A 57,671-nucleotide genomic window follows, 5' to 3' on the forward strand; every position below is an offset into this window, starting at 1 on the left:
AGCCCTGGTAGAGGTACTGGTTGGCGACGGTCATCTCGCCCCACTTGCCGCCCAGGATCTCCTGCAACCGGCGGGCGAACGCCGCGTCCGGGCCGTCCGGCTTCGCCTCGAACTGCAGGTCCTTGATATGGCTGAACATGGGTCCTCCTCGGTGCCGTTGCTGTTGGCAGGGAGAATTCCCGCCGCGGTGGCCCGCCCAGGCCAATCGGCGGCCCCGGCGGGCCATCCGTGGGCATGGTGGGGGCAGCACCCCGATCGCGCCCCTGAGGTGGCGGCCTGCGTACGCACAGACGTTCGCCGGCGGCGGCGAGCAGATGAGCGAGCGGTGGGCGGCACCGGTTGGTCATTGTCGGCCGCCGCAGGACCGTGGAGACGTCGCTGACGGGCTGCGGCGCGAACCCGGTCGGTCGCGGTGCACATCCCGGACGGCCGGGCCACGGCGAAGGGCGCCTCAGCCGGCGCCGTGTCCGTCAGACACTGGACAGCGCGGACACCCGGGGGGCCAGTTGGGCGACGGGCCGCGCTGTCTGCTCGCCATGGCGGTGGCCGCGGCCCGGACAGAGACTCGTCAGTGTGCCGGTCGCCGTCAGGATGGCGATGACGCAGGGGGCCGCATCGCGCAGGATCAGCTCAACCTGGGCGTGGGCCGCGGTGCTCTGTACGCGCAGCAGGGCGCTGATGCCATGGGCGCTGAAGAAGGTCACGCCGGACAAATCGAGCACGAGTCGCGCGGGCCGCCGACCGATCCCGTGTTCAGCCAGGTCGGTGATGAGGTGCGCGTTGCTCATGTCGATTTCACCGCTGACGGTGATCACTATCAGCGGTCCCTCGGTGTCCAGGGACAGCGTCATGATCGGCTCGGCGGGCCGGATCTGATGGCGGACGGGGTGCTTGAAGGTCGACAACGCGCCTCCCGATGGTGCATCGGTCAGTTGCGGTCAGCCCCGCGTTGGCGGCGGCGACCTTGGGCGCATGTCTTGACCCGTTGACCACCCTACCCGCAGTGCTGGTCGTCAGCACCTGGGCAGTGCGAGTGGGGGACTGCCTGCGACGCTGATCACGACCCGCACGCCCGGCTCACTCGCCACGCCGCTCCGGACGGCGGCGGGATGTCACGCCCATCGCGCAGAGGCGTTCAACAGCCGGGAAGAGTAGATTGGTAGTCCTGTAGCCCGCATCCCCCAAATTGGTGCGGCGAGCCGGCGTCGAAGAAGCGGCGTGGGTCCCGGTTCCGCCCTCGCGGCTCCGTGCAGCGGCCCGCCACCGTGGGCTGCCATCCGCGCGTTCACCCGGCTTCGGCCCGCGGCCGCGCGCCGCTCGTGAGGATGTGGCGCCATGGCCCGACCCTCCATCGACCCCGCAGACGCCTTCGCCGAACTCGGCCGCATCAAACTCCAGGACAACAGTCTCGACGGCGTCCTTCAGCGCGTCGCCGATCTCGCCAGACGAGCCCTGCCCATCCCGGTGGAGGTGTCGGTCACGCTGGTGCGCGGCGAGACCGCGCACACCGCCGCCTATACCGATGACCTGGCCCGAGACCTCGACGAGCGGCAGTACGCGCAGGGTCGTGGCCCCTGCCTGGAGGCCTCGCTCAGCGGCACCGTCGTCACGGTGCCGGACCTCGCCGCCGAGGACCGCTGGCCGGACTGGGCCGACCGCGGCCGCAAGGCCGGAGTGGGAAGTTCCGTGTCGATCGGCCTGCCGATCCAGGAGGCGGTCGTCGGAGCGCTGAACGTCTATGCGCGTACGCCGCACGCCTTCGACGACGAGTCGGTCTCGATCCTCAACACGTTCGGCGCCTACGCCGCTGTGGCCCTGGCCAACGCGCAGCTCTACGACAGCACCACCACCCTCGCCCGGCAGATGCAGGAGGCGATGGCGAGCCGAGCGGTCATCGAGCAGGCCAAGGGCATCATCATGGCCGAGCGCCGCTGCACTCCCGAGCAGGCGTTCGCAATCCTGTCGAAGGTGTCGCAGGACTCCAACCGCAAGGTCCGCGAGGTGGCCCAGGCCATGGTCGAGCGGGCCGCCCGGCCTTCCGGGGTCGAGCGAGCCGCCCGGCCTTCCGGGGTCTGAGCGCGCCGAGGCCCCGGAGTTCCCGGGTGGCCGCAGCCGGCCGGGAGACGATGTCCTCTGGCGTTCGGCGTGCCTGCTTGGATAATGGGTTCCCCATGGATAATCGCCATCTCGTCCTGCTGGACACCGACATCGGCAACGACATCGACGACGCGGTGTGCCTCGCCTATCTGCTGGCGCAGCCCCACTGTGACCTGCTCGGCATCACGACGGTCACCGCCGAGCCGGAACAGCGGGCCGGCCTCGCCAGCGTGCTCTGCCAGACGGCGGGCCGCCGCGTGCCGATCTTTCCCGGGGCGCCGGCGCCATTGGCCAGCCCACCGGTCCAGGGTCCACCACCGCAGGCCGCCGCGCTCGCACGATGGGCTCACGAGGATTCCTTCCCCGCTGGCGAGGCGGTGGAGTTCCTGCGGCGGACGATCCGCGCGCACCCCGGTCAGGTGACGCTGCTGGCGATCGGCCCGTTGACGAACGTCGCGCTGCTGTTCGCCGTCGACCCGCAGATTCCGTCGTTGTTACGGTCGCTGGTCATGATGGGCGGGTCGTTCGCCGAAGGCTCCGGCCCGGAATGGAACATCCACTGTGATCCGTACGCGGCGGCCCGCGTCTATGCCGCGGCGGTACCGGTCCACCGCTCGATCGGCCTCGACGTCACGACCCGGGTCCAGATGAAGGCCGACGAGTTTCTCCGGCGGTGCGGTGACATCCCGCTGCTGCGCCCGGTCGCCGACATGGCCGCGTCCTGGTTCGCTGATCGCCCAGAGGTCACGTTCCACGACCCGCTGGCGGCGGCGACGCTCTTCGACCCCGCGCTCTGCTCCTTCGCCGCCGGCGAGGTGGCCGTCAGGTGCGAGGGCGGGCCGGCGGCGGGCATCACGACCTGGCGGCCCGCCGACGACGTCGAGCCCGGCCCGGAGGCCGGCTCCGGCGCCCGGACGGAAGGCCGGGTGCCGGCGCCGCACGAGGTCGCACTCGACGTGCGAGAGCAGGCGTTCCTCGATCACTACTTCGCGGTCGTGGAGGCGTTCTCGTCCACCGGTGCACAGGACTGACCCGACCACGCCGGGCGCCGATCCTGGCGTCAGTGCCCGTGACTCCCGGCGTCGGCTACCGGCTGGCCCACAACAGCCCGCGCTCGGTCAGCGTCCGCACCTCCTGGTGGTCGAGATCCTCGGGCCGGTGCCCGATCGTCGAGACGAAGACACGGCCGAGGCCCCACTGCCGGGTCCAGACCGCCGGGGACACCACGTCCTGGCGCCACGGCGTCTCGGGCGTCGCGCGGAAGCGGGTCGTGGCCAGCACGTCGTTTCCCGCGTCGGTCAGCATCCAGTACTGCTCGGTGACCTGACTCCACCGCCGCTGGATGCCGGCGACGATCGGATGGTCGGCCCGTTCGGGCACCACCTCGATCTCGTGCTCGACGAAGCCGCCGGGGTGCTCCGCGAACTGGCCCCCGGTCATCTGGAGGTACGGCGTCGATGCGCGGAACGAGTCGACGATCCCGCCGTGCCAGCCGGCGAACCCGGTGCCGGCCCGTACGGCCGCCACGAGCCCCGCGATCTGCTCCTCGGTGGCGGTGCCCATGGTCCAGCACTGCACGACCAGGTCGGTCCGTGCCATCCGGTCGGCGTCCGCGTAGTCGGCGAGATCGTCGCTCACCTCGACGGCGAAGCCGTTGTCGCGGAGGAAGGGCACGAACCGGTCGGTCGTCTCGATCGGCTGGTGCCCCTCCCAGCCGCCCCGGACGACCAGCGCGCGGCGATCGGTCGTCACGGCAGCAGGTTCCGCAGCGGGGAGCGTCGCGGCGCGTTGCTCAGCTCGTTGGCGATCGCCCGGTAGGCGGGCTTCGGCGCCAGCTCGTCGTCGAAGGCGAGTGGCCGGCGCGGTGCGCCGTCCTCGCGGGGGTAGTCCTCTTCGAGCCAGGTGTAGCGGTCGGTCAGGCCGAACGCCATCACCGCCTTGACGGACCGGAGCGAGAGCGCGACGTCGAGGTAGCGCCGGTACACGTCGGCGACGGCGGCGTCGCGGGTCGCGATGTCCGCCGGCAGGCCGTCGTCGAGCACGTCGAGTTCCGTGATGAGGATGTCCAGGCCACGGTCCGCAACCTCGGAGAACCAGTCGAGGTAGGCCCTGGCCCGGAACCGGTCCGCGAACCGGTCGGCGAGCAGGTGCGCCTGCACACCAAGGGCATGCACCGGTACGCCGTCGCGGAGCAGGTCGTCGATGACCTGGAGAGTGGCGCGGCGGCGTGGTTCCGGCTCGTCGCCGTACTCGTTGACGGTCTCGAAGCCGAACTCGTTCAACACGAGGACGGCCGACGGATCGGCGGCGTGCGCGACATGGAAGGCGTCGGCCACGTAGGACTTGCCGATCGTCTCCCACCACGGCACGTCGGTGCGGTAGCCGCGCCGGCCTTCGGGGCTGGTGACCTCATTGGCCACGCTCCAGGCGCCGACCCGGCCACGGTAGCGGCGGACGACGGCCTCGGCCGTGCCGAGGAGCAGGTCGCGTGCCTCCTGCTCGCTCAGGCCCCACAGGTCGTCCTCGGTCCATCCTTCGCCGAAGCCCTCGTCCCAGACGAGGTGGGCGCCGAAGACGGCCATCCGCTGTGCCTCGGCGTACGCGATGATCTGGTCGGCGTAGGTGAAGTCGAGTTCGGCGTCCGGCGTCGGCTTGAGCCGGTACCAGAGCAGGTCGTCCTCGGTGAAGAGCAGGGCGGCTTCCCGGCTGACCAGATGTTGGTAGGCGGTGTCGGTCAGCTGCCAGGTTGCCACCGAGGTGCCGAAGGCGAGGCCGTTCGGTCTGGCCAGTCTCCACAGTGGTGGGCGTTGCCGTCCGGCCGCAGCGAGCGGCCCGGTGCCGGCGGGTGCCGCGGCTGCCGCAGCGGGGCCGCCCAGCGCGCCGGCGGTGGCCAGGCCAGCGGCACCGACAGCGCCGAGAAGCAGGGATCGGCGGGACAAGGGGTGGACGTCACTCATGGTGCCGCCTCCTTCGATGGACGTACCACGAAGTTGCAAAACGTTTTGCCAAGTCGCTGGTGAGCAGCCTACGGCGCACGGCCGTCCCGGACAAGACATGGTTGCCCCGCTTGATTCGGGGCGGTTAGGCTGCCGGCGACCCGTTGCCAAACGTTTTGCATCGGAAGGGGTTCCGCCTTGAGCCGGCTTTCCATGGGCATCATCGGACTGGGCGAGGTCGCGCAGGTCGTGCACCTCCCCGTTCTGCGGTCACTCCCCGATCTCTACGAGGTGACCGCCGTCTGCGACATTTCCCCCGGCCTGCTCGAGCGCGTCGGGGGCGGCTACGGCGTCGCGCGCCGCTACGCGGACCACATCGAGATGCTCGACGAGAACGGGCTCGACTGCGTACTGGTGCTCAACAGCGACGAGTACCACGCCGAGGCGGTCATCGCCGCCCTCGACCGCGGCATCCACGTGCTGGTGGAGAAGCCAATGTGCCTCAGCCCCCGCGAGGCGCAGGCCATCATCGAGGCCCGGGACCGGTCGGGTGCGACGGTCATGGTCGGCTACATGCGGCGCTTCGCGCCCGCGTTCATCGAGGCGAGCCAGCAGATCGGCGCCCTGGGCCGGCTGAACTACGCGCGGGTCCACGACATCATCGGCCGCAACCAGCTGATGATCGACCAGACGGTCTTCGTGGACCGGCCCTCCGACGTACCCCGGTCCGCGGTCGAGGCGCGCTGGGCCAAGGGGCGGGCATTGGTCACGGACGCGCTGGGCGACGTGCCGGACGTGCTCGCCGGAGCGTACCGGTTGCTCTGCGGGCTGGGTAGCCACGACCTGTCCGCGATGCGGGAACTGCTCGGTCGGCCGCGTGGCGTGGTCGCCGCGCGGCAGTGGCGCGACGGCCGGTTCATCACGGCACTGCTCGAGTACGACGACTTCCTGGTCACCTACGAGACCGGCGTCGACGAGCAACTGCGCTTCGACGCGCACATCGAGGTGTACGGGGAGCACGCCACCATGCGGTTGCAGTACGACACCCCGTACATCCGCCATCTGCCGACCACGCTGGTGACCGAGGAGACCCGCGGCGACAGTCTGCACCGCGTCGTCTCCCGCCCGCACCTCAAGGATCCGTACACCCACGAGCTGGAGTACTTCCACGAGATGGTCACCCAGGGCCGCCGACCGAAGACGGATCCGGAGGACTTTCTCGAGGATCTCGACCTGTTCGCCGAGCTGATCCGCGTGCTGGCCACGAACGCCGATGTCCGGACCTGAGGCAGAGCCGAAGATAGGTCGACTCACGCCGGAGACAGGTGCCGCCCGCCCGGCCGGGGCGCAACTAGCGTCGAGCCCGACGATGTCGCCACGTCAAGGCGACCAACCAACAGGAGGTGCACCGGTGCTGGACCAACAGGCGGTCGACTTCTACCGGACGAACGGCTACTACCTCAATCGGGACCAGCTCTTCTCCCCGGAGCGGCTCGACACCCTGGAGCAGATCTTCAACGAACACCTCGCCGACAAGGGTGACAAGCTCTCCGACGAGCTGGACACCCCGCACTTCCGCGACCCGCGGTTGATGGACTTCCTGCTCTCCGACGAGGTGCTCGATCTGGTCGAACCACTGGTCGGGCCGGACATCGCGCTGTGGACCAGTCACTTCATTTCCAAGGACCCGAAGGTGGGCCGGGCCACGCCCTGGCACGAGGACAGCGCCTACTGGAACGGCCGGCTCAGCGAGTACGACCGGATCGTCACGGTCTGGCTCGCGCTCGGCCCGAGCAACCGCACCAACGGCTGTATGCGGGTCATCCCGGGCACCCACGACAACGGCTTCTCCGAGTACGTCCCCACGGACAAGACGACGCAGACCTTCCACGCCGAGATTCCCGGCGTCGACGAGAGCAGGGCGGTCTACTTCGAGCTCGAACGCGGCCAGTGCTCGCTGCACGACGGGCGGATCATCCACGGGGCGGAGTCGAACACCAGCGACGTGCGCCGCACCGGCTACACCATGCGGTACTTCCCGGCATCGGTGAAGGTGCTCCCCGTTCCGGCCAACGACGGGTGGCAGATCTGGCTCGCCCGTGGCCGCGACAGCGCCGGAAACACCTATCAGCCGGATCCGCGATGAAGCTCGGGCTCCTGACGGCCTGCCTGCCCGGCGAGTCGCTCGACACCATCGCCGGGTGGGCGGCCGCCCACGGCTACCAGGGGCTCGAGGTGGCGGCCTGGCCCAGCGACCCCGGGCGGCCGTGGGAGGCCTCGCATCTCGACGTCGACGGCTTCGACGCGGCAGCCGCGACGCGGGTACGGAAGCTTGTCTCCTCGCACGGTCTGGCCATCTCGGCGGTGGCCTACTACGAGAACAACCTGCATGCCGACCCGCAGACCCGGGACGGCATCCACCGGCACCTGCGGCGCTGCGTCGACGCGGCCGCGCTGCTCGGTTGCCCGTACGTGGGCACCTTCATCGGCCGGGACATCACGCTCTCGGTGACTGAGAACCTACGGCTCGCCGAGGAGGTCCTGCCGCCCCTCGTCGCCTACGCAGGGGACCGCGGGGTGCGGCTCGTGGTCGAGAACTGCCCGATGGAGGGCTGGCACCCCGACGGCTACCCAACCAACCTCGCCTACTCCCCGGAGCTGTGGCGGTGGCTCGCCGGGCTCGGATTCCACCTCAACTTCGACCCCTCGCACCTGATCTGGCTCGGCATCGACCCGGTGACGGCACTGAAGGAGAACCTGGACCTGGTCCGGCACGTGCAGGCCAAGGACGCGCAGGTCGACCCGCGCGCCCGCGACCGGTTCGGGGTGTTCGGCCAGCTGATCGGGCGGGAGTCGCCCTGGGTCAGCGGCTGGTGGCGCTACCGGGTCCCGGGGCTCGGCGACGTGGACTGGCGCCGGCTGCTCGACGTGCTCTACGAGGGCGGTTACGACGGATTCGTCTCCGTGGAGCACGAGGACCCGGTCTGGTCGGGCTCACCGGAGAAGGTGCGGCAGGGCCTGGTGATCGCCGAGCGCACCCTCGGCCGACTGATCGTCGCGTGAGGAGAAGGAGCCCAACGGATGCAACGTGGTGTCTACTTCGACGCCTGGTTCCCCCGACAGCACTGCTACCACCCGAGTCTTCCGCCACGGCGGCTGAGAATGATCGATGACCTCGTCGACTACCGGGCGACCACGCTGGTCTGGGCGTCCCTGGGCGGCGGCTCGATCTCGCTGCCCTACCTCGAGCAGGAGGCCTTCGGACCCGTCGACGCCCGGTCGCGCTTCTACGGCTTCGTCAACGACAGCGAGTTCATCGCCGCCGCCCAGCAGCGCGGCATCAAGGTCTTCGGCATCGTCTTCGAGGCACAGGGCTGGGAGTTCCCCGCCGAGTTCACCGCCGGGGAGGACGAGATCCTGGCGCTCAACGAGCTTCGGGGCGCCGGGCATCGCGGCTGGCTCGGGCTGCGGGAGTTCACCCAGAACCGCTACCCGAAACTGTGGAAGCCGTTCGAGAGCTACTTTCCCGGCGGACTGGTCAACAGCGACGGCGAGCCGGTCACCGACCTGATCGAGGAGTGCTGCGCCCGCGACATCCATCAGACGGCGCTGCACGCGCGTTGGGTCGAGTGCCCGGACCGCGAGCACCAGTGCTACTACATGGACCGCAACAACCCGGTGTGGCGCGAGTATCTCAAGGCGGTCATCCGGATTCAGATCGACGCGGGTGTCGACGGTGTGCAGCTCGACGAGACGGAGCTGCCGCTCGGCTCCCTCCAGTACGGCGGCTGCTTCTGCAAGGACTGCGTGAAGGGCTTCGCGGCGTACCTGAAGGCCCTGCCGGAGAACGAGCGCAGCCCGCTGTTGGCCGGCGTCGACCTGGACACGTTCCACTACGGGACGTGGCTGCTCCAACAGGGGTACGACTTCACGGGGCGGCTCGACTCCACACCGCTCTACCCGGAGTACTACCGGTTCCAGTGCGAGGCGATCCGGCGGCACTTCGGCGAGCTGGCCACCCACGCCCGCGACTACGCCCGCTCCCAGGGCCGCGAGGTCCTCGTGTCGGGCAACTTCTTCAACATGGACCCGCAGTATCTGGGCCTGGCCGACGACGTCGACGTCATCGTCACGGAGATGCGCAACACCACCTACCGGCAGCCGGAGTGGTACCGCTACGTCGCGGGGTTCGCTGGTGACAAGGACGTCATCGTCGTGGAGAACCCGTACGGCGGGGTGGTGCCCGAGCTGGTCGACCTGCTCCGCGCGGGCAAGGGGCACGATCTGCTGCGGCTGTCGTGCTACGAGGCGGCGGCGTTCGGCGTCAACATGGCGGTGCCGTACGGCGCCTGGATGGGCGCCACGATCCAGGACGCCTTCTACGCGCCGCACGACGTCGCCGCCGAGGTACAGGGGTTCCTCGCCGACAACGAGCGGCTGTTCGACCGGGACAGCCGCAACGAGGTCGCGGTCGTCTACAGCGTCGAGAGCAACCGGGCCCTCATCGCCCGGCAGGACATCGGCGACAACCTGCGTAACGCGCGCGACGAGAGCGTGCGGGTGCCCTACCGGCAGGTCACCGAGGCGCTTGCCGCGGCCGCGGTGCCCTTCGACGTCGTCATCTTCCCCGACGCCCGGACGGCCCCGGACCGGATTACGGCGGATAGCCTGCGACGCTACGACACCGTGCTCCTGCCAGCCTGTACGTACCTGACGGCGGCCCAGGTCGCGGCCCTGCGCGGCTACCTCGACGGCGGCGGGCGGCTCGTGCGGACCGGGGGTCTCGGCGACAACCTCGCCGAGGACGAGCGGGCCGAGCTGACCAGCGCCCCGGGCATGAGCACGTCGGACCCGGCCGACCTGTCGACCCTGCTGCCGCACGGCCCTCAGATCGAGCTCGCCGCCACCGCCGGCACGGCCGCCGTCGCCGCCAACACCGCCCGGCTGGCGGACGGCTCGGTCGCCGTCCACCTCGTCAACTACGACTATCGGCCGGACGAGGACGGGGTACGCCCGCTCAGCGGGCTCGACCTGCGCGTCCGGCTGTCCGAGCGACTGGCGGCGGGCACGGCGTACTCCTGCGACGGCAAGGTGACGCGGCTCGACGTGCGCGTCGACGGGGGCATCCACGCGGTCACGCTGGACGCGCTCGGCCCGTACGCGATCGTGGTCTTCGAAGGTGGGGCGGAATGAGGATCGCGGTACTGACCGGTCCGGAGCGGTTCGAGATCGCCGAGGTGCCGCCGCCCGAGATCCGGCCCGACGAGGTTCTGGTGCGGGTACGGGCCTGCGGGGTCTGCACGTCCGAGCTGGCGGCGTGGAGCGGCGACCAGACCGCCGACTATCCCCGCCACCTCGGCCACGAGGTGAGCGGGACGGTCGCCGCGGTCGGCGCCGAGGTGCAGTCGTTCGCCGTGGGCGATCCGGTCGGCGTCTGGGTGACGTCCCACGGCTTCGCCGAGTACGTCGCAGCGAAGGCCGCCCACTGCCGGCCGGCCGGTGAAGTCCCGCTCGACGAGGCGCTGGCCGAGCCGCTCGCGTGCGCGGTCAACGCGGTGGAGGAGGCCGACGTCCGGCTCGGTGACGACGTGGTGCTGATCGGCGCGGGGTTCATGGGCAACCTGGTGCAGAAGCTGGTGCGACTGCGCGGGGTGCGACATCTCATCGTCGCCGACACCCGGCCCGACGCGCTGGAACGGGCGACCGCGCTCGGCGCCACCCGGGTGGTCGACGTGCGCACCGAGTCGCTCGCCGACGTCGTCGGTCAGCTGACCGGGGGGCGGGGCGCGGATGTGACGTTCGAGTGCACGGGCGGGCAGGCGGCGCTCGACGCCGTCGGTGACGTGACGCGAATGAGCGGCACGATCGTGCTCGTCGGGTTCCATCAGGGTGCACCGCGCGCCATCAACCTGGGGCACTGGAACTGGATGGCGTTCGGCATCATCAACGCGCACTACCGGGACATCGACACCATCATGCGTGGCGTGACCGTCGGGATGCGTCTGCTCGCCTCGGGCGTGCTGTCGTTGCGCGACCTGGTGACACATCGGTTCCCGCCGGACGACATCGGCGCCGCATTCCGGGCCGCGCGCGACAAGCCCGCCGGCTTCGTCAAGGCGACGGTGGTGTTCGACTGACGAGGCCGGCCGGAGCGGTCGGCGGGCGTCCGAGCGGCGTTACGGCGGAAGCTGTCGGACCCGCCCTCAGGCGGACTGGCGGACGATCAGCGGGCAGGGCAGGACGGCCTTTCGGCCCTCGCCGTCGTACGTGCCGTCCATCCGGCTGAGCAGGAGTTCGCCGGCCGTCAGGCCGATGTCGTACGCGGGGTTGCGGACCGTCGTGAGCGGCGGGTTGACGATGGTGGCGGCGTCGACGTCGTCGAACCCGACGATGGCGACGTCGTCGGGCACGGCAAGGTGCAGCTCGTGCACGGCGTCGATGGCGCCGATCGCGGTGAGGTCGTTGGCACAGAACACCGCGTCGGGGCGACGCTCGGGCACCGCCATCAGCAGATGCATCGCTCTGCGGCCACCTGGCCGCGTCCAGTCGCCGCGCACCATGAGGTCGGGATCGATCGACATCCCGTTCTCCAGGAGCGCCTGCCGGTAGCCCTCCTCGCGCGCCGACCCGGACGGCAGTGGACCCTCGATGATCGCGATGCGGCGGGCGCCCCGCCGGATCAGGTGCGTGACGGCGGCGTGCGAGCCCACGGTGTCATCCGGCATCACCAGGTCGATGAGCGGGTCGTCGTCGACGGCGCCGCCCACGCAGACGGCGGGAACACCCGACCCCGCAGGGCCCATCCGTACCTGCGCCCCGACCCTTCCGGCGGCCATCACCACCCCGTCCACCCCGCGGTCGAGCACGTCGGCGAGGAAGGCGTCCTCCCGTTCCGCGTTGCCGTCGGTGTTGCAGACGTACGTGCCGTATCCGGCGCCGTCGACCGCGTCGGCGAGCCCGCGGGTGAGCACGGCGTAGAACGTGTTGGTGATGTCGGGTACGACGACGGCGACCATCCGCGACCGCCGGGTCCGCAGGCTCCGCGCCACGTTGTTGGGCCGGTAGCCGAGTTGCCGGATCACGTCGCGGACGGTCTCCTGGGTGCCCTCGGCGACCCAGCGCTTACCGGACAGCACGTGCGAGACGGTGGTCGGGCTCACCCCGGCGAGCTTCGCCACCTGCACCAGCGTCACCCGCGTCTCGTCGGGCGCCGATGCCGCCGGCTGCTTGTCGGACATCGACATCGCCCTCTCGCGCCGTTGACCACTGCGATCCGACTTCGTACGGTAGCAAAACGTTTTCGCGAGCCACGATGCATCCCGGGAGGCGCGATGACCCGACTCCTCGATCGATACATGATCGACGGACTGGTCGAGGGCGACGCCAGCGTCCGGGTGATGCGCCCGCTCCTGCGCGACGTGCCGGCCCACTGGCACGACTACTACGAGCTCGGGTACGTCGTCGATGGAACCGCGCGGCACGTGATCAACGGCGTGCCCCGCCCGCTCGGCCCCGGGGGCGTCTTCCTGCTGACGCCCACCGACTTCCACGAGCTGCGCGTCACCTCCGCCGCGCCACTGACCTGCTACAACGTCGTCATCGAGCCGCGCGTCGTCGAGCGGTGGCTGGACTCGGTGGGGCCACACCCGGCCGCCGCGCAGGGGCCACCCTGGCTGGCGGACGACGCCGCCGAATTCGGGCCCGACTTCGACCGGCTGTGGCGGGAGTCCGACGGCCGCCGTCCCGGAGCCGCGGCGCTGGCCGACGCCGTGCTCGGATGCATCCTGATCGAACTCGCCCGACGCTGCGCGACCCCCGCCGCCGACGGCGAGCCGGAGATGCCGGCGCCGACGGACGCCGCCGTCGACATCCGGCGCGCGGTCCAGTACGTCGAGCGGCACTTCCGCGAGCCGCTGACGCTGGCCGAGGTGGCGGCGCACGTGCACCTGTCGCCCAACTACCTGAGCGAACGGTTCAGCCGGCTGGTCGGCACGTCCTTCCAGACGTACGTGCAGAACCGGCGGTTGCGGTTCGCCCGGTCGCTGTTGGCGTCGACCACGTTGGGTGTCACCGAGATCTGTCACGCGGCCGGCTTCAACAGCCCCTCGCACTTCGGGCGCGCCTACCGTCGCCGGTTCGGTCAGCCGCCCTCCGCGGGACGCACCGTCGGCGACGGCACCGTCACGTCGCCGTCGCAGAAGAACAACTGATGACGGATCGGTTGCGTTCGTTACCCGCGATCCCTTGACAAGGCTGGTGCGGGCGGCAGACCCTAGCCGCAGCATGCCAAACGTTTTGCACAGGGCATCCGAAGTGTGATCCGCACGTCACTGGCCGGCAACGACATTGGGAGTGATCCGATGAAGTATCGCGCGTCCCGTGGTTCCCTGGCGATGGTCGCGGCGGCGACCGCCGCCGCGCTGGCCCTGACCGGCTGCTCGACCGGTGGGTCCTCGTCAACCGACCAAGGCGCCGGAGAGGGCCCGGTTCCCGAGCCCACGGCGCCGGTGACCATTTCGTTCGCCTCGTGGGTCGCCGAGATTCCGGAGATGAAGCAGCTCATCCAGAAATTCGAGGCCGAACATCCCAACATCAAGATCGAGGCGCAGAACGTGCCGGCCGAAGAGGCGAACGAGAAGCTGACCGCGCAGATCGCCGGCGGCAACCCGCCGGACGTCGCCTACATGGACGCCAGCACGGTGGCCAACTTCGCCTCCCGCAAGGCCCTGGTCAACCTCGACAACTACATCAGCCGCAGCGACATCGTGAAGGCCGACGCGTACGTGCCCGCGTTCAAGACCTTCACGACCTTCGAGAAAAGCATGTACGGGCTGCCCTTCGACGGCGAGTCGACGGCGTTGTACTACCGGACCGACATGTTCGCCGCGGCCGGCCTGACCAGCCCGCCCACCACCTGGGAGCAGTACGAGGCGGCGGCGAAGGCGTTGACCGACCCGGCGAAGCGGACCTACGGGCACGCCATGTTCACCAGCTCGCCCGAGGCCGCCTACTACTGGTACCCGTGGCTCTGGCAGAGCGGCGGGCACCTGCTCTCCGAGGACGGCAAAGAGGTCCTGTTCAACAACGCCGAAGCCAAGAAGGCCGCCGAGTTCTACGTGAACCTGGCGAAGTACGCGCCCAAGGACTACCTCAACTCCAACTCGTACGACGGCCGGCAGGCGTTCGCCAACGGTCAGGTCGGCATGTACGTCGCGGGATCGTGGTTCGCCGGGACGCTCACCGACGAGTTCCCCGCCATCAACGGCAAGTGGGCCACCGCCCCGCTGCCCCAGGGCTCGGCGGGGTGCGGCACGACGATCGCCGGTGACGCGCTCGTCATCTTCAGCCAGAGCAAGAAGTCCGACGCCGCCTGGAAGTTCATCGAGTTCCTGTCCAAGCCGGACAACGTCGCCTTCTGGACGTACAAGTCCAAGGACGGCACGACCCTCCCACCGATCAGCAGCCTGCTCGACTCACCGGACCTGGTGAAGACCAAGCCGGTGCTGGAAGGCTTCGCCGCCGCCATGAAGTGCGGGGTCAGCAACGTCGTCGCCGACCCCAACTGGCCGAAGATCGAGGAAGGCCTCAACGAGCAGTTGGCCAAGGCGATCTACGGCGAGCAGTCGGCCGCCCAGGCGCTCGACGCGGCCGCGGCCGAAGCCGAGAAGGTCATCAGGTGAGGTGTCGGCCGGGCGCGGGCGTACAACAGGTCACGGCGGTGATGACGGCATGACTGCGCTGGCAAACCCGCGGTCCCCGTCTTCGGACGGGGACGGCGGGACCGGGCGACGCGGGCGCGGGAAGAGTGGCCACGGATCCGGCCGACGGGGCCTGCGGCGAACGTCGCGGCTGATCTGGCGTGAGCGGTCGGCGTACGGCTTCCTCGCGCCCGGCCTGATCGTCTTCTCGGTGTTCACCGTGTTCGCACTGCTGTTCGCGTTCTACCTCACGTTCCGGGAATGGAACATCCTCGAGCCCGAGACGCCGTTCGTCGGCCTGCAGAACTACCGGGACATGGTCCAGGACGAGGACTTCCGGCGGTCGATCATCAACACCGCGTACTTCACCGGCGCGTCCGTCCCACTGGGCATGGCCATCGGGCTCGCCGTCGCCCTCCTGCTCAACCAGCCGATCCGCGGCCGGGGCCTGTTCCGGACGCTCTACTTCCTGCCGACCATCACGCCGTTCGTCGTGTCGGCCATCGTCTGGAAGTGGCTCTACAACGGTGACTTCGGGCCCATCAACTTCTACCTCCTCAAGACCCACCTCATCAGCGAGCCACTCGTGTGGCTGTCGAACAAGAACCTGGCGATGCCCGCCGTGGTGCTGATGAGCGTCTGGGCCAGCGTCGGATTCTCGATGGTGGTCTACCTCGCGGCGTTGCAGGGCATCCCGGACCAGCTCTACGAGTCGGCGCGGATCGACGGTGCGGGACCGTGGGCCCGGTTCCGGTACGTGACGCTCCCCATGCTGTCGCCCTCGACCCTGTTTCTCATGGTCATGGGCATCATCGGCTCATTCCAGGTCTTCACGCAGATCTACATCATGACCAGCGGCGGCCCGGTCAACCGGACGACGACGATGGTCTATTACATCTACGAGGCCGCCTTCAAGTTCTACGAGATGGGGTACGCGAGCACCCTCGCCTACGGGCTGTTCGTCCTCCTGCTGGCCTTCACGGCACTCCAGCTCAGGCTCTACAGAAAGGCGGACCTGTGACGGCTACCGTGAAGGACCCGCCCGCCGCTCCGCCGCGGGCGTCGACCCCGCCCCGCCGTCCGGTCGTCAAACGGCGGCTGTGGCTGACCTTCTGCTACGCCATCCTCGTGCCGGGCGCGATCCTCTTCGTCGCGCCGTTCGCCTGGTTGGTGAGCGCCTCGTTCCAACACGTCGGCGACATCTTCTCCTGGCCCCCGCAGTGGATCCCGAAGAATCCGACGCTCGACGGCTACAAGGGCTTCTTCGGCATCGGCGAGGCCGGCGAGGACGCGCAGGGCAGCGAGGGCGCCTGGCGCTGGTTCCTGAACAGCGCCTTCGTCGCCACCTCGGTGACGGTGCTGCAACTGTTCTTCAACGCCCTGGCCGCCTACACCTTCGCCAAGCGCAAGTTCCCCGGCCGCGACGCCATCTTCCTGGTCTTCCTGGCCACCATGATGGTGCCGCCGCAGGTGACCCTGATCCCGAACTACCTGGTGCTCAAGCACATCCCGTTCTTCGGGGGCAACGACGTGCTCGGCAACGGCGGACACGGGTGGCTCGACTCGTACTGGGGGCTGATCCTGCCCGGGGCCGTCAGCGCGTTCGGCATCTTCCTGCTCCGCCAGTACATGATGTCCATCCCGGACGAGCTGCTCGACGCGGCCCGCATTGACGGCGCCGGAGAGTTCCGGGTCTTCTGGCGGGTGGTCCTGCCGCTGTCCGGTCCCGCTCTCGCCGCCACCGCGATCTTCACCTTCACCTACGCCTGGGAAGACTTCCTCTGGCCGCTCATCGTCATCTCCAGCTCCGACAAGTACACGGCACCGCTCGGTCTGGCGCTCTTCGTCGTGAAGAACCGGACGTCGTGGAACCTGTTGATGGCCGGCTCGGTCGTCGCCACGCTTCCCATGGTCATCACCTTCCTGGTGTTCCAGCGCCGATTCATCCAGGGCATCTCCATGAGCGGGCTCAAGGGATGACCGTCGGGGGAGTCGCCTCGCTGAGACCGCTCGTGGAGGAGCTGCTGAACGAGGGCGGGGGAGTGCTGCGCCTCGCACCGGCGTTCGTCGCGCGGGACCTGGTGCCGCCCGGGCGACGACTCGGCCTCGCGGAGGACGCGTACGACCTCGGCGAGCGAGGCTTCGTCTGCGAACGGTGGCTCGGATCGACCACCAGGGCCGACAACCGGATCGGTCCGCCCGACGAAGGGCTCAGCCACGTCGTCGACGGCGCGGGGCGACGGCGGCTGACCCTGCGCGACGCCGTCCGGGCCGACCCCGCCGCGATCATGGGCGAGGCGTACGCGGCGACCCACCCGCAGGGCCTCGGTCGCCTGGCGAAGCTTCTCGACTACGGCGCCCGCATCCCGTACCACGTGCATCCGCCGCAACGCTTCGCGGAACTGGTCGGGCGCCGCTCGAAGGACGAGGCCTACTACTTCCCGGCCGGGGTCGACACAGGTCCGCACCCGGAGACGTTCTTCGGCGTGCACCCGTGGATCGTCCGCGACGCCGCCTACGAGGTCCTGCTCCCGTACCTCGTCGACTGGAACAGCGACCTGATCCTGCGGCATGCGCGCGCCGAGTTGCAGGTGCCCGACGAAGGGTTCCAGGTGCGGTCGGGGGTGCTGCACGCGCCGGGAACAGCGCTGACCGTGGAACTTCAGGAGGACTCGGACGTGTTCGCCATGTTCCAGGCCCTCAACGCCGGCCGCGTCATCTCCAAGGAGCTGCTCTTCAAGGACGTGTCGCCCGCCGATCGACGCCGGGACGCCGAGCGGTTTCCGCTCGGATTCGTGGAATGGGACCTCAATGGTGATCCGTTCTTCTACGAGAACAACCACCTGACCCCGCAGCCGATCGACTCGGCGGAGCGAGGTGATGGCCACGAGTCGTGGATCTTCTACGACACCCCGAAGTTCAGCGGAAAGAAACTCGTCGTCCCGCCCGGCGCCCGGCACACGATGACCGAGCGCGGCGTCTACTCGATCCTGATCTGGTCGGGTGCGGGACGATACTGCGGTCACGACGTCCGCGGAGGACACGCCGACCGGGACGAACTCCTCGTGAGCCACGACGTGGCGACGGCGCCGCACCTCGTGGAGAACACGGGTCGGGAGGACCTGGTGGTGTTCATGTTCTTCGGGCCGGACATCAACGAAACCCCGGTGATTCCGGTGTCCCCGGTGGCGTGACCTGCCCTGAGCCGGGTGCTCGGCCCGTCGGGCGCGAGAAGGAATGCAACCGTTGGTGGTCGGCCGCGCGTGTCGCTTAAGGCGACTCACTAGCGGAGGAAAACCATGACGGCAGCGCAGCCGACCATCACTCGACGTGCTCTCCTGGGGGCGGCGGTCGTTGTGCCGTTGGCGGGATGCACTCAGCGCGACACCCCGCCGGCCTCCTCCTCCACCTCCGTCCCGCCGTCCTCCGCCCCCGCCTCTCCCGCGACCGCCCCGGCGAACGTCCGTCACGATCACCTGGTCTCGCTGGAACGGAAGTTCGACGCACGACTCGGCGTGTACGCGCTGGCGACCGGCACCGGGGCCACGATCGCCCATCGCGCGGACGAGCGGTTCCCGTTCTGCTCGACGTTCAAGGGGCTCGCTGCCGCAGCGGTGCTGCATCGACGTTCGCTGTCCGATCTGAACAGCGTCGTCAGGTACACCGCAGACGACCTCATGGACAGCTCCGTCATCACCCGGCGGCATGTGGCCACGGGGATGACCATCCGTCAACTGTGCGACGCGGCGGTCCGCTACAGCGACGGGACGGCCGGTAATCTCCTGCTCCGCGACCTCGGCGGGCCGGGCGAGCTGACGGCGTACGTCCGTGGCCTCGGCGACACGGTCACCCGGATGGATCGGATCGAGCCGGCGGTCGCCAGCGGCACCCCGGGGGACCCGCGCGACACGACCACCCCGCGTGCGTTGAGCACCGACTACCACCGCATCGTGCTGGGGGAGGCCCTGCCTCCGGACCGGCGGGCCTTCCTTCGTGACCTGCTGGAGCGCAACGCCACCAGCGTCGGTGCGCAGCGGATCCGAGCTGGTGTGCCGCGGGGCTGGACCGTGGCGGACAAGACCGGGACCGGTGGCTACGGCACCGTGAACGACATCGCTGTCGTGTGGCCCCCGACATCCGCGCCACTCGTCATCGGGATCATGTCGGCCAAGGCCGAGAAGGATGCGGACTACGACCAGGCCCTCGTCGCGGAGGCCGCCGCCTACGTGGTTGCCACTCTGACCTGACACGCGAGCAGCAGCCGTGGCGGCTGTTTTCAGCCCGGGGCCGGCGGGAGCTGCTTCTCGAACCAGTGGTGGGCGAAGTGCTCGCTGTTGTACGGCTCGATCTCCCGGTACCCGGCCGAGTGGTACATCGCGATCGCCTCGGTGAGGCTCCGGTTCGTGTCGAGCCGCACGATGGTCCAGCCTCGGGTGGCGGCGTACCGCTCAAGGTCGCCCAGTATCCGCCGGCCGATGCCGAGCCCGCGTACGGTGTCCGCCACCCAGACCCGCTTGATCTCGGCGGGTGCGTCGGGATGGAGCTTGACCGCGCCGCAGCCGACGGGCTCGGAGTTGAGGGTGGCCAGCAGGAACACGCCGGCGGGTGGGACGAGTTCCTCGTCGTGGATGGGATTGCTCCGAGCCGGGTCGAACCCGTCGTCGAAGCGCCGGCCGATGTCCCGGGCGTACGCGCGCAGGCAGGCCCGGGCGCGCGGGTCGCTGGGCGGGCAGGGCTGGACGACCACCATCGATGCGACGAGCAACCGCTCGACCTCGGCCATCGCCGTGACGAGCCGTTCGCGGCGTTGCCCGGTCAGCGGTGCGAGGATCGACCAGGCGAACTCGTCGGAGCGCCCGTCGAGCTCGGCCCACTCCGCCCGCCCGGCTGCGGTGAGCGCGGCCACCCGTACCCGTGCGTCGCCACCGGTGCGCTCGGCCGGCCCGACGGTGACGAGCCCGTCGCCTTCCAGGGTGCGTAGCAAACGGCTGAGGTAACCCGAGTCCAGACCGAGCCGGGCCCGTAGCGCGGCGACCTCGGCCCCGTCCGGACCGATCTCCCACAGCAGTCGCGCCTGCGCGAGGGGCCGTCCGGAGGCCATGTACTCGTCATCGAGTGCTCCCACGCGCTGGGTCACCGTCCGGTTGAAGCGCCGCACGGCGGCGACGAGGTCGGATCTCATTTAGCTGACTTTAGTCAGGTATCCAGGATTCGCGCCAGGGCACGGCACCGCCGCAGCCGAGGGCCAAGGGTGTAACCCGTGAACCGGTGGGTAGGGACAGGAGCCACGACGGCCGCTCGGCGAGACGCTGCCGGGCGTCTGCCGAGGGCGACCGTCCATTCGTGGCCCCGACCTGCCGGCGCACACCGGCTGACAAGGACTGTTTCCGCGATGACCCAGCCGACCGTGGATCCGGCCGACGCCCTGGCCGAGCTGGGCCGGATCCGACTCGACGAGATCAGCCTCGATGACATGCTGCGCCGGATCGCCGACCTGGCCAACCGGAGCGTTCCCGGGACCAGGGACGTTTCGGTCACGCTGGTCCGCGGTCAGGCCAACTGGACCGCCGCGTTCACCGGTGACCTGGCCTGTCAACTCGACGAGTGGCAGTACGAGCAGCACCGGGGTCCGTGCCTGGATGCCTCCGCCAGCGGTGACAGCATCTCCGTGCCGGACATGGGGGCCGAGCAACGATGGCCCGCGTGGGCCGCCATGGCGCGTACCGCCGGGGTCGGCAGTTCGTTGTCGATCGGGCTGCCGATCCAGGGGTCGGTGGTGGGTGCGCTCAACGTCTACGGCGGCGCGGCGAACGCCTTCGATCCGGCGGCGATCGCCAACGCCGAGCGCTTCGCGGCGTACGCGGCGGTGGCGCTGGCCAACGCGCACCTGTACGAGAGCGCCGCCACGCTGGCGGATCAGATGCAGGATGCCATGCGGAAACGGGCGGTGATCGAGCAGGCCAAGGGGATCATCATCGGGGAGCGGCGGTGCTCGCCGGAGGAGGCGTTCGCGCTGCTGTCAAAGATCTCTCAGGACACCAACCGCAAGGTCCGCGATGTCGCGGAGGCCCTCGTCAACCAGGCAGTACGGAGATCTCGGGCGTGAGTACCAGGCCAGCTGATCAAGGAGATGAGTTGTTCCCGCCCCTGCCGGACCATGAACTGAGAGAAGCCCTGCTCGCCCTCGCCGGCCTGCCCGACGAGTCTCCGGCACTGCCCGCGCAGCTGAGCACGATCGTCCGACTGAGCGCGGAGGTGGTGGACCCGGTCGACTTCGCCTCGATCACCGTGCTCGCCGGCGAGCGGCACCACACCCACGCCTCCAGCAGCGAGGTGGCCGTGGCGGTCGACCTGGCCCAGTACGCGGAGGACGCCGGCCCCTGTCTGCTGGCCCTGCATTCCGGCGAGACGGTCGGCGTACCCGATGTCGCCGGCGCGGTGGTCTGGCCCGGCTTTCGGGACGTGGCGTGGCGGAACGGGGTGCGGGCCTCGCTCTCCATTCCGCTGTTCGCCGGTAGCGGCGTTCCGGTCGCCGGGCTGAACCTCTACTCCCGGGACGCCGCCCACATGCGGCTTCTGATCCAACGGGTCCAGTCGTGCTATCACGCCGGGTCGACGCAGGTGCTGCCGCGAATGGACGCCGGCAGCGAGCAGCTTCTCGCGGGGCTCGCGGGCGCGTTGCACAGCCGTGATCTCGTCCAACGGGCGCTCGGCGTGCTGATGGAGCGGGACGACGTCCCCGTCGGGTCGGCCTACCGGAGCCTCGTCGAGGCGACCGAGGCCGGCGCGCCGTTGACCGACACGGCGACCGCCCTCTTGCGCCAGTACGCGAGCTGACGCGGAAGGGCCGCCCGCGGCGACGCGCGGGCGGCCCTTCGAGTTGCGCGGACGGTCAGGCCAGCGGCTTGCCGCCGGTGACGCCGAGTACCTCCCCGGTGATGTAGCTGGATTCCTGCGAGGCGAAGAAGACGTACGCCGGGGCCAGCTCGGCCGGCTGCCCGGCACGGCCGAGCGGAACGTCCTCGCCGAACGACTCGACCTTCTCCTCCGGCATGGTGGCCGGGATCAGCGGGGTCCAGATCGGGCCCGGGGCGACCGCGTTGACCCGGATCCCCCTGTCCGCCAGGTTCTCGCCGAGGCCCTTGGTGAACGCGATGATGCCGGCCTTCGTGGTGGCGTAGTCGAGCAGATCGGGGGAGGGCTGGTAGCCCTGGATCGACGCGGTGTTGATGATCGTGGAGCCGGGCTCCATGTGTGGCACAGCGGCCTTGGAGAGCCAGAACATCGCGTACAGGTTGGTCTTGAGCACGCGGTCGAACTGCTCGGTGGTGATGTCGGTGATGCCGCCGGACTGGGACATCTGGTAGGCCGCGTTGTTGACCAGGATGTCCAGCCCGCCGAGGTCGCTGACCGCGCGGGAGATGATCTCGTCGCAGTGCGCCTCGTCGCGGATGTCGCCGGCGACGGCGACCGCCCTGCGCCCGGCCTTCTCGATCAGCTGCACGGTCTGTCGGGCGTCGTCCTCCTCCTCGGGCAGGTACGCGATGAGCACGTCGGCGCCCTCGCGGGCGAAGGCGATGGCGACCGCCCGGCCGATGCCCGAGTCGCCGCCGGTGATGACCGCCCGCTTGCCGGTCAGCCGGCCGGTGCCCTGATAGCTGTCCTCACCGTGATCCGGCTCGTCCGGCATCTCCCGGGTGGTGCCCGGCGCCGACTGTCGGCCGCCGGTCTGCTCGTCCGGCCCGCGGTACTGCTCCTGGGGGTCCTGCTCCTGATACTGGTTGCCGCTCACGGTCTGTCCTTTCTCATGTCTCTTTCGCGGGCCCCCCCGGGTCAGCTGGCCGAGGGCTTGCGCACCGCGTCGCGGACCCGGTCGATGACCGCCAGCGCCGGGCCGGCCGCCAGGTTGCCCTTGGCCGACTGGGCGCTGGGATGGGGCCGGGTCGGCGCGGTCGTCTCCGCGACCCGGACGGCGCCGGCGAGGCTGCGCAGCCGGTCTGCCGGGACGTGCTGGCGCAGGTGGGGGAACTCGTACCGCTCCTCGTAGCGGGCGTGCGTGAGCACGGCGTCGCGCAGCAGGATGATGCCGGTGTCGAAGCCGTCGGCGTCCACGCCGCCGGCGATCAAGGTCTGCAGCGTCTGCTTCGCCTGCCGCTCCTCGTCGAGCCGGTCGTCCACCATCGCGTCGCCGCCACCGCCGGGCAGGGTCCGGGCGAGCGGGTGGATGACCTCCTCCTCCGCGGTCTCGTGTGCGGCGAGGAGTTTGACCAGCTCGTCGAAAGCGTCGCGCCGGGTGTCGCCGGTGCTGCCGATGACCAGCAGGAAGAGCTGCTCGATCTGGGCGTGCTGGGCGAGCAGCAGGTCGACCACGTCCTCCTCGGGACCGGGGGTGGCCGGGTTGTGGGTGTCAGGCATGACTGCCTCCCGTGGTGCGCAGCTCCTCGACCGGATGCGGTCCCTCGGTCTCGATGCGGTACTCGTCGCCGAAGCGTTCCCGGTGCATGTCGATGACCTGCTCGGTCGGCGGCTTCTGGCCGTCGTGCAGTTGCTGCTGCATCCACTCGAAGCGCTCGTGGGCCTCACGGACGTAGCCCTCGCCAAGCTTGGTCAGGTCGATCTGGGTGGCCAGCAGGTGGCGCAGGTAGTCCTTGTTGGGTTCGAAGGTCAGCGGTTCAGGCAGCCCGGCGCTGCCCACGATCTCCTCGGGCTCCCGACCGTCGTGCCGGCGCAGCAGGTCGGCGGCCTGCTGGAGGTGGGCCAGCTCCATCTGGAGATGCAGCTCCCACACCGCCTTGATCCGGGGGTCGCTCTCCTGCTGGAGGAACGAGTAGTAGAGCCAGCATTCGTTGTACTCGTGGGTCAGCAGCCGCTCCCACCAGTTCTCGCCCGGATCCAGCAGCGACTCGTAGTGGGTGACGTGCTCCTGCTCGATCAGGCTGATCTCCTGGTAGAGCTGGCGCGCGATCGGCTCCATGTACTGCGGGCCGACGTTCATGTAGTAGAACATCACCTGCTGCTCGGCCGAGAGGATCGTCAGCGCGTGCAGCTTGGAGCGCGGGTCCACCGAGTTCCGGTCGTACGGGGTGCGGACCTCGTCGAACGGGTGCCGGTGCTCCTGGACGGTCGGCCGACCCGGCATGACCTCGGTCAGCCCGTTCACGACCTTCTCGGCCTTGCGCCGCTCGACCATCTCGTAGAGGTTCGCGTAGCGGTACAGGTGGTCGAAGTCCTCCAGCACGCCGAACTCGTACGCCTGCTTCAGGTACGGGTCGGGTTCGTGCCGGGCCACCCAGGCGGTCAGGTCGACGGCGACCTGCTCGTAGCCGAGCGTCGTCTCCAACACGCTCGCCACGCCGGGCAGCAGCCAGTTCACCACCCGCTGCTGCTGGCTCTCCACGTACCGGACGTAGGCGAGCTGCCGGCGGACCTCCTGGTCCGGGCAGTTACGGGCGAACTGGTGCTGGAAGTTGATCGCTTCGACCTCGATGCCGTTCATCGTGATGATCCGGCACCGGGTGTAGGGGTCGACGGCCTCCGGGTCGATCGGCTCGACGTTCAGCTCGCGCCAGTTGCGGATCTGGCTCTCCAGGGCGATTCCCTTGTGATCCAGTGGATTGAACATGCCACTCCTTCGTTCGGGGTCTTTTGGCCGTACCCGCCCACTTAGGGGAAAAACGTGCGCGCCTCTTTCTCGCGCCCGGCGAACGGCCGGTCGGGTCCGGGAGTGCCGAGGGGCTGACGCGTCGGTGGGCCTCGACGGGCGAGTGGCGGAACCACGTCGGAGGACGTGAGCACGGCCTGTGGTGCCGACCGTGCACGCCCGAAGGTGACCACACCACTTCGGACAGAGGGGTGCCGATGCACCGGCCCGAGAAAGGGATTCACACGACGCCTCCGCCCTCGACGACGGTGGCCACCCCCACCGCCGTTCGGACACGGCAGGGTTGACCACCCGGAGGGCACACGTCTTGACCCGACCTCAGCGCTACCCGGGCCGGTGGGGCCTAAACCAGACAGCCGTCACCGGACGGAGTCCGCGTGACGGCTGTCTGGTGGGCGGTGCGGGTTACCCGCCTACGGTGGCGGCTCCGGTACGCAGCCCGAGACGGTCGACTGCGGCCGAGACGAGCTGCTCCGGAGGCAGCGACACGTCGAGCACCAGACCCGGCGGCTCGCCCGGCTCGAACCGCTCCAGGATGGCCAGCTGAGAGTCCAGGAGGCTCGCCGGCATGTAGTGGCCCGCGCGCCGGGCCATCCGCTCGCGGATGACCTCCGCCGTCCCGTCCAGAAGGACGAAGTCCACGCTCGGCGGTCCCTGCCGGAGCACGTCCCGGTAGGACCGCTTCAACGCCGAGCAGGCCAGCACCGTCGACACGCCCTCGGCGTCACGGGTGGCCATCCAGTCGGCGAGGGCGCGGAGCCAGGGCCAGCGGGCGGCGTCGTCGAGGGGTACGCCGGAGCGCATCCTGGCCACGTTGGCCTCGGAGTGGAACTCGTCGGCCTCGGCGAAGGTCAGGCCGGCGAGGTCGCTGATACCCCTCGCCACGGTCGTCTTGCCCGCACCGGACACCCCCATCACGACGACGTGCCGGGGCGGGCGCCGGTGGCCGGGTCCGACAGCGCCACCCTGCTCACCAGTCATGGACGGTGCCGTCCTTGAGCCGGTTGAACGGCAGGTAGGCCGGCACGTACGGGAACCTCTCGGCGGCCGCCTCGTCGAGTTCCACACCCAGGCCCGGCTGCTCGCCGGGGTGCAGGTAGCCGTCGGTGAAGGTGAAGGACTGCCGGAAGACCTCGTTGGTCAGGGCGCCGTGCTGCATGTACTCCTGGATGCCGAAGTTGTGGATGGCCAGGTCGAGGTGCAGGGCGGCCGCCATGCCGACCGGTGAGATGTCGGTCGGCCCGTGGATGCCGGACTTGATCTGGTACTGCGCGGCGAAGTCGAGCAGCTTGCGCATCGCGGTGATGCCGCCGGTGTGGGTGACGGCGGACCGCACGTAGTCGATCAACTGTTCGCGGATGAGCGTCTGGTAGTCCCACACGGTGTTGAAGACCTCGCCGATCGCCAGCGGTGTGGTCGTGTGGTGACGGACCAGACGCAGAGCCTCCTGGTTCTCGGCGGGGGTGCAGTCCTCGAGCCAGAACAGGTCGTACGGCTCCAGGTCCCTGCCGAGCCGGGCCGCCTGGATCGGGGTCATCCGGTGATGACCGTCGTGCAGCAGCGGAAGCTCGGGGCCGAACTCGTTGCGTACCGCCTCGAAGACGGCGGGCAGGTGCCGCATGTAGGAGCGGGTGTCCCAGTCCTCCTCGGCCGGCAGCGGCGTGCGCTGCGCCGGTTCGTAGTCGTACCGCTTGCCGTCGGCGCTGGGCTGCGCGGCGACCCCGTAGACGGCGTTGATGCCCGGCACGGACGTCTGGACCCGGATCGACCGGAAGCCGAGTTCGAGGTGGTGACGGATCGAGTCGAACAGCTCGGGCATGTCCCGACCGGAGGCGTGGCCGTACGCCATGATGCCGGTCCGCGACGCGCCGCCCAGCAGCTGATAGAGCGGCATGCCGGCGGCCTTGGCCTTGATGTCCCAGAGCGCGACGTCCACGGCCGCGATCGCCGCCATGGTGACCGGGCCGCGCCGCCAGTACGCGGAGCGGTACAAGAACTGCCAGGTGTCCTCGATGCGGTGCGGATCGCGCCCGATCAACAGCGGGACGACATGGTCGCGCAGGTACGAGGCGACCGACAGTTCCCGCCCGTTGAGGGTGCCGTCGCCCAGCCCGGTGACCCCGTCGTCGGTGGTGATCTTCAGGGTGACGAAGTTGCGGTCGGGGCTGGAGACGATGACGTCCGCTGCGACAATCTTCACGGGGTGCCTTTCTCAGGTGCCGCGGTGGGCGGGTTCAGCGGATGGTGCTCACCATTCCGCGTAGGAGCCGTCGGGGTGTCGGAAGGTGGGGCTGCGCCAGGCGTGCCCGCGCTTGTCCGCCGCGCGTACCGCCTGCTCGTCGATCTCGATGCCGAGCCCGGGCGCGGTGAGCCGCTCGATGTGCCCGTCGACGAAGATCAGCGGCGTGGTCTCCACGACGTAGTCGAGCACCTCGGCGCCGAGGTTGTAGTGGATGCCGATGCTCTGTTCCTGGATCAGGTAGTTGGGTGTGGCGAAGCCGATCTGCAGGCACGCCGCGAGGGCGATCGGCCCGAGCGGGCAGTGTGGGGCGAGCTGCACGTCGTAGACCTCGGCGAGCGCGGCGATGCGGCGTACCTCGGAGATCCCGCCGGCGTGCGAGAGGTCCGGCTGGGCGACGGCGATGCCGGCCTGGAAGACGGGCAGGAACTCCTGCCGGCTGTAGAGCCGCTCTCCGGTCGACACGGGCGTGGTCGTGGACCGCACGAAGTCGCCGATGAGGTGGGAGTTCTCCGGCACGACCGGCTCTTCCAGGAAGAGCGGCCGGTACGGCTCGAGCAGCGGCGCGACGCGGCGGGCGTTGGCGAGGGTGAACCGGCCGTGGAAGTCGACGGCGACGTCCCGATCGTCGCCCAGCACCTCCCGGGCGGCGGCGACCCGCTGGACCACCCCGTCCAGCTCGGCGACCGACGCGATCGGGCTCATCCGCCCCGAGGCGTTCATCTTGACGGCGGTCAGCCCGGCCGCGACCTGGGCCGCGATGTGGTCGCGGACCTCGCTGGGCTCGTCGCCGCCGACCCAGCCGTAGACCCGGATCCGGTCCCGGACCGGGCCGCCGAGCAACTGGTGCACCGGCGCCCCGTACCGCTTGCCGGCGATGTCCCACAACGCCTGGTCCAGGCCGGACACGGCGCTGGCCAGGATCGGGCCGCCCCGGTAGAAGGAGCCCTTCGTCATGGTCTGCCAGTGGTCCTCGATCCGCAGCGCGTCCCGGCCGATCAGGAGTTCGCTGAGCTGTTCCACGGCGGTGCGGACGGTCTCCGAGCGGCCCTCGCAGGTCGCCTCGCCCCAGCCAACGATCCCGGATTCGGTCTCGACGCGGACGAAGAGCCAGCGGGGGGCGACCAGGAAGGTCTCGACCCGAGCGATTGTCGTCACGGTGTCCTCAGCCCTTGGTCGCGCCGGCGGTGAGGCCGGAGACGACGTACTTCTGCACGAACAGGGCGATCAGCATGATCGGCAGGGTGACGACACTGGCCGCCGCCATGAGCCCGCCCCAGTCGATGCTGGCGTAGCCGACGAAGTCGAAGATCGCGACGGGCAGGGTCTTGGTGTCGGCGCCGGAGAGCACGAGGGCGAACATGAAGTTGTTCCAGGAGAAGATGAACGACAGGATGCCGGCGGTGGCCACGCCCGGGATCGACAGCGGCAGCGTGATCCGGCGGAACGCGCCGATGTGGGTCAGCCCGTCGACGAGCGCCGCCTCCTCGAGTTCGATCGGGAGGCTGTCGAAGTAGCCCATCATGATGTAGACCACCAGCGGCAGCGACACGAACATGTGACTCAGGATGAGCACGCTGAACCCGCCGACCATCTTCAGGTTGGAGAAGACGTAGTACCAGGGCACCAGCAGCGAGACGCCGGGGATGACCCGCGCCATCAGCACCACGAGCGCGGACTTGCGCATGTTGAAGCGGCTCATCGAGTACGCCGCGGGCACGCCGAGCACGATGGAGAGCACGGTGGCCGCGAACGCCACCCAGAGGCTGTTGCCGATGAACTCGACGTAGTTGGCCTGCTCCAGGACGTTCGCGTAGTTGTCCAGGGTGGGTGTGAAGGCGAGCGCCTTGCCCGTGTCGTAGATGTCGACGTTCGTCTTGAACGACGCGGCGACCATCCAGATCAGCGGTGCGAGCAGCGCGATCACCACGACGGTGAGCGCCACCACGCGGAACACCCGGTAGGCGGGGCGGGACCTCATCGCTGCGCCTCCTTCCTGCGCGACGTCAGGGCCCACATCGACCCGATGATGATCAGGAAGAAGACGATGAGGACCGTCGATGAGATGCCGTACTCGTTGTAGTCGAAGCTCAGGCCGTAGGCGTACACGTTGAGCGTCTCGACCTCGTGGAAGGACCCGCCGCCGCGGCCCTTCGTGGCGTAGAGGATGTCGAAGGTCTTCAGCGCGTCGATGCCGCGCAGCAGGATCGCGACGATCACGGTCGGCATCACCAGCGGCAGGGTGACGTGCCGGAACCGCTGCCAGGTGCTGGCGCCGTCGATCCGCGCCGCCTCCTGGGGCTCGTCGGAGAGCGAGGTCAGGCCGGCGAGCAGGATCAGCACCACCATGGGGGTCCACTGCCAGACGTCGATGAAGATCGTCGTGGGCAGCGCGGAGTGCTGGCCGGCCAGCCACGGTTGGGGTCCGATGCCGACCCAGCCGAGAGCCTGGTTCGCCAGGCCGATGTTCGGGTCGAAGATGAGCCGCCACATCATGCCGACCGCGACCGGGGTGGCGACCAGCGGCATCAGGATGGCGACGCGGACCCATTTCTGCCCCTTGAACGGTCGCCACAGCAGCAGCGCGACCGCCATGCCGAGGACGACCTCGAACAGCAACGCCACGATGGTGAACGCGGCGGTCCGGCCGACCGCGGGCCAGAACCGATCGGTGTCCGAGAGCACCTCGACGTAGTTCTGGAAGCCCACGAACTCGGATTCCGCCCGCACCGAGCCCTCGGCGTCGGTGAGGCTGAGGTATCCGGTCCAGGCCAGCGGAAAGACGATCAGCGCGGCCACGAAGACCATGGCCGGCGCCGCGAAGAGCCACTTGCGATGGTCGTTGGCCCAGCGGGCCCACGCCGGCGTGTCCGGCGTCTCCGAGGCTCGGCGGGGTGATCGGGTGGGGGTGGTCACTGCTGCCATGAGATCTCCGGGGTGGGCGGGCCGGGCGGGGGTGGCGGAGCCGGACGGCCCCGCCACCCCCGCGGCAGGCTTACTTGGCCTCGTCGTCCAGGAACTTCTGGAACGCCTCGTTGGCGGTGTCGGCCGCCGCCGCCGCGTCCTTGCCGGCGATGGCGTCGACGATCGGTTGGCCGACGATCTCGCGGGCCTGGGCGACCTTGTTGACCAGGGGTCGGTCGTGGCCCACGCCGTCCTTCGTGCTGGCCGCGATGGCCTCGACGAGGTCCTTCGGGTACGTGGCGGTGCCCTCCGGGTTGGCCCAGACCGAGGTACGCGCGCCCGGCACGCCGGACTTCTGCTGCGCGAGCGTCTGCTCCTTGCTGGTCGCCCACTCGACGAACTTCCAGGCGTTGCTCTGGTTCTCCGAGTTGTCGTTGATGCCCAGCGCCCAGGAGGGAATGTTGTACGGCTTCGAACCGGCGGGTCCGGCCGGGAAGGGCGCGAAGCCGACGGTCTCGGAGACCTTCGACTTGGCCGGGTCGGTGGCGTTCTTGTAGAGCGAGTTCGCCTCGGTGTAGAACGCGGCCTTGCCCTGGGTGAAGATGGCCATCGCCTCGGGCCAGCTCATGTCGGTGCTGACGTTCGCCGGGCCGTGGTCCTTGAGGAGCCCGCCGTAGTACGCGTACGCCTGCTTGGCCTGCTCGCTGTTGACGGCGGCCTTGCCGCTGCCGTCGACGAAGTCACCGCCGAAGCTGTAGAGGAAGCTGGAGAACTGGGTGACCGCCGGCGACTTGCCGGTCCGCGCCACGAAGCCCGCGACGCTCGGGTCGGCAGCCTTGATCTTGGCGGCGGCCGCCTTGAGCTCGTCGAGGGTCTTCGGCGGGGCGGTCAGGCCGGCCTTGGCCAGCAGGTCCTTGCGGTAGTAGAGGACCTCCTGCTCGGTGATGATCGGAACGCCGACCGCCTTGTCCTCGTACGAGGTGGCGTCGACCGGGCCGGCCTGGAAGTCGCTGAAGTCCCAGTCCTTGTTGGACTTCACCTTGTCGGACAGGTCGGCGAGGTACTTGTTCTTGGCGAACAGCTTCCCCTCCTGCAGGGGGCGGTACATCATCACGTCGATGTCGCTGGAGCCGGCGTTCAGCTTGACGTTGTACTGGTCGGAGAGCTGGTCCTCGCCGAGCTGCGTGACCTCGACCTTCAGGCCGGTCTGCTTCTCGAACTCGGGCAGGGCCTGCTTGATGTTCTCCGTCCACACGTGGTTGGCCAGGGTCACCCGCACGGTCTTCGACGAGGCGCTGTCGTCGCCGTCGCCGCCGCACGCCGACAGGCCCATGGCGGCAACCACGGCCAGAGAAGTTCCCAATATGGATCGACGCCGCACGTCCATCTCTCCTTCTGTCGTGGTCGCCGCTTCGGGGGTAGAGCGCGACCTCGCTGTTAACGTCCGCTTAACGTCCGGATGCTAGGCCGATAAAGCGGATTTATTCAAGGGGTGATCTTCAACTGATATGCTCCAACGCGTGGACCGGTCCTCATCAGGGGTTGCAGCCGTCCAGAAGGCCCCTGCCGAGGCCGGGCTGCACGCACAAGTTCTCGACCACCTCGGCACCGCCATCTGCGGCGGCCAACTGACGCCCGGCTCCGTCCTCAACATCGACGAGCTGGTCGACCGGTACGGCGTATCCCGCTCGGTCGTCCGCGAGGTGCTGCGGGTGCTCGCCGCCATGGGGTTCATCGAGACCCGCCGCCGGGTGGGGGTGCTGATCCGGCCGACACGCGACTGGAACGTCTTCGACCCGCAGGTGATCCGTTGGCGACTGGCCTCGGAAGGCCGGATGGCGCAGATGCGCTCGATCACCGAACTACGGACGGCCGTCGAGCCGCACGCCGCCTGGCTGGCCGCTCGCCGGGTCGACCACGACGAGGCGAGCGACCTCGTCGGGTTGGCGGCCAAGATGTGGGCCGCCGGAAAAGCGGGGGACGAGGAGCGCTTCCTCCACCTCGACATCGAGTTCCACCGGCGGGTGCTGGCCGCCTCGGGCAACGAGATGTTCGTGAAGCTGCAGGACCTGGTGGCGGAGGTGCTCACCGGCCGGCACCACTACGACCTGATGCCGCACTACCCGCACGAGCAGGCCCTCCAGCTGCACGCCGACGTGGCGCAGGCGATCCAGCGCCGCGACGGGGACCGCGCCCGCGCCGCCATGGTCCAGATCATGGAGCAGGCGTTCGGCGAGATGAAGTCGATGTGGGAGCAGACCGGCGAACCCGGCCAGGGCTGAGCACGACCAGGGCTGAGCACGACCAGTCGGCGCCGCCGGAATGCGACAGACGTACCTCTGCGTGACCCGTCCCCGACCCCAACGGAGCCTGCTGATGACCGACATCTCCGTGCGTCCCATGGCCAGCGCCGACGCCGAGCGGGTCCTGGCCATCTACCAGGCCGGGCTCGACGCCGGCGACGCGAGCTTCGAGGTCGCCGCGCCCGCCTGGCCGGCGTTCGACGCCGCGCGGCTGGCCGCGCACCGCTTCGTGGCCGTCACCGGCGAGGGCGCCGTCCTCGGCTGGATCGCCGTCGCACCGACCTCGACCCGCGCGGTCTACGCCGGCGTGGTCGAACACTCCGTCTACGTCGACCCGGCCGCACACGGGCGCGGGATCGCCCGACTGCTGCTGGACACGCTGATCGCCTCGACCGAAGCCGCCGGCATCTGGACGATCCAGTCCGGAGTCTTTCCGGAGAACACCGCCAGCCTGGCCCTTCACGAGCGGGCCGGGTTCCGCGTCGTCGGAGTTCGCGAGCGGATCGGTCGCCAGCACGACCGCTGGCGGGACGTCGTCCTGCTGGAACTCCGCAGCCCCACCATCACCTGACGAGCGGCGCGCTGCCGCAACAGCCGCGTCACGGCAGACCGCGTCAGTCCAGGCAGAACTCGTTGCCCTCGGGGTCGGCCATCACGATGAAGCCGGCGCTCAGCGGGGGAGCGGGCTCGTCGCGGCGTACCCGCTTCGCGCCCAGCGCGACGAGCCGGTCGCACTCGGCCTCCAGCGCCGCCATCCGCTCCTCTCCCTGGAGCCCCGGGGCCACCCGGACATCGAGGTGGACGCGGTTCTTGGCGACCTTGTCCTCCGGCACCTGCTGGAAGAACAGCCGTGGGCCGTGCCCGTCCGGGTCCTCGATGGCCGATCTCGTGTTGCGCTCCTCCTCCGGTACGCCGATGCGCGCGAGAAAGTCGTCCCACGCGGCCAGCGGGTCGGCGCCCTCGGGCAGATCGACTCCGGGCGGGCCGGGGAGGACGTAGCCCAGTACGTCGCGCCAGAAGGACGAGAGCGCCCGCGGGTCGTGGGCGTCGAAGGTGACCTGGATGTGGCGGCTCATCGGGTGCTCCGTTCGTGGCGGGTGTCGTGGGTCGCGCAGCAAGGCAGACCGTCATCCAGGGCCACCCTGCCATGCCCGGCGGACAGAACCGGTCCGCTATCGAGGGACTCCCCGACGAAGGTCAGTTGTGTACCTTGTAGAGGTCCGACGCGGCGATGGGAGGCCCGGTGACCGGCCTGAGCGGGGAACTGTCAGCGGCGGACCGGATCGACACCACGGTCGCGCACCCGGCCCGCAGGTACAACTACCTGCTGGGTGGCAAGGACAACTTCGCCGCTGACCGGGAGTCCGGCGACGCCCTCGCTGCCGCGATGCCCACCGTCCGGCTGGCCGCCGTCGAGAACCGGATGTTTCTCCAACGTGCGGTGCGTTTCCTGGCGCGGCAGGGCGTCCGGCAGTTCCTGGACATCGGCACCGGCATTCCGACCGCCGACAACACGCACGAGGTCGCCCAGGCGATCGACCCGTCAGCCCGGGTCGTCTACGTCGACAACGACCCGATCGTCCTCGCCCACGCCCGCGCGTTGCTGAGCAGCACGGCCGAGGGCCGGACCGCGTACCTCGACGCCGACCTGCGCGAGCCGGACACGATCCTCACCCATCCGGATCTGCGGACCACGTTGGACCTGTCCGAGCCCGTCGCGCTGATGCTGGTGGCGATCCTGCACTTCATCCGTGATGACGAGGACCCCAAGGGCATTCTCGACCGGCTCGTCGCCGCGCTCCCGGCCGGCAGCTACGTGGTCGCCTCGCACGTCACCTGGGAATACCTGCCCCCGAGCGTGACCGCCAAGCTGGAAGCCAGCAATCATGACGGCCGGTTCCGCGCCCGGAGCACGGAGCAGTTCGCCGACCTGCTCGACGGGTTGGACCTCGTCGACCCGGGTATCGTGTCCGTGGCGCGGTGGCACGCGGATGACGCACCGCAGCCTCGTCCGTCCGTGCAGGACGTGTCCTTCAACGGCGCCGTCGCCCGCGTCGTGCGATAGCGGCAGCGGCGGCTGACCGACTGCGGCGTCGGGCCCGCGAACAGGTGGCCCGGGCGCCCGACTCCGTGCGGCGGTGGTTCAGCCGGGACGTCTGCGCGTACTGGTGAGCGTGGCCAGCAGCCCGGGATGGTCGGTCGCCCCGCGCATTCCTATCGACCGTCGGCAACAGATCGTGACGTCGGTTGTCGCCATGACGTGTTGTAGCGCGCCGTCGTCGATCCGCAGGTAGTCCGGGGGCACGCAGGACTGCACGACGGGGTGGTGGTCGTGTCGGAGGTTGAGGTCGCCGCTCAGCACCGTGGGCGCGTACCCGTTGTTGCCGCGGATCGCCGGCACGACCGTGTCGAGCAGGTGACGGCACTGGGCGAGCGCGATGGTGCCGCTGGTGGCCGCCAGATGTGTCGTGCAGGCGTGCACCGCGCCCGGGACGTGGATGCAGAGCCAGGCGCGTTCCTCGGGGTCGGCGACGTCCTGCGTCGGGTAGATCCCGCTGCGCACCGTGTACGGGGTGGTCACCGCCTTGAGGCGGGTCAGCAGGCCGATACCGTACGGCTCGCCGTTGCGGCATCGGGTGACGGCGCCGCTGGGACGGTCGCCGGCAGCCTGGAAGGCGGACACGACGGGGTTGCCGGGGTGGACGTTGCCGAACGCGCGCTCCAGTGCGGCCACATCGCCCCGGCAGATCTCGTTGAGGGAGACCACATCGGGTGCCTCCGCGCTGATCACCTCGGCCGCCGCGGTCACCGACCGACCCGTGTAGCAGCCGGCGCGGCCGCTGTTGCAGAGGTTCATCTGGAGCACCCGCAGGGCCGCGGACTGGGTCGTGGCGGCCGCCGACGACCCGGCCGGCACCGCCCCAACGGCGATCAGGCACATGACGGCCAGTGCCCGGCGGACCGTCCGGTACCGACGGTCGGCCACGCTCCGTGCAGAAAATTTGACCAAGGCCGGAACCGCGCGGCGAACAGCACCTCCGGGGACCGCGGTGACGTCGACGGCTGGCTGCTCGGGCACGCGGACTCCGGATGACGCGGGCGACAGTCTTCGCCGAGGTGCCAGCGATCCTACCGCCGGGGCATCGCCGGGAGCACCGTTGCGCGCGGGCCGTGTGGGGCGCGGAGCCCCACACGGCCCGGTGGTCGGTACAGCCGGACCGGTGGGTCAGCGGCGCGGCTTCGGTGCGATGCGGGGCAGGACGTACGGCGGGCCGGCGAAGATCAGGTCGGACTTCAGCTCGTGGTACGCCCGCTTGGGCTGGTAGTTCTCGTCGTAGATGGTGGCCATGCCCTGCGGCGGCTCGTTGAACCAGCCCGGCACCCAGGAGTGCCGGTCGGTGAAGCCCCAGACGGTGTACGACAGGCAGCTGCGTACGGCCAGGCAGGCCTTCATCAGCACGCTGAAGTTGGCGGCCGACGCCTGCAACCGGGGGTTGATCTCGGCCGAGTTGCCGGATTGGACCGCCTCGGTCAACTCGCTGCGAACGTCGACCTCGGTGAACGCGGTGGCGACACCGAGCGAGGTGAACTTCTTCAGCGCGGCGGTCACCTGGAGGGTGTCGTAGTTGCCGTACTGCGTACCCAGGTGGCCCTGGGAGCCGATGCCGTCGACCGGGACGCCCTGGGCGCGCAACCCCTTGACCATGTCGTAGACGAACTGCGACTTGTCGTCGGCGGGGTTACCGGAGCCGAACGCCTCGATGTTGTAGTCGTTGTAGAACAGCAGCGCCCGGGGGTCGGCGGCCCGAGCCCAGCGGAACGCGTCGGCGATGTAGCCGGGCCCGAGGTTCTGCGCCCAGAAGCCCTTGTAGTGCAGGGTCGACGGGGTGTCCCACGGGTCGCTGACGGCCTCGTTGACGACGTCCCACTGCCAGATCCTGCCCTTGTAGCGGCTGACCACGGTGGTGATGTGCTTGCGCAGCAGCTCGCGCAGCTCCTGCTTGCTGATGGAGCCGTCGGCGACGCCGCTGGTCAGCCAGGTGGGCAGCTGGCTGTGCCAGACCAGCACGTGGCCGCGCACGCTCTGCTTGTTGCGCCGGGCGAACTCGACGAGCTGGTCGGCCGCGGCCCAGTCGTACACGCCGCGGGTGGGCTCCAGGCTCTCCCATTTCATCGCGTTCTCCGCGGTGACCGAGGAGAACTCGGAGGCGGCCAGTCTGCGGTACTGCGGGTCGTTGGCGTCGTTGAGGGCCGCCAGGTCCACCGCGGTGCCGACCTGGAGGCCGTGGCGCTGCCCGAGAGCGCCCAGGCTCTGGGCAGTGGGATCGTACGGCCGGTTCGCGGTGGCGGGCACCGCGTTCAGTGCCGCGACGGTCGCGACCGCGACCGCGCCGACAGTGATCCACCGTCGTTGCTTCATCTGCCTTCCTTTCGGCACCAATCGATATTGGTCGATCATGAAATGGAGGGTGCGGGCATGGTGCTGGCGGGCTGGGAGCGGGGGCGGTGCCGGGTGTCCGGGGCCTCGGGCCGACCGTGGTGGCGCGGACAGCTTCTGCGAGCGGGGACCGGAAACTTGCCCGAAACGTTAAGGCCGTCGATGCACCCCGTCAAGCGCGAACACTTCCGGAAATCCATTACGTGACCTGCGCGGCCCTCGTGGTGCTGGCTCCGAAACTTTCGAGGGTGGGTTGCCGCTGGCGGGTCGGGAGGCGGCGTGGCCCACCGGTCGTGCCCGCGCGGGCCATCGTTTCGGGCCAACTGCCGCTCGCCGCGCCCAGGGCGCCGTTCGCCGCACCGGGTCGACCGCTCCCGGCGACTGTGTCGTCGCTCAGGTCGCGGCCCCGAACTGCGAGAACTACAGTCGGCAGGAGCGCATCCAATCGATCACCACGCATGTCATGGTGAGGAGCGAGCCGATGACTGTCCCTGCCGGCGTCGAGGTCACGGGCCCGATGCACCCCCGGTACGACGAGATCCTCACCCCGGAGGCACTGGCCTTCCTCGCCGATCTGCACCGCGCCTTCGATTCGCGTCGCCAGAACCTGCTCGCGCTGCGCCGACAGCGTGAAGCCGAGCTGGCCAACGGCGGGCTGCTGGACTTCCTGCCCGGGACCCGGGAGATCCGCGAGGCCGACTGGCGGGTCGCCGAGCCGGCACCCGGCCTGGTCGACCGCCGCGTCGAGATCACCGGCCCCACCGACGCGAAGATGACCATCAACGCCCTGAACTCCGGCGCGAAGGTGTGGCTGGCCGACCACGAGGACGCCAACACCCCGCTCTGGGAGAACGTCATCTCCGGCCAGCTCAACCTGCGCGACGCCATCGACGGCAAGCTCGCCTTCACGTCCCCCGAGGGCAAGCAGTACGCGTTGCACGACGGCCAACTGGCGACGATCGTGGTCCGACCGCGCGGCTGGCACCTCACCGAGAAGCACATTCTCGTGGACGGTGAGCGCACCTCCGGCAGCCTCGTCGACTTCGGGCTCTACTTCTTCCACTGCGCCCGCCGGCAGCTCGACCGCGGCGCCGGGCCCTACTTCTACCTGCCCAAGATGGAGAGTCATCTCGAAGCGCGACTGTGGAACGACGTGTTCCTGACCGCTCAGGAGAGGCTCGGCATCCCTCGCGGCACCATCCGGGCCACCGTGCTGATCGAGACCTTCCCGGCCGCCTTCGAGATGGACGAGATCCTCTACGAGCTGCGGGAGCACTCCGCCGGGCTGAACGCCGGCCGGTGGGACTACATGTTCAGCGTGATCAAGAAGTTCCGCACCCGGGGCGCGGACTTCCTGCTGCCGGACCGGAACGCGGTGACGATGACCGTGCCGTTCATGCGGGCGTACACCGAACTGCTGGTGCGGACCTGCCACCGGCGCGGCGCGCACGCCATCGGCGGGATGGCCGCCTTCATCCCCAGCCGACGCGACCCGCAGGTCAACGAGACCGCCCTGGCGAAGGTCCGCGACGACAAGACCCGCGAGGCCGGTGACGGTTTCGACGGCTCCTGGGTGGCCCACCCCGACCTGGTGCCGATCTGCCGGGAGGTCTTCGACACGGTGCTCGGTGACCGGCCGAACCAGCTCGACCGCACCCGCGACGACGTGCGGGTCACCGCCGCCGACCTGCTCTCCGTGCGCGCCACCCCGGGCCCGCACAGCGAGACCGGGCTGCGCAACGCGGTCAGCGTCGGCGTGCAGTACCTGGCCAGCTGGCTGCGCGGCTCCGGCGCGGTGGCCATCTTCAACCTGATGGAGGACGCCGCCACGGCGGAGATCTCCCGCAGCCAGGTGTGGCAGTGGCTGCACAACGACCTCACCCTCGACGACACCGGCGCCCGGGTCACCCGTGAGCTGGTCGAGCGCATCGCCGACGAGGAGATCGCCAAGCTACCCGGCGACCCGGACGACTACGCCGCCGCCCGGACGCTGTTCATGGAGGTCGCCGTCGCCGACGACTTCGCCGACTTCCTCACCGTGCCGGCGTACGAACGGATGCCCTGACGACGACCGACCCGACGCGCGGAGGTGGGCGATGAGCACAGCAGGAACGGACCTCGAAGCTCTCACCGCCGCCCTGCGCGCCGCCATCGGCGCGGATCGGGTGATCAGCGACCGACAGCAGCTGCGCACCTACGAGTGTGACGGGCTGGCCCAGTACAAGGTGGTCCCGGCCCTCGTCGCGCTCCCCGCCGACGCCGCGCAGTGCGCCGCCGTGGTTCGCGCCTGCGTCGCCGGCGACACCCCGTTCGTGGCCCGCGGCTCCGGCACCGGGCTCTCCGGAGGCGCGCTGCCGCACGCCGACGGCGTCCTGATCGTCACCTCGCAGATGCGGGAGATCCTGGAGATCGCGCCGTCCGACGAGCGGGCGGTCGTGCAGCCCGGCGTGATCAACCTGGCGGTCACCCGAGCCGCCTCCCCGCACGGCTGGTACTACGCGCCCGACCCGTCCAGCCAGCAGATCTGCTCCATCGGCGGGAACGTGGCCGAGAACTCCGGTGGCGCCCACTGCCTGAAGTACGGCTTCACCACCAACCACGTCACCGGCGTCGATCTGGTCACCCCCGACGGCGACCGGGTACGCCTCGGCGGCCGCGCGCCCGACGCCCCCGGCTACGACCTGCTCGGAGCGTTCGTCGGCTCCGAGGGCACCCTCGGCATCGCCACCGAGGTGACCGTGCGACTGACCCGGCTGCCCGAGTCGGTGCGTACGCTGCTGGCCGCCTTCGAGAGCACCGACCAGGCCGGCGCGGCCACCTCGGCGATCATCGCGGCGGGAGTGGTGCCGGCGGCGGTGGAGATGATGGACGCGCTGGCCATCTCCGCCGCCGAGGAGGCCGTGCACTGTGGCTACCCGGACGGTGCCGGCGCGGTGCTCATCGTCGAGCTGGACGGACCGGAGCCGGAGGTGGCCGCCCAGTTCGACCAGGTCGTACGGCTCTGCCGGGACAACCGGGCGTTCGAGATCCGGATCGCCGCCGACGACGCCGAGCGGGCGCTGTTCTGGAAGGGCCGCAAGTCCGCGTTCGCCGCCGTGGGGCGGATCAGCCCCGACTACATCGTCCAGGACGGGGTCATCCCGCGCACCGCCCTGCCCGCCGTCCTGCGCCGCATCGGTGAGCTCTCCGCCGAACGCGGCATCCGGGTCGCCAACGTCTTCCACGCCGGCGACGGTAACCTGCACCCGCTCGTCCTGTTCGACGCGTCCGTGGACGGGCAGACCGAACGCGCCGAGGAGGTCTCCGGCGCGATCCTCGACCTCTGCGTCAGCCACGGGGGGTCGATCACCGGCGAGCACGGCGTCGGGATGGACAAGGCGAAGTACATGCCGCGCATGTTCACCGACGACGACCTGGACACCATGCAGTTGCTGCGCTGCGCGTTCGACCCGGCCGGCCTGGCCAACCCGGGCAAGGTCTTTCCGACGCCCCGGCTCTGCGGGGAGATCCCCGGTCGACGCAAGGGGGTCCATCCGGCGCAGGAAGCCGGCCTGGCGGAGGCGTTCTGATGCCCACCGACGGGATCCTCGACCAGCTCCGCGCCGCCGCCGAGACCACGACCGACGGCCGGCGCCCGGACGGCTCGGAGTCGGTCCGGCCGGCCGGCGAGCACGACGTGATCGCCGGGATGTCCGCGCGCTACGTCGCCACACCCCGCGACACTGCCGGAGCGGCGACGCTGCTGCGGACGGCCGCCGCCCTCGACCTCGCGGTGACGGTCCGCGGCGCGGGCACGAAACAGTCGTGGGGAAGCCCACCCTCGCGACTCGACCTGATCCTCGACACCACCGCGCTGGCCGGGGTGGTCGAGCACGCCGCCGGTGACCTGATCACCGTGGTCCGGGCCGGCACCCGCCTCGACGAGCTGGCCGCCACCCTGGCCGGCGCCCGCCAGCAACTTGCCCTCGACGCGCCGCTGCCCGGCGGCACCGTCGGCGGGGCGGTCGCCACCAACGCCAGCGGACCCCGCCGGATGCTCTACGGCACCGTGCGCGACCTGATCATCGGGGTCACCCTGGTCCGCGCCGACGGGGTGGTCGCGCACGCCGGCGGCAAGGTGGTCAAGAACGTCGCCGGCTACGACCTGGCCAAGCTGGTCACCGGCGCGTACGGCACGCTCGGACTGATCACCGAGTGCGCGTTCCGGCTGCACCCGCTGCCGACCGCGGTCGCGTACGTCACCCGCCGCACCGACGATCCGGCGGAGGCGGGACGGCTCGCCGGCGCCGTACGCGCCGCGCAACTCGTGCCCACCGCGCTGGAGGTGGACGCGCCGGCCGGTGGGGGAGCGGCGGTGACGGTGCTGCTGGAGGGCACCGCCGCCGGGGTGGCTGCCCGCGCCGAGGCGACCTGCCGGCTGCTCGGCGTCGACGCCACCGCCGCCGACGAGCCTCCGGACGGCTGGGGCCGGTACCCGTGGCGGGACGGCGACACCGGGCTGAAGCTGACCGCCGCGCTCTCCAACGTACCGCGACTGCTGGCCGACGCCCGGGCGGCGGCCGACCGGCGCGGTCTGCCGCTCGCGCTGCGCGGCTCGGCCGGCGTCGGGGTGCTCTACGCCGGACTGCCCGGCACGGCCGACCCGGAGCAGGTCGCCGGCCTGGTCGACGCGCTGCGCACGACGAGCGCCGCCGTCGCCGGGCACACCGTGGTGCTCACCGCGCCCCCGCCCGTGCGGGACCGGGTGGACCTGTGGGGGCCGGTCGACGGTCTGGCGCTGATGCGCCGGGTCAAGGAGCGCTTCGACCCCGATGCCCGGCTCGCGCCCGGCCGATTCGTGGGAGGCATCTGATGGCCGTTTCCCGGCAGCCCGACCGCCCGGACCCGACCAGCGCCGGCCCGCGCGCGCCGATCAGCTCACCGGGCGGAACGCGCCCGGCCAGCGGGCCGCGCGACGTGCTCGGCCTGGCCGGCCAACCGCCCGGCGAGGGCGCGTTCGACGCGCACCACCCGCCCGCCGCCGAGCTGGTCGCGGAATGTGTGCACTGCGGGTTCTGCCTGCCCACCTGCCCCACCTACGTGCTGTGGGGCGAGGAGATGGACTCGCCGCGCGGGCGGATCTACCTGATGAAGGAGGGCCTGGAGGGCGAGCCGCTGTCCGACTCCATGGTCACCCACTTCGACCAGTGCCTCGGCTGCATGTCCTGCGTCACCGCCTGCCCGTCCGGCGTCCGCTACGACCGCCTCATCGAGGACACCCGGCAGCAGGTCGAACGCCGACACCGCCGCGGGCCCCGGGAACGGGCGCTGCGGGCGGCGATCTTCGCGATCTTCCCGTACCCGCGGCGGCTGCGGCTGCTGCGCGGCCCGCTGCGCGCGTACCAGGCCAGCGGGGTGCGCCGGCTGGTCCAGCGGACCGGGCTGCTGCCGCGGCTGGCGCCCACCCTGGCGGCGCTGGAGTCCCTCGCCCCCCGGCTCCGCAGGGCGGCACGCCCGCCGCAGCGGGTGCCCGCGGTCGGCCCCCGGCGGGCGGTGGTCGGCATGCTCACCGGCTGCGTACAGGGTGCGTTCTTCCCCGAGGTCAACGCCGCCACCGCCCGGGTCCTCGCCGCCGAGGGCTGCGACGTGGTCATCCTGCCCGACCGGCAGGGCTGCTGCGGCGCGCTGAGCGTGCACAACGGACGCGAGGCGGAGGCGCAGCGCTTCGCCCGCCGGATGCTCGACACGTTCGCCGCCGCCGGCATCGACTTCTTCGTGGTCAACGCGGCGGGCTGCGGCTCCACCCTGAAGGAGTACGGCGACCTGCTCCGGGACGACCCCCGGTACGCGGCGCTCGCCGCCGACTTCGCCGGCAAGGCGCGTGACCTGTCCGAACTCCTCGACGAGCTGGGCCCGGTCGCCCCCCGGCACCCGCTGCCGGTGACCGTCGCCTACCACGACGCCTGCCACCTGGCCCACGCCCAGGGCGTCCGCGCCCAGCCCCGCCGGCTGCTGCGCGACATCCCCGGCCTGGAGCTGCGGGAGATCGCCGACCCGGAGATCTGCTGCGGATCGGCCGGGATCTGGAACGTGCTCCACCCCGGGCCGGCCGCCGAACTCGGCGACCGCAAGGCCCGCACCGTACTGGCCACCGGGGCGCGGCTGCTCGTCACCGCCAACCCGGGCTGCCTCATGCAGGTCGCCGCCGCGGTGACCCGCGCCGGCGGCGAGATCGCGCTGGCCCACACCGCCCAGGTCCTCGACGCCTCCCTCCGCGCCCGCCCGGTGGAGGAGCTGCTGTAGGGCCGAACTCACCCACCATTCCCGAGCGTCGAGGTGACCCATGTTCGACCAGTTCACAGTCGTCACCGATCCCGTCAGTGACTCCGTCGCACTCTCGGCCATCTTCGCTGTCCTACCCCTGCTCGCCCTCTTCGTCCTGCTCGGCGTGCTGAAGGTGAAGGCCTGGCTGGCCGGGCTGATCTCGCTGGCGGTCGCGCTGGTGGTGGCGGTCGCCGTCTACGCCATGCCCGTCGGGCAGGCCGTGCTGCCGGCCACCGAGGGCGCCGCCTTCGGCTTCTTCCCGATCCTGTGGATCGTCCTCAACGCCATCTGGGTCTACAACCTCACCGTGGAGAGCGGCCACTTCGACGTGCTGCGCCGCTCGTTCGAACGGGTCAGCCCCGACATGCGGATCCAGGCGATCATCATCGCGTTCTGCTTCGGCGCGCTGCTCGAGGCGCTGGCCGGCTTCGGCACCCCGGTCGCCATCACCGTGGTGATGCTGATGGCGCTCGGCTTCCGCCCGATCCACGCCGCCTCGGTGGCGCTGCTGGCCAACACGGCGCCGGTCGCGTTCGGCGCGCTCGCCACCCCGGTCGTCACCCTGGCCACCGTCACCAGCGGCGTCAACGACGACTCCCGGCTCACCGTGGACACGCTCGGCGCGATGATCGGCCGGCAGACGCCGATCCTCGCGGTGGTCGTACCGCTGCTGCTGGTGGCCCTGGTGGACGGACGGCGCGGTATCCGGCAGACCTGGCCCGCCGCGCTGGTCGCCGGCGTGACCTTCGGCCTGGCGCAGTTCGTCGCCGCGAACTACATTTCCGTGCCGCTGACCGACATCGTCGCCGCGCTGGTGTCGGCCGCCGCCGTCGTGCTGCTGATCCGCGTCTGGCGCCCGGTCACCCCCGCCGACCTGGGCCGCGAGCCGGAGACGGCGAAGGTGCCCGCCGCCCGCGAGCCCGCCGAGGCCGAGCTTGCCGACCCCGGCGCCGTCCGCGCCACCGCCGGCCGCCGCTCCGGTACGACCACCGCCGCCGCACCCTCGCTCGACGGCCCGGGCGGCGAGACCCCACCGGGCGACCCGCTGGTCTCCCACGACAGTCCCGGCGAGCACCGGGACCCGGCCGACACCGGCCCGCAGCGGTCGCCCGCCCCCCGGCTCCCCGACACCCCGGCGGAGGTGCTCCGTGCCTACGCGCCGTACCTGATCATCATCGCGATCTTCTCCATCGCCAACCTCGGTCCGGTGAAGGATGCCCTGGCGAAGGAGCCCTGGACGGTGAAGTTCGCCTGGCCGGGCCTGGACATCCTCGGTGGCAACGGCAACCCGCTGTCGTCGGCCACGTTCACCCTCAACTGGCTGCCCGCCGCCGGCACGCTGATGATCCTCGCCGGGGTGCTCACCGCGTTGGTGCTGCGGGTCTCCGCCGGCCGGGCGCTGCGGGCCTACGGGCGCACCTACGTCGAGCTGCGCTACGCCATCGTCACGGTCATGGCGGTGCTCGCCCTGGCGTACGTGATGAACCAGTCCGGGCAGACCAACACCCTCGGCGCGTTCCTGGCCGCCGCCGGTGGGGCGTTCGTCTTCCTCTCGGCGATCCTCGGCTGGATCGGCGTGGCGGTGACCGGCTCGGACACCTCGGCCAACGCGTTGTTCGGGGCGTTGCAGGTGGAGACGGCGGCCCGCGCCGGGCTGGACCCGGTGCTGCTGGCCGCCGCCAACTCCTCCGGCGGGGTGCTGGGCAAGATGATCAGCCCGCAGAACCTGGCCATCGCCGCCGCCGCGGTCGGCATGGCCGGCCGGGAGGGGGAGATCTTCCGCAAGGTCTTCGGCTGGAGCCTGCTCCTGCTGCTGTTCATGTGCGTGCTGGTCGCGCTCCAGGGCTCGCCGGTCCTCGGCTGGATGGTGCCCTGATTCCGCCCGACGGTGGGCCGTCCCCGCGCGGGGACGGCCCACCGGCCGGCTAGCGCAGACGGGACTCGATCGCGTCGATGATGCGCGGACGCAGTTCGGCGGCACGGACCACCGCGTCCACCGAGCCGACCTCGACGGCCCGCTGGATGTTGTGCACCCGGTCGAACTCGGTGGCCACCTCGCCGAGCTTCTCCGCGCGTACCGAGGAGCGCAGCTCGTCGAGCTCGGCGGTCAGCGCGGCGCGTTCGGTGCCGGCCGCGGCCGCGACCCGGGCCTCCAGGTCCCGTACGCGGGGGTCGGCGGCCGTGCGGGCGTTGACGTCACCGGCGAACACCACGGCGGCGGCGGGAGCGCCACCGAGCACCGAGGCGAACGAGCCTTCCAGCGCGAGCACCGTCATGTTCGGGTTCAGCGCCTTCGAGAACACCACGAACGCACCGCCGTGGTACCGCGAGATCACGCAGAAGACGATGGGCCCCCGGAAGTTCACGATCGCCCGGCCGATCTCGGCCCCGTACTCCAGTTGGAGCTTGCGCATCGACTCGGGTGAGCCGTCGAAGCCCGACAGGTTCGCCAGCACCACCAGCGGTCGGTTGCCGCTGGCCGCGTTGATCGCCCGCGCGGCCTTCTTCGACGACCGCGGGAACAGCGTGCCCGCGGTGTACGTGTCCGGGCCGTCGGTGGGCGGGAAGCCGCGCCGCGGCACCGATCGCGACTCGATGCCGAGCAGGCACACCGGGATGCCACCGAGGTGCACGTCCTGCACCACCGCGGTCTCCGCGTCGGCCATGCCCGCCCAGCGTTCCAGCACCGGGTGGTCCTGGTCGGAGAGCGCCCGCATCACCGTGCGGATGTCGAACGGCTTCTTGCGGTCCGGGTTGGACTCGGCGGAGAAGATCTCCCCGACGGTGCTGAACGCGCTGCCCGCCACGTCGTGCGGGAAGGCGGAGATGTCGCGGTCCACCGGGTCGGTGGTGGTCGCCCGCCGGGGCGCGTCCTCGCCGGGCGCGACGTACGTGTGGTCGTAGTGCGACATCAACACGTCCCGCGCGGCGGTCAGGTTCGGCGCCCAGTACTGCGCCTGCCCGTTCGGCCCCATCACCCGGTCGTAGCCGCCGATACCGAAGTTGTCCTCGGCGGACACACCACCGGAGAAGTCGAGCGACTGCTTGCCGGTGAGCACCATCGCCGACTCCGGCGTCATCACCAGGACGCCCTTGGTGTGCATGAGCATCGTCGCCTCGGCGTTCCAGTACGGCTGCGCGCCGACGTTGATGCCCGCGACGACAATGTTGATCTCACCTCCGGCCTGGGTGAACTCGACGATCCGCTTGAGCGCGGCGGCCACCCAGTCCATGTTCTCCGTGCCGGAGGTCATGGAGATCCGGGCCCCGGCGGACAGCGCCCACCACTCCAGCGGCACGCCCATCCGCTCCGCCAGGTCCAGCGCGGCGATCACGCGCCGGCACTCCGGCTCCGACAGGGCGCCCAGCGACTTCGTGGGATCGCCGAGCAGCACGACCCGGGTGACGCCCTGCGGATGCCGCACCGTCGGCGTGGTGACCACCCCGGCGACGATCGCGGCGCCGTTGCGCCCCTTCGGCCGGTCCACCGGCACCAGCGCGTGGTGGTCGTCGAGATCGTGCTCGACGAAGTCGCCGAGCCGGCCGGTCAACTCGTACGGGTACACCGTGTTGCGGCTGCTCGCGCGCAGCACCTTCAACCGGTACTCGTCGAGCGGTTCGACCGGCTCCACCGGCGGCGCGCCGATGGCCAGCTCGGCGCCGCCCGCGGCGTCGAACGAGATCCGCACGGCGATCTTGGTCAGCTCGCCGGTCCGCCGGTCGCGCTGCCGCGCGATGAACAGGATCTCCTCCAGCCCGGCGCCCGCGGTCGTCGGGCGCACGCGCCCGGCGATCATCTCCATCTCCTCGCGGGTCAGCTCGCTCGGCGGCCAGACGTAGATGACGATCCGGTTGGTGTTGAAGCGCGTCTTCGACGGTCGCCGGGACTGGGCGCGGCGGATCGAGTCGAGGCACGCGGCGACCGCGTCCTCGGTCGTCGGCAGCGCGACCAGCCGGCCGTCGTGCTCGCGCAGCTCGGTGAGGTCACGCACCTGCGCGAACGCGACGAGGCGCTCGTCCGACCGGTTCTCCCGCGCCACGGCCTGGAAGAGGTAGACCTCCTCGTCCGACGACGGCAGCCGGGTCAGGTCGAACTTGTGCAGCCGCTCCAGCTGCATCCGCTGCGCGATGTACGGGTGCAGGCCCCGAATCAGCCGGTCCTCGGTCATCCCCTCCCCGGACGGGCGGAAGGTGAAGTGGTGGTGCATCACCGCTCCGCCGCGGCCCGCCACGGTGGTGGTGAGCCGGCGCACCCCGGACGGCAGCGGGTGCGCGCTGATGACCTCCAGCAGCGCCACCGCCATCGCGTCGAAGTCCTCCGGCTGGTTCTCCCAGCCGAGGTAGATGTCGGCGTCGACGGCGTCCTCGCCGCTCGCCAGCTCGGCGAGCCCGCGCAGCGCGCCGCCGAGCGCGTCGAAGCTCACCGCGGCGGAGACGACGCTCGAGTCCGCGCGCTCGGCGACCACGAACGCGCAGCCCGCGACCTCGCTGGTACGCACGCTGGTGAGCGCCTTGTTGCCGTAGTACCGCCGGGTCAGCACCTCGAGCATGACCGCGTTGTCGAGGTGGTCACGGACGAGCCGCTGGCCGAGCAGCCGTACCAGTGGCTCGGTGCTGCGTACCATCTCCGCGATGCGCTCGGCGCGGTCCGCCGCGTCCGGGTGCGCGTCCAGGTGACGCAGGTGCCCACGGACCTCGGCGTAGACGCGGGCGCGGTTGCGGCGCAGCAGGGGCTGGGCGAACCAGGCGAACACCACACCACGGGCGAGGTCGGCGACCGAGGGGAAGCGAACCTGGGTCGCCGCCACCAGCCGCTCCAGCGCGAGACCGGCGGGCTCGCGCAGTGTCTCGTCCGGCGGGGTCTCCCGCAGCCAGGCGCGCAGCAGCGTCGCGACGACCGTGGCGTCGGCGGCCGCGCGCTGCTGGGCCAGGAAGATCCGGAACACGGCGGATTCGAGCTCGGGGGAGCGTTCCAGGTCGGTGACTCCGTAGTGCCCGAGCGCCTTCGCGAGCTTGGCCTGGAAGGAGTCCGGCAGCCCGGCCCGCTCGACGTCGAGGCTCTGCAGGTAGGTGTGGAAGTACTCGCGGGCGCTACGCGCGTGTGCGCCGCCGTCCTCACCCGTCGGCCGGTTGCGGCTCAGCTCGGTGAGGTCGGCGAACACCTCGATGAGGTCGAGCTCCTCGGCCAGCGGCCGGTGGCCCGCCTCGGTGGCCTCGCGCCGGGCGGTGAGGTAGTCGTCGAGCACGCGACGGTCGTCGTGCGGGTCGACGTCGAAGCCGAGCAGCAGGCCGCGCAGGTCCTCCTGGCCGCGCCCGCTGCGCAGGTACGCCGGAACGGTCTCGGCGGTGGCGGGCAGGTCCAGCTCGACGGCGACGGCGGCCGGGTCGTCCGCGGTCTCGGCGGCGTCGTCGGCGAGCGGCTCCAGCCGCAGCAGCGGCGCGCCGGCCTCCACCTGGCTGCCCACGGAGACCGCGCACTCCTTCAGCCGCGCCTTGAACGGCGCCCGCAGCACCGTCTCCATCTTCATGGCCTCCAGCACCAGCACCGGCGCGCCCGCCTCGACCTCGGCGCCCACCTCCAGCGGGGTGGCGACGACCAGCGCCGGCATGGGGGAGCGCAGGACGCCGCCCTCGTCCCGGCTGACCCGGTGGGTCACGCCGTCCACCTCGACCAGATGCGTAGGGCCGTGCGTGCCGGTGAGCAGGCGGAACCGGGCGCCGTTGACGACGATCTGGCCGGTGTGCCGGTCGAAGCGGTCCAGCTCGACGTCGGCGGTGCGCACCTCGGCGCCCACTTCGATGCCGACGCGGAACCGGTGCGCGCCGACCCGCGCCACGCGCATGCGGTAGGTGACCCCGCGCAGCTTGAGGTCCAGCGGCCGGCCGCTCTTGTGCTGCACCTGGGGGCGCCCACCGGAAGCCGTCGACAGCAGCCGCTGCCGCTCGACGCGCTCCTCCTCCTCGTACGCCTCGATGGCGGCGGCCGCCAACGCGACCCCGGAGTGCCGGTGCGCGACGAGCCGGCCCTCGCCGCGGACACGGTCGATCCAGCCGGTGTCCGCGCTGGCGTCGATCACCTCGGGCTGGTCGAGCAGGTCGAGCACGAAGCTCTTGTTCGTCGCGCCGCCCTCGATGATCACCGTGGTGTTCGCCATCGCCCGGCGCAGCTTGCCGAGCGCCTCGGCACGGTCACGGCCGTACGCGATGATCTTCGCGATCATCGAGTCGAAGTCGGCCGGGATGGTGTCACCCTCGCTGACGCCGGTGTCCACCCGGATGCCCGGGCCGCTGGGCAGGTCCAGCCGCGCGATGCGGCCCGGCGACGGCGCGAAGTCGCGGTCCGGGTCCTCGGCGTTGAGCCGGGCCTCGATGGCATGTCCGCGCTCCACCGGCGGCGTGCCGTCCAGCCGGCCGCCCGAGGCGACGTGCAGCTGCGCCTTGACCAGGTCGAACCCGGTGGTCAGCTCGGTGATCGGGTGCTCGACCTGTAGCCGGGTGTTGACCTCCAGGAACGCGAACAGGTGATCGCCGGGGTGGTAGAGGAACTCGACGGTCGCCGCGCCGCGGTAACCGACCGCCAGGGCCAGCCGCTCGGCCGACGCCTTCAGCTCGGCCGTCTGCGCCGGGCTGAGCACCGGCGACGCCGACTCCTCGATGACCTTCTGGTTGCGCCGCTGCACCGAGCAGTCGCGGACTCCGAGCGCCCAGGCGGTGCCCTGGCCGTCGGCGATCACCTGGACCTCCACGTGCCGGGCACCGGTGACCAGGCGCTCCAGGAACACGATGCCGCTGCCGAATGCCCGCGCCGCCTCCTGGCTGGTGCGCTCGTACGCGTCGTCGAGCTCGGCCTCGCTGGTGATCACGCGGATACCGCGCCCGCCGCCGCCCGCGGTCGCCTTCAGCATCAACGGGTAGCCGATCTCGGCCGCCGCGGCCCGGGCGGCGGTCAGAGTCTCGACGGCGCCGCGGCTCCAGGGCGCGACCGGTACGCCGACCTCCTCGGCGATCAGCTTCGAGCCGATCTTGTCACCGAGCTGGCGCATGGCTTCCGCGTTCGGCCCGACGAACGTGACGCCGATCTTCTCGCACAGCTCCGCGAACGCCGGGTCCTCGGCGACGAAACCCCAACCGACCCACGCCGCGTCGGCCCCGGTCTCGGTCAGGGCGCGCTCCAGCACGGCGAGATTGAGGTACGGGCGGGTGGACGCCGGACCGAGGTCGTAGGCGATGTCCGCCTCGCGCACGAAGGTGGCGGTGCGGTCGACGTCGGTGTAGAGGGCGACCGTCTCGATCCGGACGCCGGTCTCCGCGGCCAGCTCTCGGACCGCGTGGATGAGGCGCATGGCGGCCTCACCACGGTTGACGATGGCGACACGGTTGAACACCCGACTGACCCCTTTGGTAGACCTGTGACCTGCGCGCCGCGAGACGACAGCTCCCGGCAGTGATCACCCTTCCGTCTGATGGCGGGCAGCGCCATGACGCAATCACCGAACCGCCCGCCCCTCTGTTGTAGGAAACCACCAAAAGTTTTTGGCTGCCAGGCGGCATCGGGGCAGTGAGCCCCGGCACGGGCGCCTTTCGCGTCGTACCGTGAGCGGGCAGCTACCAAGAGTAGGTAGCTTGATCGGCCGGGACACGGGCGCTCGCCCGCCACCTGGCTCGCCACCACACTCGGGAGGCACGGTTTGCCGTTCGACGCGAGCGAGTACGGCCGGCGCGTACCGGCCGACGTCTACGACGAAGCCTTCGCGCACCTGGACCCGACGTCGGCGGTCGAGCGGCTCGTGCAGCTCGCGGACGGTGGCCCGGTCTGCGAGTTCGGGGTGGGCACCGGCCGGCTGGCCCTGCCACTGCAGGAACGCGGGCTGACCGTCGCGGGCGTGGAAGGGTCCCCGGCGATGGCCGCCCGGCTACGGGAGAAGCCGGGTGGGGAACGGATCGAATTGGCCATCGGCGACTTCGCCGCGACCCGGGTGCCGGGCGAGTTCGCTCTGGTGCTGCTCGCGTTCAACACGATCTTCGCGCTGCCGGACCAGGCCACGCAGGTCGCGTGCTTCCGCAACGCCGCCGCGCACCTGCGCCCCGGTGGCCGCTTCGTCGTCGAGGCCTGGGTGCCGGACCTGGCCGCGTTCCGGGCCGGCGCGGCGCTGCGGCCGGTCCAGGTAGCGCAGGACGCGGTCATGCTGGAGGCGGCGCTGCTGCACCCGGCCGAGCAGCGGATGACCACCACCAAGGTCCGGCTCACCGGAACGGGGGTCGACCTGCTGCCCGCCAACCACCGCTACGCCTGGCCCGCCGAACTCGACCTGATGGGCCAGCTGGCGGGGATGGCCCGGGAACACCGGTGGGAGGACTGGACGGGCAGGCCCTTCACCGACGGCAGCCGGGATCACGTGTCGGTCTACCGGCGGACGTGAATCACCGCTGCGACAGTCGGTCGGCCAGCGTGGCGCGCAGGTCCTCGATGCCGGCGCCGGTCACCGCCGAGACCGCAACCGCGTCCGGGTGGACGCGCTGCAGCGCCAGCACCGACTCCGGCGGCGCCACGTCGATCTTGTTGAGCACCAGTAGCTCGGGAACCGAACCCGCCCCGATCTCGTGCAGCACCCCGTGGACGGTGGTGATCTGGTCCAGGGCGTCCGGGGCCGAGGCGTCGACCACGTGCATCGTCAGGTCGCTGCGGGTGACCTCCTCCAGCGTCGAGCGGAACGCGTCGACGAGCTGGTGGGGCAGGTGACGGACAAAGCCGACGGTGTCGACGACGGTGTAGGTGAGCTCGCCGGTGCCGATCCGGCGCACGGTCGGGTCGAGGGTGGCGAACAGGACGTCCTGCACCTCGGCATTCGCCCCGGTGAGCCGGTTGAGCAGGGCGGACTTCCCGGCGTTGGTGTAGCCGGTGATGGAGACCGAGGGCACCCGGTTGCGGGCCCGCCGACCCCGGCTCCGCTCCCGCCTCCGAGCCAACTCGGAGGCGTTGCGGCGCAGCCGGGTGGCCCGCTGACGCAGCGTCCGCCGCTGGGTCTCCAACCGCATCTCACCGGGACCACGCACGCCCATGCCGGCGCCGCCGGCCATTCGCCCACCACCGACGCGCGACATGGCCCGGCCGTCGCCGCGTAGTCGGGGCAACTGGTACGCGATCTGCGCCAGCTCCACCTGGACCCGACCCTCGCTGGTACGCGCGTGCTCGGCGAAGATGTCCAGGATCAGCGCGGTGCGGTCGACGACCCGAACTCCGACCCGTTCCTCCAGGTTGCGTACCTGCCCAGGGCTCAGCTCACCGTCGGCGATCACGACGTCCGCGTGTGTGCGCTCGGCCAGGGCGGTCAACTCATCGACCTTTCCCGAGCCCACATAGGTGCCCGGATCGGGTCGGCTGCGGTTCTGCACCACCTCGTCGGCGACGGTCAGGCCGTCGGTGTCCGCCAACCGGCGCAGCTCGTTCAGGGACGTCTGCGTGCCCGGTCCGCTGTCGCCCGCCTCGTCCTCCTGACGGACCGCCACCAGCACCGCCGTCGGGCGTTCACCCGGCGCGCCGGCACCGGAGCCCAACAACCAGGATCCCGCCATCGTCCACCTCGCCTCGTCTCGGTGCGCTCGATCTACCCGCGGCGCTGCCAGACATGCGGGCCGGGAGCCGAGACGCCGCCGAGGGGGTCGTTGTCGACCGCCGGCCGGCCGAACGGCGTGGCGACGAATGAGCAACGACCCGTCGGGTACGCGGACGGAGCCCGGACACGACCAGGAGAGGGTGACTGCGATGAAGGTCAGGAACTCACTGCGCGGGTTGAAGAACAAGATGAACTCGATCGTGGTACGCCGCCGCGGCCGGACTTTCGTGATCAACAAGTCCGATCGGCGTCAGAAGGCGCGCCAGGGCTGAGAGCCGGCAGGCAGGATCGCCCAGCACCGCACGGGGTGCCGGCGGTGCTGGACGGTCCTGCACCGCACGGGGTGCCGGCGGTGTCCCGGAACGGGGTCGCCACTGCACCTCCACGGGAGGTGACCATGACGGGGTTCGACAATTGTCGTGCGCGCCGCTGTTCCTCGGTCCGAGCGGACGGGCCCTGACGTGTCCTGGCTGGCCGGGATGCCCGGCGCGCTCCAGCAGCGCCTGATCAACCCGATCGTTCGGCGCGCGTGGGACTGGAAGCTCCCGATCCCCGGCGATGCCCTGTTGGAGACGACCGGACGGCGTACGGGACAGCGGCGGTACACGCCGGTGTGTGACGGCCTGGACGGTGACGTCTTCTGGCTGGTCTCGCAGCGCGGGGACCGTGCCGACTGGGTGCGGAACGTCGAGGCCGACCCCCGTGTCCGGGTCAAGGTGGGCGGCGGGCCGCACGCACGCTGGCGGGCCGGAACCGCGCGGGTGTTGCGGGGCGACGACCCCCGCGAGCGGCAGCGGATCCTCGCGGGGCGTGGTCTCCTGCGCCGGCTCTGCCTGCGCACGTCGAAGGCGATGAACGCGAGCCCGCTGACGGTACGCATCGATCTGGATCCAGCCTGATCCTCCGCCGGGCGTGCCGCCCAGGACGGTTCCGCCCTCGGGCTTCCCAACCTCATCTTCCCGGTCGGCCGGCGGGAGCCGCATCCGCCTGATCTGCTGGGAGGTGTGCGGGCCGACCCCTCAACGGCTCGACGTCGGGCGACGGCCGTCCGGTACGGCGCCGACAAACTCACGAGGGGTGATCATGGGAAGAACCACCATTGGTGTCCGGTCCGTGACCGACAGCCTGGGAATCGAGCGGGCCGGGCAGGACCGCGGATCGGAGGGGCTGGCCCGGTTCCTGGGCTGGCTCAGCCTCGGTCTGGGAGTGACCGCCCTCGCGCGCCGCGAGCAGGTCAGCCGGCTGACCGGAGTCGACGACTCGCCCGTCGCGCGCCAGGTGCTGGCGGCGGCGGGGATCCGCGAGCTGGGCCATGCCGCCGTGCTGCTGATCCCACGGCGCGCGAGGTGGGGCGCGTGGACCCGGGTCGCCGGCGACGTGCTGGACCTCGCCGTTGCCGGCCAGGCCTCGAAGGGGCGGCGTGGCGAACGGCGCCAGCGCCTCACGTACACGACCTGGGCGTTGGCCGGGATCACCGCCGTGGACGTCTACACCGCGGTGCGGGCCACCCGTGGGCGTCGGGGGCGGGACGCCAACCGGGTGTACGGGTCGGTGACCGTCAACCGCAGCACCGCGGAGGCCTACCGGTTCTGGCACGACTTCGAGAACCTGCCGCGCTTCATGTCCCACCTCCAGTCGGTGCAGACCACGGGTGACCGGCGGTCGCGCTGGACGGCGAAGGCGCCGGCCGGTCGGAAGGTCACCTGGGACGCGGAGATCGTCGACGACCGCCCGGGCGAGCTGATCACGTGGCGCTCTGTCGACGGCGCGCGGGTGCCCAACTCCGGCTCGGTGCGCTTCGTCCCGGCGGCCGGGGGGCGCGGCACCGAGGTACGGGTCGAGCTCGGCTACCGGGTACCCGGAGGCATGTTCGGCGCGCGGGTCGCCAAACTGTTCGGCGAGAACCCGCAGCAGCAGGTCTGCGACGACCTGCGCAGGTTCAAGCAGGTGATCGAGACCGGCGAGATCACCCGCTCGGACGGCAGCCCGGACGGCAGCACCGTCCACCAACAGCTGAAGCAGCGCCCGGCGCAGCCGCTGGCGACGCGCGGGTCGGGCAGGTAGGGGGAGCCATGCGAGCGAACTGCTGGATGGCACCGAACAACCTGGCCGTCAAGAACGTCCCCGACCCGCAGATCCTCAACCCGCGCGACGCCATCGTGCGGATCACCTCGTCCGCTATCTGCGGCTCCGACCTGCATCTTCTGCACGGGTACATCCCGGCGATGAAGAAGGGCGACGTGCTCGGTCACGAGTTCATGGGCGAGGTCGTGGAGCTGGGTCCGGGCGTACGGGACGGCCTGAGCCTCGGTGACCGGGTAGTGGTGGCCTTCCCAATTGCCTGCGGCAACTGTGCTTCCTGCGAGCAAGGCCTCTACTCGATCTGCGAGAACTCCAACCCCAACGCGGCGATCGCGGAGAAGGTCATGGGCCACTCGCCCGCCGGCATCTTCGGCTACTCGCACCTGCTCGGCGGCTACGCGGGCGGTCAGGCCGAGTACGCCCGGGTGCCCTACGCCGACGTCGGGACCATCAAGATCGAGGACGACCTGGCGGACGAGCAGGTGCTGTTCCTGTCCGACGTGCTGCCCACCGGCTACATGGCCGCCGAGATGTGTGACATCAAGCGCGGCGACACCATCGCGATCTGGGGTGCCGGGCCGATCGGCCAGTTCGCTGCGGCCAGCGCCCTCCTGCTGGGAGCGGAACGGGTCATCGTCATCGACCGGTTCCCCTACCGGCTACGAATCGCACGGGAGAACACCGGCGCGGAGACGATCAACTACGAGCAGACCGACGTCCTGGACGCCCTGCGGGAGATGACGGCCGGCCGCGGACCGGACGCCTGCATCGACGCGGTCGGCATGGAGGGACACCACGCGTCGGCCGCGCTGCACGCGTACGACAAGGCCAAGCAGGCGACGAAGACGGAGACCGATCGGCCACACGCGCTGCGGGAGGCGGTGTTGAGCTGCCGCAACGGCGGCACGATCTCCGTGATCGGCGCCTACGGCGGCTTCATCGACAAGTTCCCGATGGGCTCGTTCATGAACCGGTCGCTGACCATGCGGTCCGGGCAGGCGCACGTTCAACGCTACATGCGGCCGCTGCTGGAACGGATCCGCAAGGGCGAGATCGACCCGACCTTCATCATCACGCACACGATGGGGCTGGAGGACGCCCCGCACGGCTTCGACATCTTCAAGAACAAGCAGGACGAGTGCCTGAAGGTGGTCCTCAAGACGTAGCGCCGGGGCACCGGCACGAGGGGACGGCGGGCCTGGCCGACGGGCTCGCCGCCCTCCGTTGACGGGCCCGTCCCGCCGCTTCCGTGCCGGGGTCAGTGGCCGCGGTAGAGGGCGTCGACGTCGGCGGCGAAACGGGACTGGACCACCTCACGCTTGATCTTGAGTGTCGGTGTGAGTTCGCCATCGGCTTCGGTGAGATCCCGGGGGAGGATGCGGAAGGTCTTGATCCTTTCGGCCCGGGACACCGTCTCGTTGGCCTCGTCGATGGCGGCCTGGATCTCCTTGCGCAGGTCGGGGCTGTCCCGTTGGTCCGCCACCGACGCGTGGGGACGGCCGTGGCTGGCTGTCCACCGCTCCCAGGCCTGCGGGTCGATGGTGATCAGCGCAGAGACGTATGGCTGGTCGTCGCCGATCAGGATGCACTGACTGACGAGGGGATGGGCGCGGATGCGGTCCTCGACCGGGGCGGGGGCGAGGTTCGTTCCTCCCGCCGTCACGATGATCTCTTTGGTGCGGCCGGTGATGTGCAGGAAGCCGTCGTCGTCGAGGCTGCCCTGATCCCCGGTGCGCAGCCACCCGTCCGCAGTGAAGGTGTCCCGAGTGGCGTCGGGGTTGTTCCAGTAGCCGGCGAACACCATCTCCCCGCGTGCGATGACCTCCGCGTCGTCGGCGATGCGGATCTCCACGCCGGGTATCGGACGCCCGACGGTACCGATCCGCATCGCGGACGGCAGGTTCAGCGTCAACGCCGGTGACGTCTCGGTCAGCCCGTACCCTTCCAGCGCCGTCAGGCCGGCGCCGCGGAAGAAGTGACCGAGTCGCTCCCCGAGCGGGGCGCCACCGACGATCGCGGTGCGACAGCGTCCCCCCAGCGTGGCCCGCAGCTTGCGATAGACGATCAGGTCGAACACCCTGCGCGCCAGCCGCAGCGGTCCTCCCGGCCCCGGCGGTGTGTCCAGGGCTCGGCTGTAGCGCACCGCGACGGCGTCCGCGATCCTGAACAGCCATTCCTGGTGTGCGTCGGCCGCCTTCTCCCGTGTCTGGGTGTGCATCTTCTCGAACACCCTCGGCACGGCGAGGATGAAGGTGGGGCGGTGCTGCTGTAGTTGCCCGAGTACGCCGGACATGTTGGAACTGTGCACCAGGGTGGCGCGGGTGAGCACCATGCCGACCTGGATCAGGCGGGCGAACGCGTGCGCCAACGGCAGGAACAGCACCGTCGACGCCCCCGGATGCAACAGCTCCGGCAGTACGGCGGTGGCGTTGCCGATGTCGCAGTAGATGTTGCGGTGCGTCAGCACACAGCCCTTCGGTCGGCCGGTCGTGCCACTGGTGTAGACGATCGTCGCCACGTCGCTGCCCGTGACCGCCGTGCGGCGCACGTCCACCTGGGCGTCGTCGACGCTCCGACCCTGACCGGCCAGCGCCACCAGGTCGCCGCCGTCGATCCGCCACACCTGACGCAGCGCGGGCAGACCAGCGCGTCGGTCGGCGAGCATCGCGGCGTGCTTGTCGGTTTCGACCACACACCCCACCGCGCCGGAGTCCGTGAGAATCCATTCCATCTGCTCCGGGCTGGACGTGTCGTAGATCGGGACGGTGACGGCCCCGATCGACCACAGCGCATAGTCGACGAGCGTCCACTCGTAGCGGGTGCGACTCATCAACCCGACCCGGTCCCCGTGCCCGATCCCGGCGTCGATGAAGCCGCGGGCGAGAGCGAGCACGTCACCGCGGAACTGGGCGCACGTCACGGGCACGTCCCCGCGTGCCGACGGCCCCGCCGGCCAGGCCGGGGAGACCGGGGACGGGCGCAGGAACTGCACCCCTTCGGGATCCTGCCGCGCGTTGTCCCACACCATGTCCGCCAGGCCCGGCGAGGCGGCCCCCGTGACCACCGGCGCAACCGACATCTCCCGCACGTTCGCCGCACCCCCTCCATCACCGGAGCCCGCCTGGCACCGAAGCGGCTACGCGGTCATGATGACCGCACCGGCGGTCACGACGACGGTGAACGAAGAAACCGCCGCTCGCGCCGCCGTCCCGTGCGATGAATCAGGCGGTGACCGCTGCGGAGCCACCACGGCGGCGCTTCAGGTCGCGGACGGTTCGTGGATGGTGACGGTCCGGCGGTCGCCCACCATCAGGGTGCGCCCGATCCCGAGCATCCAGAGGATCGTGTACGCGATCACCGTCGGGTTCTTCACGCTCACCAGCACGGAACTCACCA

General features: G+C 70.6%; 50 protein-coding genes (1 of these 50 running past the window's edge). 28 read left to right on the plus strand and 22 right to left on the minus strand.

Features of this window, described 5'->3' with window-relative positions; all coding sequences use genetic code 11:
* Both EAD98_RS28490 and EAD98_RS28495 read right to left on the minus strand, forming a co-directional pair.
* A partial coding sequence (locus tag EAD98_RS28490; RefSeq protein ID WP_199723596.1) for a manganese catalase family protein occupies positions 1–139 on the minus strand: 139 nt, incomplete at its 3' end.
* A gap of 331 nt (positions 140–470) precedes the next feature.
* Complete coding sequence (locus tag EAD98_RS28495; protein ID WP_121657046.1) at positions 471–905, minus strand: STAS domain-containing protein; 435 nt, start codon at positions 903–905, stop codon at positions 471–473.
* Positions 906–1,335: 430 nt separating this feature from the next.
* On the opposite strand from EAD98_RS28495, the gene EAD98_RS28500 reads away from it, so the two are divergent.
* Positions 1,336–2,076 (plus strand): GAF and ANTAR domain-containing protein, encoded by a 741-nt coding sequence (locus tag EAD98_RS28500; RefSeq protein WP_121657047.1) that lies wholly within the window; start codon positions 1,336–1,338, stop codon positions 2,074–2,076.
* Positions 2,077–2,171: 95 nt separating this feature from the next.
* Entirely contained in the window at positions 2,172–3,128 is a 957-nt protein-coding gene (locus EAD98_RS28505; protein WP_121657048.1) for a nucleoside hydrolase, read from the plus strand.
* A 55-nt stretch (positions 3,129–3,183) separates the two neighbouring features.
* Here EAD98_RS28505 and EAD98_RS28510 read toward each other — a convergent pair whose 3' ends face one another.
* Both EAD98_RS28510 and EAD98_RS28515 read right to left on the minus strand, forming a co-directional pair.
* Positions 3,184–3,849 (minus strand): ThuA domain-containing protein, encoded by a 666-nt coding sequence (locus tag EAD98_RS28510; protein WP_121657049.1) that lies wholly within the window; start codon positions 3,847–3,849, stop codon positions 3,184–3,186.
* A complete protein-coding gene (locus tag EAD98_RS28515; RefSeq protein WP_158609850.1) occupies positions 3,846–5,054 on the minus strand; it encodes an endo-1,4-beta-xylanase in 1,209 nt (402 codons plus the stop codon). The genes EAD98_RS28510 and EAD98_RS28515 overlap by 4 nt, the downstream gene beginning before the upstream one ends.
* Before the next feature lie 192 nt (positions 5,055–5,246).
* Here EAD98_RS28515 and EAD98_RS28520 point away from each other — a divergent pair, with 192 nt between their 5' ends.
* From EAD98_RS28520 to EAD98_RS28540, 5 genes are all read left to right on the plus strand, one after another.
* Positions 5,247–6,320, plus strand: coding sequence for a Gfo/Idh/MocA family protein (locus EAD98_RS28520; RefSeq protein ID WP_121657051.1), 1,074 nt, complete (start codon positions 5,247–5,249; stop codon positions 6,318–6,320).
* A gap of 124 nt (positions 6,321–6,444) precedes the next feature.
* The gene (locus EAD98_RS28525; RefSeq protein WP_199723597.1) at positions 6,445–7,179 is read left to right on the plus strand and encodes a phytanoyl-CoA dioxygenase family protein; all 735 of its coding nucleotides are present in this window, start codon (positions 6,445–6,447) and stop codon (positions 7,177–7,179) included.
* The gene (locus EAD98_RS28530) at positions 7,176–8,096 is read left to right on the plus strand and encodes a sugar phosphate isomerase/epimerase (protein ID WP_121657053.1); all 921 of its coding nucleotides are present in this window, start codon (positions 7,176–7,178) and stop codon (positions 8,094–8,096) included. The genes EAD98_RS28525 and EAD98_RS28530 overlap by 4 nt, the downstream gene beginning before the upstream one ends.
* Positions 8,097–8,114: 18 nt before the next feature.
* Positions 8,115–10,226 carry a hypothetical protein gene (locus tag EAD98_RS28535; RefSeq protein ID WP_147457516.1) on the plus strand — a complete coding sequence of 704 codons (2,112 nt, stop codon included), beginning with the start codon at positions 8,115–8,117 and terminating at the stop codon, positions 10,224–10,226.
* Positions 10,223–11,170, plus strand: a complete 948-nt coding sequence (locus tag EAD98_RS28540) for a zinc-binding dehydrogenase (protein WP_121657055.1) — start codon at positions 10,223–10,225, stop codon at positions 11,168–11,170. The genes EAD98_RS28535 and EAD98_RS28540 overlap by 4 nt, the downstream gene beginning before the upstream one ends.
* Positions 11,171–11,236: 66 nt before the next feature.
* Here EAD98_RS28540 and EAD98_RS28545 read toward each other — a convergent pair whose 3' ends face one another.
* Entirely contained in the window at positions 11,237–12,271 is a 1,035-nt protein-coding gene (locus tag EAD98_RS28545) for a LacI family DNA-binding transcriptional regulator (protein ID WP_158609851.1), read from the minus strand.
* Between the two features lie 93 nt (positions 12,272–12,364).
* On the opposite strand from EAD98_RS28545, the gene EAD98_RS28550 reads away from it, so the two are divergent.
* From EAD98_RS28550 to bla, 6 genes are all read left to right on the plus strand, one after another.
* The gene (locus EAD98_RS28550) at positions 12,365–13,243 is read left to right on the plus strand and encodes an AraC family transcriptional regulator (RefSeq protein ID WP_121657057.1); all 879 of its coding nucleotides are present in this window, start codon (positions 12,365–12,367) and stop codon (positions 13,241–13,243) included.
* A 150-nt stretch (positions 13,244–13,393) separates the two neighbouring features.
* On the plus strand, positions 13,394–14,713 hold the full coding sequence (locus tag EAD98_RS28555; protein ID WP_121657058.1) for a sugar ABC transporter substrate-binding protein: 1,320 nt from the start codon (positions 13,394–13,396) through the stop codon (positions 14,711–14,713).
* A gap of 229 nt (positions 14,714–14,942) precedes the next feature.
* On the plus strand, positions 14,943–15,752 hold the full coding sequence (locus EAD98_RS28560) for a carbohydrate ABC transporter permease (RefSeq protein ID WP_158609852.1): 810 nt from the start codon (positions 14,943–14,945) through the stop codon (positions 15,750–15,752).
* Positions 15,749–16,711: a carbohydrate ABC transporter permease gene (locus EAD98_RS28565; protein ID WP_121675020.1), complete on the plus strand. Its 963-nt coding sequence runs from the start codon at positions 15,749–15,751 to the stop codon at positions 16,709–16,711. Before EAD98_RS28560 ends, EAD98_RS28565 begins: the two co-directional genes overlap by 4 nt.
* Positions 16,708–17,925, plus strand: a complete 1,218-nt coding sequence (locus EAD98_RS28570; protein WP_147457517.1) for a hypothetical protein — start codon at positions 16,708–16,710, stop codon at positions 17,923–17,925. The genes EAD98_RS28565 and EAD98_RS28570 overlap by 4 nt, the downstream gene beginning before the upstream one ends.
* A 105-nt stretch (positions 17,926–18,030) precedes the next feature.
* Positions 18,031–18,978 carry a class A beta-lactamase gene (gene bla / locus EAD98_RS28575; protein WP_121657062.1) on the plus strand — a complete coding sequence of 316 codons (948 nt, stop codon included), beginning with the start codon at positions 18,031–18,033 and terminating at the stop codon, positions 18,976–18,978.
* Positions 18,979–19,007: 29 nt separating this feature from the next.
* Here bla and EAD98_RS28580 read toward each other — a convergent pair whose 3' ends face one another.
* Complete coding sequence (locus tag EAD98_RS28580; protein ID WP_121657063.1) at positions 19,008–19,913, minus strand: helix-turn-helix domain-containing GNAT family N-acetyltransferase; 906 nt, start codon at positions 19,911–19,913, stop codon at positions 19,008–19,010.
* Positions 19,914–20,123: 210 nt separating this feature from the next.
* Between EAD98_RS28580 and EAD98_RS28585 the strand changes: the two genes are divergently transcribed.
* Together EAD98_RS28585 and EAD98_RS28590 are read left to right on the plus strand one after the other, a co-directional pair.
* Complete coding sequence (locus EAD98_RS28585) at positions 20,124–20,837, plus strand: GAF and ANTAR domain-containing protein (protein WP_121657064.1); 714 nt, start codon at positions 20,124–20,126, stop codon at positions 20,835–20,837.
* Between the two features lie 29 nt (positions 20,838–20,866).
* Positions 20,867–21,568 carry a GAF and ANTAR domain-containing protein gene (locus tag EAD98_RS28590; protein ID WP_121657065.1) on the plus strand — a complete coding sequence of 234 codons (702 nt, stop codon included), beginning with the start codon at positions 20,867–20,869 and terminating at the stop codon, positions 21,566–21,568.
* Positions 21,569–21,623: 55 nt separating this feature from the next.
* Here EAD98_RS28590 and EAD98_RS28595 read toward each other — a convergent pair whose 3' ends face one another.
* From EAD98_RS28595 to EAD98_RS28635, 9 genes are all read right to left on the minus strand, one after another.
* Positions 21,624–22,523 (minus strand): SDR family oxidoreductase, encoded by a 900-nt coding sequence (locus tag EAD98_RS28595; protein WP_121657066.1) that lies wholly within the window; start codon positions 22,521–22,523, stop codon positions 21,624–21,626.
* 41 nt (positions 22,524–22,564) lie between these two features.
* Complete coding sequence (locus EAD98_RS28600; RefSeq protein ID WP_121657067.1) at positions 22,565–23,146, minus strand: hemerythrin domain-containing protein; 582 nt, start codon at positions 23,144–23,146, stop codon at positions 22,565–22,567.
* Positions 23,139–24,353, minus strand: a complete 1,215-nt coding sequence (locus tag EAD98_RS28605) for a hypothetical protein (RefSeq protein WP_121657068.1) — start codon at positions 24,351–24,353, stop codon at positions 23,139–23,141. The genes EAD98_RS28600 and EAD98_RS28605 overlap by 8 nt, the downstream gene beginning before the upstream one ends.
* A gap of 444 nt (positions 24,354–24,797) precedes the next feature.
* Entirely contained in the window at positions 24,798–25,373 is a 576-nt protein-coding gene (locus tag EAD98_RS28610; protein WP_121657069.1) for a gluconokinase, read from the minus strand.
* Positions 25,363–26,592 carry a D-mannonate dehydratase ManD gene (gene manD / locus EAD98_RS28615; RefSeq protein WP_121657070.1) on the minus strand — a complete coding sequence of 410 codons (1,230 nt, stop codon included), beginning with the start codon at positions 26,590–26,592 and terminating at the stop codon, positions 25,363–25,365. The genes EAD98_RS28610 and manD overlap by 11 nt, the downstream gene beginning before the upstream one ends.
* Before the next feature lie 48 nt (positions 26,593–26,640).
* Entirely contained in the window at positions 26,641–27,789 is a 1,149-nt protein-coding gene (dgoD, locus tag EAD98_RS28620) for a galactonate dehydratase (protein WP_121657071.1), read from the minus strand.
* Between the two features lie 7 nt (positions 27,790–27,796).
* On the minus strand, positions 27,797–28,612 hold the full coding sequence (locus EAD98_RS28625) for a carbohydrate ABC transporter permease (RefSeq protein ID WP_121657072.1): 816 nt from the start codon (positions 28,610–28,612) through the stop codon (positions 27,797–27,799).
* Complete coding sequence (locus EAD98_RS28630) at positions 28,609–29,556, minus strand: carbohydrate ABC transporter permease (protein ID WP_199723598.1); 948 nt, start codon at positions 29,554–29,556, stop codon at positions 28,609–28,611. The genes EAD98_RS28625 and EAD98_RS28630 overlap by 4 nt, the downstream gene beginning before the upstream one ends.
* Positions 29,557–29,626: 70 nt before the next feature.
* The gene (locus EAD98_RS28635; protein ID WP_233584013.1) at positions 29,627–30,868 is read right to left on the minus strand and encodes a sugar ABC transporter substrate-binding protein; all 1,242 of its coding nucleotides are present in this window, start codon (positions 30,866–30,868) and stop codon (positions 29,627–29,629) included.
* Between the two features lie 187 nt (positions 30,869–31,055).
* On the opposite strand from EAD98_RS28635, the gene EAD98_RS28640 reads away from it, so the two are divergent.
* A complete protein-coding gene (locus tag EAD98_RS28640) occupies positions 31,056–31,817 on the plus strand; it encodes a FadR/GntR family transcriptional regulator (protein WP_233578327.1) in 762 nt (253 codons plus the stop codon).
* A 94-nt stretch (positions 31,818–31,911) separates the two neighbouring features.
* Positions 31,912–32,409, plus strand: coding sequence for a GNAT family N-acetyltransferase (locus EAD98_RS28645; protein WP_121657075.1), 498 nt, complete (start codon positions 31,912–31,914; stop codon positions 32,407–32,409).
* A gap of 43 nt (positions 32,410–32,452) precedes the next feature.
* Here EAD98_RS28645 and EAD98_RS28650 read toward each other — a convergent pair whose 3' ends face one another.
* Positions 32,453–32,914 carry a VOC family protein gene (locus EAD98_RS28650; RefSeq protein ID WP_121657076.1) on the minus strand — a complete coding sequence of 154 codons (462 nt, stop codon included), beginning with the start codon at positions 32,912–32,914 and terminating at the stop codon, positions 32,453–32,455.
* Between the two features lie 155 nt (positions 32,915–33,069).
* On the opposite strand from EAD98_RS28650, the gene EAD98_RS28655 reads away from it, so the two are divergent.
* Positions 33,070–33,903 carry an SAM-dependent methyltransferase gene (locus tag EAD98_RS28655; RefSeq protein WP_121657077.1) on the plus strand — a complete coding sequence of 278 codons (834 nt, stop codon included), beginning with the start codon at positions 33,070–33,072 and terminating at the stop codon, positions 33,901–33,903.
* Positions 33,904–33,981: 78 nt separating this feature from the next.
* Here the strand turns inward: EAD98_RS28655 and EAD98_RS28660 are convergent, their stop codons facing one another.
* Both EAD98_RS28660 and EAD98_RS28665 read right to left on the minus strand, forming a co-directional pair.
* A complete protein-coding gene (locus EAD98_RS28660; RefSeq protein ID WP_233584014.1) occupies positions 33,982–34,824 on the minus strand; it encodes an endonuclease/exonuclease/phosphatase family protein in 843 nt (280 codons plus the stop codon).
* Positions 34,825–35,064: 240 nt separating this feature from the next.
* Complete coding sequence (locus tag EAD98_RS28665; protein ID WP_121657078.1) at positions 35,065–36,258, minus strand: endo-1,4-beta-xylanase; 1,194 nt, start codon at positions 36,256–36,258, stop codon at positions 35,065–35,067.
* Positions 36,259–36,757: 499 nt separating this feature from the next.
* Between EAD98_RS28665 and aceB the strand changes: the two genes are divergently transcribed.
* From aceB to EAD98_RS28690, 5 genes are read left to right on the plus strand one after another with little or no spacing between them, the layout of a single operon-like run.
* Positions 36,758–38,341 (plus strand): malate synthase A, encoded by a 1,584-nt coding sequence (gene aceB / locus EAD98_RS28670; protein ID WP_121657079.1) that lies wholly within the window; start codon positions 36,758–36,760, stop codon positions 38,339–38,341.
* A gap of 31 nt (positions 38,342–38,372) precedes the next feature.
* Positions 38,373–39,845 carry an FAD-linked oxidase C-terminal domain-containing protein gene (locus tag EAD98_RS28675; protein WP_121657080.1) on the plus strand — a complete coding sequence of 491 codons (1,473 nt, stop codon included), beginning with the start codon at positions 38,373–38,375 and terminating at the stop codon, positions 39,843–39,845.
* Positions 39,845–41,128, plus strand: coding sequence for an FAD-binding oxidoreductase (locus EAD98_RS28680; protein WP_233584015.1), 1,284 nt, complete (start codon positions 39,845–39,847; stop codon positions 41,126–41,128). Before EAD98_RS28675 ends, EAD98_RS28680 begins: the two co-directional genes overlap by 1 nt.
* Positions 41,128–42,558 carry a (Fe-S)-binding protein gene (locus EAD98_RS28685; protein ID WP_121657081.1) on the plus strand — a complete coding sequence of 477 codons (1,431 nt, stop codon included), beginning with the start codon at positions 41,128–41,130 and terminating at the stop codon, positions 42,556–42,558. Before EAD98_RS28680 ends, EAD98_RS28685 begins: the two co-directional genes overlap by 1 nt.
* A gap of 40 nt (positions 42,559–42,598) precedes the next feature.
* Entirely contained in the window at positions 42,599–44,455 is a 1,857-nt protein-coding gene (locus tag EAD98_RS28690) for an L-lactate permease (RefSeq protein WP_121657082.1), read from the plus strand.
* A 49-nt stretch (positions 44,456–44,504) separates the two neighbouring features.
* Here EAD98_RS28690 and EAD98_RS28695 read toward each other — a convergent pair whose 3' ends face one another.
* Complete coding sequence (locus EAD98_RS28695) at positions 44,505–49,964, minus strand: carboxyl transferase domain-containing protein (RefSeq protein WP_121657083.1); 5,460 nt, start codon at positions 49,962–49,964, stop codon at positions 44,505–44,507.
* 303 nt (positions 49,965–50,267) lie between these two features.
* On the opposite strand from EAD98_RS28695, the gene EAD98_RS28700 reads away from it, so the two are divergent.
* Complete coding sequence (locus EAD98_RS28700; protein WP_121657084.1) at positions 50,268–50,999, plus strand: class I SAM-dependent methyltransferase; 732 nt, start codon at positions 50,268–50,270, stop codon at positions 50,997–50,999.
* 1 nt (position 51,000) lies between these two features.
* Here the strand turns inward: EAD98_RS28700 and hflX are convergent, their stop codons facing one another.
* Positions 51,001–52,152, minus strand: coding sequence for a GTPase HflX (gene hflX, locus EAD98_RS28705; protein WP_121657085.1), 1,152 nt, complete (start codon positions 52,150–52,152; stop codon positions 51,001–51,003).
* A gap of 190 nt (positions 52,153–52,342) precedes the next feature.
* Between hflX and EAD98_RS28710 the strand changes: the two genes are divergently transcribed.
* The 4 genes from EAD98_RS28710 (at position 52,343) to EAD98_RS28725 (ending at position 55,441) form a co-directional block, all read left to right on the plus strand.
* Entirely contained in the window at positions 52,343–52,465 is a 123-nt protein-coding gene (locus tag EAD98_RS28710; RefSeq protein ID WP_074311439.1) for a ribosomal protein bL36, read from the plus strand.
* 189 nt (positions 52,466–52,654) lie between these two features.
* Complete coding sequence (locus tag EAD98_RS28715) at positions 52,655–53,092, plus strand: nitroreductase/quinone reductase family protein (protein WP_199723600.1); 438 nt, start codon at positions 52,655–52,657, stop codon at positions 53,090–53,092.
* Between the two features lie 214 nt (positions 53,093–53,306).
* Positions 53,307–54,257, plus strand: coding sequence for an SRPBCC family protein (locus tag EAD98_RS28720; RefSeq protein WP_233584016.1), 951 nt, complete (start codon positions 53,307–53,309; stop codon positions 54,255–54,257).
* An 8-nt stretch (positions 54,258–54,265) separates the two neighbouring features.
* A complete protein-coding gene (locus EAD98_RS28725; protein WP_121657086.1) occupies positions 54,266–55,441 on the plus strand; it encodes a zinc-dependent alcohol dehydrogenase in 1,176 nt (391 codons plus the stop codon).
* Between the two features lie 92 nt (positions 55,442–55,533).
* On the opposite strand, the gene EAD98_RS28730 is transcribed toward EAD98_RS28725, so the two are convergent.
* A complete protein-coding gene (locus EAD98_RS28730) occupies positions 55,534–57,363 on the minus strand; it encodes a long-chain fatty acid--CoA ligase (protein WP_121657087.1) in 1,830 nt (609 codons plus the stop codon).
* Between the two features lie 171 nt (positions 57,364–57,534).
* Positions 57,535–57,671 carry the 3' end of a hypothetical protein gene (locus EAD98_RS28735; protein WP_121657088.1) on the minus strand. 400 nt of this gene lie beyond the right edge of the window, so 137 of the gene's 537 nt are visible here — the last part of the coding sequence; its start codon lies off the right edge, out of view — the gene reads right to left on this strand; it ends in the stop codon at positions 57,535–57,537.

It is taken from the genome of Micromonospora sp. CV4, from assembly GCF_003667455.1.
Classification (GTDB): Bacteria; Actinomycetota; Actinomycetes; order Mycobacteriales; family Micromonosporaceae; genus Micromonospora.

Bases quoted from the DNA above. Each gene is read 5' to 3' on its own strand.
- EAD98_RS28655 (WP_121657077.1), top strand. From the start codon at position 33,070: ATGGGAGGCCCGGTGACCGGCCTGAGCGGGGAACTGTCAGCGGCGGAC.
- EAD98_RS28665 (WP_121657078.1), bottom strand. From the start codon at position 36,258: ATGAAGCAACGACGGTGGATCACTGTCGGCGCGGTCGCGGTCGCGACC.
- EAD98_RS28515 (WP_158609850.1), bottom strand. From the start codon at position 5,054: ATGAGTGACGTCCACCCCTTGTCCCGCCGATCCCTGCTTCTCGGCGCT.
- EAD98_RS28540 (WP_121657055.1), top strand. From the start codon at position 10,223: ATGAGGATCGCGGTACTGACCGGTCCGGAGCGGTTCGAGATCGCCGAG.
- EAD98_RS28650 (WP_121657076.1), bottom strand. From the start codon at position 32,914: ATGAGCCGCCACATCCAGGTCACCTTCGACGCCCACGACCCGCGGGCG.
- EAD98_RS28500 (WP_121657047.1), top strand. From the start codon at position 1,336: ATGGCCCGACCCTCCATCGACCCCGCAGACGCCTTCGCCGAACTCGGC.
- bla (WP_121657062.1), top strand. From the start codon at position 18,031: ATGACGGCAGCGCAGCCGACCATCACTCGACGTGCTCTCCTGGGGGCG.
- EAD98_RS28625 (WP_121657072.1), bottom strand. From the start codon at position 28,612: ATGAGGTCCCGCCCCGCCTACCGGGTGTTCCGCGTGGTGGCGCTCACC.
- EAD98_RS28600 (WP_121657067.1), bottom strand. From the start codon at position 23,146: ATGCCTGACACCCACAACCCGGCCACCCCCGGTCCCGAGGAGGACGTG.
- EAD98_RS28505 (WP_121657048.1), top strand. From the start codon at position 2,172: ATGGATAATCGCCATCTCGTCCTGCTGGACACCGACATCGGCAACGAC.
- EAD98_RS28570 (WP_147457517.1), top strand. From the start codon at position 16,708: ATGACCGTCGGGGGAGTCGCCTCGCTGAGACCGCTCGTGGAGGAGCTG.
- EAD98_RS28685 (WP_121657081.1), top strand. From the start codon at position 41,128: ATGGCCGTTTCCCGGCAGCCCGACCGCCCGGACCCGACCAGCGCCGGC.
- EAD98_RS28710 (WP_074311439.1), top strand. From the start codon at position 52,343: ATGAAGGTCAGGAACTCACTGCGCGGGTTGAAGAACAAGATGAACTCG.
- EAD98_RS28580 (WP_121657063.1), bottom strand. From the start codon at position 19,913: ATGAGATCCGACCTCGTCGCCGCCGTGCGGCGCTTCAACCGGACGGTG.
- aceB (WP_121657079.1), top strand. From the start codon at position 36,758: ATGACTGTCCCTGCCGGCGTCGAGGTCACGGGCCCGATGCACCCCCGG.
- EAD98_RS28585 (WP_121657064.1), top strand. From the start codon at position 20,124: ATGACCCAGCCGACCGTGGATCCGGCCGACGCCCTGGCCGAGCTGGGC.
- EAD98_RS28520 (WP_121657051.1), top strand. From the start codon at position 5,247: ATGGGCATCATCGGACTGGGCGAGGTCGCGCAGGTCGTGCACCTCCCC.
- EAD98_RS28530 (WP_121657053.1), top strand. From the start codon at position 7,176: ATGAAGCTCGGGCTCCTGACGGCCTGCCTGCCCGGCGAGTCGCTCGAC.
- EAD98_RS28680 (WP_233584015.1), top strand. From the start codon at position 39,845: ATGCCCACCGACGGGATCCTCGACCAGCTCCGCGCCGCCGCCGAGACC.
- EAD98_RS28605 (WP_121657068.1), bottom strand. From the start codon at position 24,353: ATGTTCAATCCACTGGATCACAAGGGAATCGCCCTGGAGAGCCAGATC.
- EAD98_RS28535 (WP_147457516.1), top strand. From the start codon at position 8,115: ATGCAACGTGGTGTCTACTTCGACGCCTGGTTCCCCCGACAGCACTGC.
- EAD98_RS28645 (WP_121657075.1), top strand. From the start codon at position 31,912: ATGACCGACATCTCCGTGCGTCCCATGGCCAGCGCCGACGCCGAGCGG.
- EAD98_RS28725 (WP_121657086.1), top strand. From the start codon at position 54,266: ATGCGAGCGAACTGCTGGATGGCACCGAACAACCTGGCCGTCAAGAAC.
- EAD98_RS28630 (WP_199723598.1), bottom strand. From the start codon at position 29,556: ATGGCAGCAGTGACCACCCCCACCCGATCACCCCGCCGAGCCTCGGAG.
- EAD98_RS28550 (WP_121657057.1), top strand. From the start codon at position 12,365: ATGACCCGACTCCTCGATCGATACATGATCGACGGACTGGTCGAGGGC.
- EAD98_RS28545 (WP_158609851.1), bottom strand. From the start codon at position 12,271: ATGTCCGACAAGCAGCCGGCGGCATCGGCGCCCGACGAGACGCGGGTG.
- hflX (WP_121657085.1), bottom strand. From the start codon at position 52,152: ATGGCGGGATCCTGGTTGTTGGGCTCCGGTGCCGGCGCGCCGGGTGAA.
- EAD98_RS28635 (WP_233584013.1), bottom strand. From the start codon at position 30,868: ATGGGCCTGTCGGCGTGCGGCGGCGACGGCGACGACAGCGCCTCGTCG.
- EAD98_RS28555 (WP_121657058.1), top strand. From the start codon at position 13,394: ATGAAGTATCGCGCGTCCCGTGGTTCCCTGGCGATGGTCGCGGCGGCG.
- EAD98_RS28690 (WP_121657082.1), top strand. From the start codon at position 42,599: ATGTTCGACCAGTTCACAGTCGTCACCGATCCCGTCAGTGACTCCGTC.
- EAD98_RS28610 (WP_121657069.1), bottom strand. From the start codon at position 25,373: ATGACTGGTGAGCAGGGTGGCGCTGTCGGACCCGGCCACCGGCGCCCG.
- EAD98_RS28675 (WP_121657080.1), top strand. From the start codon at position 38,373: ATGAGCACAGCAGGAACGGACCTCGAAGCTCTCACCGCCGCCCTGCGC.